This window comes from Burkholderia sp. Bp8994, assembly GCF_003853805.1.
Lineage (GTDB): Bacteria > Pseudomonadota > Gammaproteobacteria > Burkholderiales > Burkholderiaceae > Burkholderia.
Window position 1 is genome coordinate 113,874 of sequence record NZ_QTQH01000014.1, and the last position, 57,274, is coordinate 171,147.

The 57,274-nt window shown below is 65.5% G+C and carries 49 protein-coding genes, 2 tRNA genes and 1 pseudogene (2 of these 52 only partly in view); 34 read left to right on the forward strand and 18 right to left on the reverse strand.

Features of this window, described 5'->3' with window-relative positions:
* Both greA and DIE04_RS17240 read left to right on the forward strand, forming a co-directional pair.
* Positions 1–464 carry the 3' portion of a transcription elongation factor GreA gene (gene greA, locus DIE04_RS17235; RefSeq protein ID WP_021163362.1) on the forward strand. 13 nt of this gene lie to the left of the window's left edge, so only the last 464 of its 477 coding nucleotides appear in the window; the start codon falls outside the window, past its left edge; it ends in the stop codon at positions 462–464.
* 14 nt (positions 465–478) lie between these two features.
* On the forward strand, positions 479–937 hold the full coding sequence (locus DIE04_RS17240; RefSeq protein ID WP_044844897.1) for a DUF4149 domain-containing protein: 459 nt from the start codon (positions 479–481) through the stop codon (positions 935–937).
* Positions 938–995: 58 nt separating this feature from the next.
* Here the strand turns inward: DIE04_RS17240 and DIE04_RS17245 are convergent, their stop codons facing one another.
* On the reverse strand, positions 996–1,523 hold the full coding sequence (locus tag DIE04_RS17245; protein WP_124487583.1) for a YhbY family RNA-binding protein: 528 nt from the start codon (positions 1,521–1,523) through the stop codon (positions 996–998).
* 193 nt (positions 1,524–1,716) lie between these two features.
* Between DIE04_RS17245 and DIE04_RS17250 the strand changes: the two genes are divergently transcribed.
* The 11 genes from DIE04_RS17250 (at position 1,717) to phoR (ending at position 13,957) form a co-directional block, all read left to right on the forward strand.
* Positions 1,717–2,379: an RlmE family RNA methyltransferase gene (locus tag DIE04_RS17250; protein ID WP_124487584.1), complete on the forward strand. Its 663-nt coding sequence runs from the start codon at positions 1,717–1,719 to the stop codon at positions 2,377–2,379.
* Between the two features lie 166 nt (positions 2,380–2,545).
* Positions 2,546–4,441, forward strand: a complete 1,896-nt coding sequence (ftsH, locus tag DIE04_RS17255; protein WP_044844894.1) for an ATP-dependent zinc metalloprotease FtsH — start codon at positions 2,546–2,548, stop codon at positions 4,439–4,441.
* A 28-nt stretch (positions 4,442–4,469) separates the two neighbouring features.
* On the forward strand, positions 4,470–5,411 hold the full coding sequence (gene folP / locus DIE04_RS17260) for a dihydropteroate synthase (protein ID WP_124487585.1): 942 nt from the start codon (positions 4,470–4,472) through the stop codon (positions 5,409–5,411).
* Between the two features lie 36 nt (positions 5,412–5,447).
* The gene (gene glmM / locus DIE04_RS17265; RefSeq protein WP_044844892.1) at positions 5,448–6,803 is read left to right on the forward strand and encodes a phosphoglucosamine mutase; all 1,356 of its coding nucleotides are present in this window, start codon (positions 5,448–5,450) and stop codon (positions 6,801–6,803) included.
* A gap of 454 nt (positions 6,804–7,257) precedes the next feature.
* Positions 7,258–8,292, forward strand: a complete 1,035-nt coding sequence (pstS, locus tag DIE04_RS17275) for a phosphate ABC transporter substrate-binding protein PstS (protein WP_124487586.1) — start codon at positions 7,258–7,260, stop codon at positions 8,290–8,292.
* A 94-nt stretch (positions 8,293–8,386) separates the two neighbouring features.
* Complete coding sequence (pstC, locus tag DIE04_RS17280; RefSeq protein WP_044844890.1) at positions 8,387–9,370, forward strand: phosphate ABC transporter permease PstC; 984 nt, start codon at positions 8,387–8,389, stop codon at positions 9,368–9,370.
* Positions 9,367–10,260, forward strand: coding sequence for a phosphate ABC transporter permease PstA (gene pstA / locus DIE04_RS17285; RefSeq protein WP_124487587.1), 894 nt, complete (start codon positions 9,367–9,369; stop codon positions 10,258–10,260). Before pstC ends, pstA begins: the two co-directional genes overlap by 4 nt.
* 15 nt (positions 10,261–10,275) lie before the next feature.
* Positions 10,276–11,124, forward strand: coding sequence for a phosphate ABC transporter ATP-binding protein PstB (pstB, locus tag DIE04_RS17290; protein WP_124487588.1), 849 nt, complete (start codon positions 10,276–10,278; stop codon positions 11,122–11,124).
* Positions 11,125–11,142: 18 nt separating this feature from the next.
* A complete protein-coding gene (phoU, locus tag DIE04_RS17295; protein ID WP_044844888.1) occupies positions 11,143–11,847 on the forward strand; it encodes a phosphate signaling complex protein PhoU in 705 nt (234 codons plus the stop codon).
* 31 nt (positions 11,848–11,878) lie between these two features.
* Positions 11,879–12,580 carry a phosphate regulon transcriptional regulator PhoB gene (gene phoB / locus DIE04_RS17300; protein ID WP_006750313.1) on the forward strand — a complete coding sequence of 234 codons (702 nt, stop codon included), beginning with the start codon at positions 11,879–11,881 and terminating at the stop codon, positions 12,578–12,580.
* 57 nt (positions 12,581–12,637) lie between these two features.
* Positions 12,638–13,957: a phosphate regulon sensor histidine kinase PhoR gene (gene phoR / locus DIE04_RS17305; RefSeq protein ID WP_124487589.1), complete on the forward strand. Its 1,320-nt coding sequence runs from the start codon at positions 12,638–12,640 to the stop codon at positions 13,955–13,957.
* Between the two features lie 113 nt (positions 13,958–14,070).
* Here phoR and ppk1 read toward each other — a convergent pair whose 3' ends face one another.
* Complete coding sequence (gene ppk1, locus DIE04_RS17310) at positions 14,071–16,134, reverse strand: polyphosphate kinase 1 (protein WP_044844886.1); 2,064 nt, start codon at positions 16,132–16,134, stop codon at positions 14,071–14,073.
* A gap of 279 nt (positions 16,135–16,413) precedes the next feature.
* On the opposite strand from ppk1, the gene ppx reads away from it, so the two are divergent.
* Positions 16,414–17,931 carry an exopolyphosphatase gene (gene ppx / locus DIE04_RS17315; RefSeq protein WP_124487590.1) on the forward strand — a complete coding sequence of 506 codons (1,518 nt, stop codon included), beginning with the start codon at positions 16,414–16,416 and terminating at the stop codon, positions 17,929–17,931.
* A 52-nt stretch (positions 17,932–17,983) separates the two neighbouring features.
* Here the strand turns inward: ppx and DIE04_RS17320 are convergent, their stop codons facing one another.
* Positions 17,984–18,433 (reverse strand): hypothetical protein, encoded by a 450-nt coding sequence (locus DIE04_RS17320; protein WP_124487591.1) that lies wholly within the window; start codon positions 18,431–18,433, stop codon positions 17,984–17,986.
* A 154-nt stretch (positions 18,434–18,587) separates the two neighbouring features.
* Positions 18,588–18,664 (reverse strand) — tRNA-Pro (locus DIE04_RS17325).
* Between the two features lie 163 nt (positions 18,665–18,827).
* Between DIE04_RS17325 and sixA the strand changes: the two genes are divergently transcribed.
* Positions 18,828–19,289, forward strand: a complete 462-nt coding sequence (gene sixA, locus DIE04_RS17330) for a phosphohistidine phosphatase SixA (RefSeq protein ID WP_044844883.1) — start codon at positions 18,828–18,830, stop codon at positions 19,287–19,289.
* A 159-nt stretch (positions 19,290–19,448) separates the two neighbouring features.
* Positions 19,449–20,255 (forward strand): GNAT family N-acetyltransferase, encoded by an 807-nt coding sequence (locus DIE04_RS17335; RefSeq protein WP_044844882.1) that lies wholly within the window; start codon positions 19,449–19,451, stop codon positions 20,253–20,255.
* Between the two features lie 208 nt (positions 20,256–20,463).
* Here the strand turns inward: DIE04_RS17335 and DIE04_RS29780 are convergent, their stop codons facing one another.
* The gene (locus tag DIE04_RS29780) at positions 20,464–20,634 is read right to left on the reverse strand and encodes a hypothetical protein (RefSeq protein WP_014897413.1); all 171 of its coding nucleotides are present in this window, start codon (positions 20,632–20,634) and stop codon (positions 20,464–20,466) included.
* A gap of 135 nt (positions 20,635–20,769) precedes the next feature.
* Here DIE04_RS29780 and DIE04_RS17340 point away from each other — a divergent pair, with 135 nt between their 5' ends.
* Positions 20,770–20,955, forward strand: coding sequence for a hypothetical protein (locus tag DIE04_RS17340; protein WP_124487592.1), 186 nt, complete (start codon positions 20,770–20,772; stop codon positions 20,953–20,955).
* Positions 20,956–20,980: 25 nt separating this feature from the next.
* Here DIE04_RS17340 and DIE04_RS17345 read toward each other — a convergent pair whose 3' ends face one another.
* The 5 genes from DIE04_RS17345 to DIE04_RS17365 all read right to left on the reverse strand — a co-directional run bounded on the left by DIE04_RS17345 (position 20,981) and on the right by DIE04_RS17365 (position 26,513).
* Positions 20,981–22,351 (reverse strand): MATE family efflux transporter, encoded by a 1,371-nt coding sequence (locus DIE04_RS17345; protein ID WP_124487593.1) that lies wholly within the window; start codon positions 22,349–22,351, stop codon positions 20,981–20,983.
* A 10-nt stretch (positions 22,352–22,361) separates the two neighbouring features.
* Positions 22,362–22,688, reverse strand: a complete 327-nt coding sequence (locus DIE04_RS17350) for a DUF2288 domain-containing protein (RefSeq protein WP_012363583.1) — start codon at positions 22,686–22,688, stop codon at positions 22,362–22,364.
* 83 nt (positions 22,689–22,771) lie between these two features.
* Positions 22,772–24,391: an acyl-CoA synthetase gene (locus tag DIE04_RS17355; RefSeq protein WP_124487594.1), complete on the reverse strand. Its 1,620-nt coding sequence runs from the start codon at positions 24,389–24,391 to the stop codon at positions 22,772–22,774.
* 384 nt (positions 24,392–24,775) lie between these two features.
* Positions 24,776–25,468 carry a peptidoglycan DD-metalloendopeptidase family protein gene (locus tag DIE04_RS17360; protein WP_124487595.1) on the reverse strand — a complete coding sequence of 231 codons (693 nt, stop codon included), beginning with the start codon at positions 25,466–25,468 and terminating at the stop codon, positions 24,776–24,778.
* Between the two features lie 133 nt (positions 25,469–25,601).
* Complete coding sequence (locus DIE04_RS17365; protein ID WP_124521309.1) at positions 25,602–26,513, reverse strand: aldose epimerase; 912 nt, start codon at positions 26,511–26,513, stop codon at positions 25,602–25,604.
* Between the two features lie 486 nt (positions 26,514–26,999).
* Here DIE04_RS17365 and DIE04_RS17370 point away from each other — a divergent pair, with 486 nt between their 5' ends.
* Together DIE04_RS17370 and DIE04_RS17375 are read left to right on the forward strand one after the other, a co-directional pair.
* A complete protein-coding gene (locus DIE04_RS17370) occupies positions 27,000–27,830 on the forward strand; it encodes an undecaprenyl-diphosphate phosphatase (protein WP_124487597.1) in 831 nt (276 codons plus the stop codon).
* Positions 27,831–28,016: 186 nt separating this feature from the next.
* Positions 28,017–28,093, forward strand: a tRNA-Arg gene (locus tag DIE04_RS17375).
* A gap of 84 nt (positions 28,094–28,177) precedes the next feature.
* Here the strand turns inward: DIE04_RS17375 and DIE04_RS17380 are convergent.
* Positions 28,178–28,642, reverse strand: coding sequence for a phage terminase small subunit P27 family (locus tag DIE04_RS17380; protein WP_124573130.1), 465 nt, complete (start codon positions 28,640–28,642; stop codon positions 28,178–28,180).
* Between the two features lie 222 nt (positions 28,643–28,864).
* Here DIE04_RS17380 and DIE04_RS17385 point away from each other — a divergent pair, with 222 nt between their 5' ends.
* Both DIE04_RS17385 and DIE04_RS17390 read left to right on the forward strand, forming a co-directional pair.
* Complete coding sequence (locus DIE04_RS17385; RefSeq protein ID WP_124573132.1) at positions 28,865–30,247, forward strand: DUF3696 domain-containing protein; 1,383 nt, start codon at positions 28,865–28,867, stop codon at positions 30,245–30,247.
* Positions 30,244–30,732: a hypothetical protein gene (locus tag DIE04_RS17390; protein WP_124573134.1), complete on the forward strand. Its 489-nt coding sequence runs from the start codon at positions 30,244–30,246 to the stop codon at positions 30,730–30,732. The genes DIE04_RS17385 and DIE04_RS17390 overlap by 4 nt, the downstream gene beginning before the upstream one ends.
* Before the next feature lie 387 nt (positions 30,733–31,119).
* Here DIE04_RS17390 and DIE04_RS17395 read toward each other — a convergent pair whose 3' ends face one another.
* The 5 genes from DIE04_RS17395 to DIE04_RS17415 form a co-directional block, all read right to left on the reverse strand.
* Entirely contained in the window at positions 31,120–33,108 is a 1,989-nt protein-coding gene (locus DIE04_RS17395) for an AAA family ATPase (protein ID WP_124573136.1), read from the reverse strand.
* The gene (locus DIE04_RS17400) at positions 33,105–33,434 is read right to left on the reverse strand and encodes a hypothetical protein (protein WP_124573138.1); all 330 of its coding nucleotides are present in this window, start codon (positions 33,432–33,434) and stop codon (positions 33,105–33,107) included. The genes DIE04_RS17395 and DIE04_RS17400 overlap by 4 nt, the downstream gene beginning before the upstream one ends.
* Positions 33,434–33,640, reverse strand: a complete 207-nt coding sequence (locus tag DIE04_RS17405) for a DNA-binding protein (RefSeq protein WP_124573141.1) — start codon at positions 33,638–33,640, stop codon at positions 33,434–33,436. The genes DIE04_RS17400 and DIE04_RS17405 overlap by 1 nt, the downstream gene beginning before the upstream one ends.
* A 107-nt stretch (positions 33,641–33,747) precedes the next feature.
* Complete coding sequence (locus DIE04_RS17410; protein ID WP_124573143.1) at positions 33,748–34,605, reverse strand: hypothetical protein; 858 nt, start codon at positions 34,603–34,605, stop codon at positions 33,748–33,750.
* 89 nt (positions 34,606–34,694) lie between these two features.
* Positions 34,695–36,056, reverse strand: a complete 1,362-nt coding sequence (locus tag DIE04_RS17415; RefSeq protein ID WP_124573145.1) for an integrase family protein — start codon at positions 36,054–36,056, stop codon at positions 34,695–34,697.
* Positions 36,057–37,145: 1,089 nt separating this feature from the next.
* On the opposite strand from DIE04_RS17415, the gene DIE04_RS17420 reads away from it, so the two are divergent.
* From DIE04_RS17420 to DIE04_RS29785, 6 genes and pseudogenes are all read left to right on the forward strand, one after another.
* Positions 37,146–37,670 carry a hypothetical protein gene (locus DIE04_RS17420; RefSeq protein ID WP_235879376.1) on the forward strand — a complete coding sequence of 175 codons (525 nt, stop codon included), beginning with the start codon at positions 37,146–37,148 and terminating at the stop codon, positions 37,668–37,670.
* Positions 37,671–38,446: 776 nt separating this feature from the next.
* Positions 38,447–38,659 (forward strand): MbtH family NRPS accessory protein, encoded by a 213-nt coding sequence (locus DIE04_RS17430; protein WP_124487599.1) that lies wholly within the window; start codon positions 38,447–38,449, stop codon positions 38,657–38,659.
* Positions 38,660–38,727: 68 nt separating this feature from the next.
* Positions 38,728–39,885 (forward strand): hypothetical protein, encoded by a 1,158-nt coding sequence (locus DIE04_RS17435; protein WP_124487600.1) that lies wholly within the window; start codon positions 38,728–38,730, stop codon positions 39,883–39,885.
* 12 nt (positions 39,886–39,897) lie between these two features.
* The gene (locus DIE04_RS17440) at positions 39,898–40,560 is read left to right on the forward strand and encodes an ABC transporter ATP-binding protein (RefSeq protein WP_185500369.1); all 663 of its coding nucleotides are present in this window, start codon (positions 39,898–39,900) and stop codon (positions 40,558–40,560) included.
* A gap of 18 nt (positions 40,561–40,578) precedes the next feature.
* Positions 40,579–40,764 (forward strand): annotated as a pseudogene (locus DIE04_RS17445) (hypothetical protein); the annotation flags it as partial.
* Positions 40,765–40,959: 195 nt separating this feature from the next.
* A complete protein-coding gene (locus DIE04_RS29785) occupies positions 40,960–41,124 on the forward strand; it encodes a hypothetical protein (protein ID WP_185500370.1) in 165 nt (54 codons plus the stop codon).
* Positions 41,125–41,249: 125 nt separating this feature from the next.
* On the opposite strand, the gene DIE04_RS17450 is transcribed toward DIE04_RS29785, so the two are convergent.
* Together DIE04_RS17450 and DIE04_RS17455 are read right to left on the reverse strand one after the other, a co-directional pair.
* Positions 41,250–41,444: a hypothetical protein gene (locus tag DIE04_RS17450; RefSeq protein ID WP_124487602.1), complete on the reverse strand. Its 195-nt coding sequence runs from the start codon at positions 41,442–41,444 to the stop codon at positions 41,250–41,252.
* The gene (locus DIE04_RS17455; protein ID WP_124487603.1) at positions 41,422–41,820 is read right to left on the reverse strand and encodes a hypothetical protein; all 399 of its coding nucleotides are present in this window, start codon (positions 41,818–41,820) and stop codon (positions 41,422–41,424) included. The genes DIE04_RS17450 and DIE04_RS17455 overlap by 23 nt, the downstream gene beginning before the upstream one ends.
* A 101-nt stretch (positions 41,821–41,921) precedes the next feature.
* Here DIE04_RS17455 and DIE04_RS17460 point away from each other — a divergent pair, with 101 nt between their 5' ends.
* From DIE04_RS17460 to DIE04_RS17490, 7 genes are all read left to right on the forward strand, one after another.
* Positions 41,922–42,116 (forward strand): hypothetical protein, encoded by a 195-nt coding sequence (locus tag DIE04_RS17460; RefSeq protein WP_044844870.1) that lies wholly within the window; start codon positions 41,922–41,924, stop codon positions 42,114–42,116.
* A gap of 152 nt (positions 42,117–42,268) precedes the next feature.
* Positions 42,269–43,546 (forward strand): HlyD family secretion protein, encoded by a 1,278-nt coding sequence (locus DIE04_RS17465; protein WP_124487604.1) that lies wholly within the window; start codon positions 42,269–42,271, stop codon positions 43,544–43,546.
* A gap of 11 nt (positions 43,547–43,557) precedes the next feature.
* Positions 43,558–45,780 (forward strand): peptidase domain-containing ABC transporter, encoded by a 2,223-nt coding sequence (locus DIE04_RS17470; protein WP_124487605.1) that lies wholly within the window; start codon positions 43,558–43,560, stop codon positions 45,778–45,780.
* A 3-nt stretch (positions 45,781–45,783) separates the two neighbouring features.
* Positions 45,784–47,211 carry a TolC family protein gene (locus DIE04_RS17475; protein WP_124487606.1) on the forward strand — a complete coding sequence of 476 codons (1,428 nt, stop codon included), beginning with the start codon at positions 45,784–45,786 and terminating at the stop codon, positions 47,209–47,211.
* Positions 47,193–48,797: an acyltransferase domain-containing protein gene (locus DIE04_RS17480; RefSeq protein WP_124487607.1), complete on the forward strand. Its 1,605-nt coding sequence runs from the start codon at positions 47,193–47,195 to the stop codon at positions 48,795–48,797. The genes DIE04_RS17475 and DIE04_RS17480 overlap by 19 nt, the downstream gene beginning before the upstream one ends.
* Before the next feature lie 75 nt (positions 48,798–48,872).
* Positions 48,873–54,917, forward strand: a complete 6,045-nt coding sequence (locus tag DIE04_RS17485; protein WP_124573147.1) for an SDR family oxidoreductase — start codon at positions 48,873–48,875, stop codon at positions 54,915–54,917.
* Positions 54,914–57,274, forward strand: the 5' portion of a protein-coding gene (locus DIE04_RS17490; RefSeq protein ID WP_124573149.1) for a cytochrome P450. The gene runs 1,839 nt beyond the window's last position; the window shows 2,361 of its 4,200 coding nt (coding positions 1–2,361); its start codon is at positions 54,914–54,916; its stop codon lies beyond the right edge, outside the window. The genes DIE04_RS17485 and DIE04_RS17490 overlap by 4 nt, the downstream gene beginning before the upstream one ends.

The window sequence follows — 57,274 nt, forward strand, 5'->3', positions numbered from 1 at the left end:
CGTTGACAAAGCGTGGCGCAGAGCAACTGCGCGATGAATTGCAGCGCCTCAAGTCCGTCGAGCGGCCGGCCGTGATCAACGCGATCGCGGAGGCTCGCGCACAGGGCGATCTGTCCGAAAACGCCGAATACGACGCTGCGAAAGAAAAACAGGGCTTCATCGAGGGTCGCATCGCGGAAATCGAATCGAAGCTGTCGGCCGCGCAGGTCATCGATCCCACCGTGCTCGACGCCGAAGGCCGCGTGGTCTTCGCATCGACGGTCGAACTCGAGGATCTCGAGTCCGGCGACACCGTCAAGTACCAGATCGTCGGCGACGACGAAGCCGATATCGATCACGGCCTGATCTCGGTCAGCTCGCCGATCGCGCGCGCGCTGATCGGCAAGTCCGAAGGCGACGTCGCGGCCGTGCAGGCGCCGAGCGGCGTGCGCGAGTACGAAATCATCTCGGTCAGCTATATCTGAAGCGGGGCGACGTGATGCCGCATCGCGTGTTCCGTCTGCTGTCGGCCGTGTGGGTCGGCAGCCTGCTGACGATCGGGTATGCGGTCGCGCCCGTGCTGTTCCGGACGCTGGAGCGGATGACGGCCGGCTCGGTCGCCGCCCAGCTGTTCCGCATCGAGGCGATCCTCGGTGTGGTATGCGGCGTGCTGCTGCTCGCGCTGTCGAACCAGCAGGTGCGGCGCGGCAGCGGCGATTATCGTCGCGTGCGCTGGATCGTCGCGGCGATGGTCGCGTGCGTGCTGGTCGGGTATTTTGCGTTGCAGCCGTTCATGAACGCGCTGCGGGTGGCCGCGATGGAGGCGGGCACCGATATCGCGAACTCGCCGTATGCGAGCCGCTTCGGGATGCTGCACGGCGTCTCGAGCCTGTTCTATCTCGTCGAGAGCGTGCTGGGGCTGATGCTGATCTGGCGTCTGCCGGCGCAAGACGCCTGAATGGCCTGAGCGCCGCGCGGGCAACGCGGCACGGGGTGCCCCGTGCCGCGCGGCGGGATTACTTGCCCTGGTGCGGCCGCTTCGTGCTGGCCTGACGCTTTTTCGCGCGCTTCACCGTGCCGCCTGCCGTCACGCGCTCGTTGCCGCGCACCGTGACCTTCACCGGCCGCGGACGGCGCACCGGGCTCGCGTTCGGCGACACCTTGACGACCTTGACGGTGCGCGGTGCACGGCCTTTCTTGTCGTCGACGGCTTCGGCCGCGCTCGGCAGCGCGCCGGCACGACGGCCGCGGGCCGGGGCCGTCACGGCAGCCTCGGGCTTCCAGATCACCAGCAGCTTGCCGATGTGCTGGATCGGCGCCGCGTTCAGGCGGTCGCAGATCTCGTCGTAAATGGCGACGCGCTCGTCGCGCTCGTCACCGAACACACGGATCTTGATCAACTGGTGCGCAGCGAGGTGCACCTTGATTTCCTTCAGCACGGCGTCGGTGAGCCCTTCGGCGCCGATCAGCACGACGGGCTTGAGCGCATGGGCCTGGGAGCGCAGCGCGGAGCGCTCGGCGGGGGAAAGCGAAAGGGCGGGCATGGAAATGTCGAAATCTAAATAGGGGCGCGCTGCGTCAGAAGCGAATCGCGGGAAGTTACCGCATCAGCCGCGCGCCGAAACCACGTAAAATCGCGGCTTGGGCCCGGAAGGGGCCGCAGCCGCGCGAAGAAGACGCGTATTATCCGCCAAAAGCACGGCTTCACGAAGCAAATAGCAGCAATCTCTCTCTCGAATGGCAAAAAACCGCTTTAACCAGCACTGGCTGCACGACCACATCAACGACCCGTACGTCAAAATGGCGCAGCGGGAGGGCTATCGCGCGCGCGCCGCGTACAAGCTGAAGGAAATCGACGAGCAGGACAAGCTGATCCGTCCGGGCCAGGTGATCGTCGACCTCGGCGCGACGCCGGGCAGCTGGAGCCAGTATGCCCGCAACAAGCTCGCGCAGGGCAAGAAGCGCGACGCGGAGCGCGAAGGCGGCATCGACGGCACGATCGTGGCGCTCGACATCCTGCCGATGGAGCCGATCGCCGACGTCCACTTCCTGCAGGGCGATTTCCGCGAGGACGACGTCCTCCACCGGCTCGAAGAAGTGCTCGAAGGTCGCGCGGTGGACCTTGTTATTTCCGACATGGCCCCCAACCTCTCCGGCGTGGCCTCGGCGGACGCGGCGCGCATCGAGCATCTGTGCGATCTGGCGCTCGAATTCGCGCAGAATCATCTGAAGCCGGACGGTGCGCTGCTCGTGAAGTGCTTTCACGGCAGCGGCTACAGCCAGATCGTCGAAAAGTTCAAACAGCAGTTTAAGACTGTCGCGCCGCGCAAGCCGAAGGCGTCCCGCGACAAATCGTCCGAAACGTTCATTTTGGGTCGGCATCTGAAGCATCCGCGCTGACGCGCAGCGGCGTGCCGCAAACGGGCTCCGGCCCTTGCCAGACAAGCGAAGCGCTATCGCGGCGGTTGTCAATCCTTATGGCAGGGGTGGTCGGACTGGATTAGAATGACCGAGGAGCGCCGCAAGGAAAATGTAGGCGCTCGTCTACGAGTGAAGGAGTGGTGCTTTGAACAACAATATGTTTTCGAAGGCAGCAGTGTGGCTGGTGATCGCACTGGTGCTGTTTACGGTGTTCAAGCAGTTCGACAAGCCCCGCGTCCAGGAAGGTGTGTCCTATTCGCAGTTCATGGACGACGCCAAGAACGGCAAGGTCAAGAACGTCATCGTTCAGGGGCGCAACCTCACCGTCACTCCGGCTGATGGCCAGAAATACCAGATCGTGTCGCCCGGCGACATCTGGATGGTCGGCGATCTGATGAAGTACGGCGTGCAGGTCAGCGGCAAGGCCGACGACGAGCCGAACGCGCTGATGTCCGCGCTGTACTACCTCGGGCCGACGATCCTGATCATCGTGTTCTGGTTCTACATGATGAGGCAGATGCAGGGAGGCGGCAAAGGCGGCGCATTCTCGTTCGGGAAATCGCGCGCGCGGCTGATCGACGAGAACAACAACGCGGTGAACTTCTCCGACGTCGCGGGCTGCGACGAAGCGAAGGAGGAAGTGTCCGAGCTCGTCGACTTCCTGCGCGACCCGCAGAAATTCCAGAAGCTGGGCGGTCGCATTCCGCGCGGCGTGCTGCTCGTCGGCCCTCCGGGTACCGGCAAGACGCTGCTGGCCCGCGCGATCGCCGGTGAAGCGAAGGTGCCGTTCTTCAGCATCTCGGGCTCCGATTTCGTCGAAATGTTCGTCGGCGTCGGCGCGGCCCGTGTGCGCGACATGTTCGAGCAGGCGAAGAAGCACGCGCCGTGCATCGTGTTCATCGACGAAATCGACGCGGTCGGCCGTCATCGCGGCGCCGGCATGGGCGGCGGCAACGACGAGCGCGAGCAGACGCTGAACCAGATGCTGGTCGAGATGGACGGCTTCGAAGCGAACTCGGGCGTGATCGTGATCGCCGCGACCAACCGTTCCGACGTGCTCGACAAGGCGCTGCTGCGTCCGGGTCGTTTCGACCGCCAGGTCTATGTCGGCCTGCCGGACATCCGCGGCCGCGAGCAGATCATGCGCGTGCACCTGCGCAAGGTGCCGATCGCGAACGACGTCGACGCAGCGGTCATCGCGCGCGGCACGCCGGGCTTCTCGGGCGCCGATCTCGCGAACCTCGTGAACGAAGCGGCGCTGTTCGCCGCCCGCCGCGGCAAGCGCATCGTCGAGATGCAGGATTTCGAGGACGCGAAGGACAAGATCTTCATGGGTCCGGAGCGCAAGTCGGCGGTGATTCGCGAGGAAGCGAAGCGCGCCACGGCTTACCACGAGTCGGGCCACGCGGTGATCGCGAAGCTGCTGCCGAAGGCCGATCCGGTACACAAGGTCACGATCATCCCGCGCGGTCGCGCGCTGGGCGTCACGTGGCAGCTGCCGGAGCATGACAACGAGACGTATTCGAAGGATTACCTGCTCGACCGCCTGGCGATCCTGTTCGGCGGCCGCGTGGCCGAGGAGCTGTTCCTGAACCTGATCAGCACCGGCGCGTCGGACGACTTCAACAAGGCCACGCAGACGGCACGCGCGATGGTGGCCCGTTTCGGCATGACCGACGCGCTCGGGCCGATGGTCTACGTCGACGACGAGAGCGACAACGGCCCGTTCGGCCGAGGCTTCACGCGCACGATCTCGGAAGCGACGCAGCAGAAGGTCGACGGCGAAATCCGCCGCGTGCTCGACGAACAGTACGGCCTTGCACGCCGCCTGCTTGAAGAGAACCGCGACAAGGTGGAGGCAATGACGGCCGCGCTGATGGAGTGGGAAACGATCGACGCCGATCAGATCAACGACATCATGGAAGGGCGTCCGCCGCGCTCGCCGAAGAGTTCGCCGGCTGTCGGCGGCGATTCGTCGGGCGGCGGCACCACCGCCGAAGTGAAGCCCGGCAACGCGCCGGCGCCTGCTTCGCCGGCCTGACCTTCGCCGTAGCACCGTTCACGGGCTGGTGTGGCTTCACACCGGCCCGTTTTGCATTCATCAACGCCTCCCGCCCGTGCCCGATTCCGCTGTTTCAGCATCCATTCCAGCGCCGCTGCAGTGCGGCCGTTTCTCCCTGACGTTCGAGCGCCCGCTCGTGATGGGCATTCTGAACGCCACCCCCGATTCGTTCTCCGACGGCGGCCGCTTCCTCGCGCGCGACGATGCGCTGCGCCAGGCCGAGCGGATGATCGCCGAAGGCGTCGACCTGATCGACATCGGTGGCGAGTCGACACGCCCCGGCGCGCCGCCCGTGCCGCTCGACGAGGAACTCGCGCGCGTGATCCCGCTGGTCGAAGCGTTGCGGCCGCTGAACGTGCCGCTGTCGATCGACACCTACAAGCCGGCCGTGATGCGCGCGGCGCTCGCTGCCGGCGCGGACCTGATCAACGACATCTGGGGTTTCCGTCAGCCGGGCGCGATCGATGCGGTGCGCGAGGGTAACAGCGGGCTGTGCGCGATGCACATGCTCGGCGAGCCGCAGACGATGCAGGTCGGCGAGCCCGATTACGGCGACGTCGTGAGCGACGTGCGCGATTTTCTCGCCGCGCGCGCGCAGGCGCTGCGCGACGCGGGCGTCGCGCCGCAACGGATCTGCGTCGATCCGGGCTTCGGGTTCGGCAAGGCGGTGGTCGACGACAACTACGCGCTGCTGGCCGCGTTGCCGGACACGGCGCCGGCGCGGCCCGACGGGCGCGCGTATCCGATTCTCGCGGGCATGTCGCGCAAGTCGATGCTCGGCGCGGTGATCGGCGGCAAGCCGCCGATGGAACGCGTCGCGGCGAGCGTGGCGGCCGCGTTGTGCGCGCTCGAGCGTGGAGCTGCGATCGTGCGCGTGCACGACGTCGCGGCGACGGTCGATGCGTTGAAGGTCTGGAACGCCGTGCGCGAAGCCGCGCGGCAACGATAAGTCAGAAATCAGAAAGACGAAGGAGGAAGGTTCGCCATGGGACGTCGATATTTCGGCACGGACGGCATTCGCGGCACGGTGGGCGAGGCGCCCATCACGCCTGATTTCGTGTTGCGTCTCGGCTATGCAGCCGGCAAGGTACTGGCCGGTGCGGCCGACGTCGCGGCCGGTGCACGGCCGACGGTACTGATCGGCAAGGACACGCGCGTGTCGGGCTACATGCTCGAGGCCGCGCTCGAGGCCGGCTTCTCGGCGGCCGGCGTCGACGTGATGCTGGCCGGCCCGATGCCGACGCCGGGCGTCGCGTATCTCACGCGCGCGCTGCGCCTGTCGGCCGGCGTCGTGATCAGCGCATCGCACAACCCGTACCAGGACAACGGGATCAAGTTCTTCTCCGCCGACGGCAACAAGCTGCCCGACGAAACGGAAGCCGAAATCGAGGCATGGCTCGACAAGCCGCTCGAATGCGCATCGTCGGACCGGCTCGGCAAGGCGCGCCGCCTCGACGATGCGGCCGGCCGCTACATCGAGTTCTGCAAGAGCACGTTCCCGGCCGCCTACGATCTGCGCGGGCTGAAGCTCGTGATCGATTGCGCGCACGGCGCCGCGTACCAGATCGCGCCGCACGTGTTCCACGAGCTCGGCGCGGACGTGATCCCGGTCGGCGTCGCGCCGAACGGCTTCAACATCAACGACGGGGTCGGCGCGACGGCGCCCGACGCGCTGATGCGCGCGGTGCGGGCGAACCATGCGGACCTCGGCATCGCGCTCGACGGCGATGCGGACCGCCTGCAGGTCGTCGATTCGACCGGCCGGCTGTACAACGGCGACGAGCTGCTCTACGTGCTCGTGAAGGACCGCATCGCGACCGTCGGCAAGGTCGACGGCGCGGTCGGCACACTGATGACGAACCTCGCGGTCGAAGTTGCGCTGCAGCGTGAGGGCGTCGAGTTCGTGCGCGCGGCGGTCGGCGACCGCTACGTGCTCGAACAGTTGCGCGAGCGCGGCTGGCAGCTCGGCGCGGAAGGCTCGGGCCACATCCTGTCGCTCGACCGCCACTCGACCGGCGACGGCATCGTGTCGGCGCTGCTCGTGCTGGCCGCGCTCAAGCGCAGCGGCCGCACGCTTGCGCAGATGCTCGACGGCGTCACGCTGTTCCCGCAGAAGCTGATCAACGTGCGGATGAAACCGGGTGCCGACTGGAAGGGCAACGCATCGATTCGCGCGGCGATCGACGCGGCCGAAGGCGCGCTGGCCGGTCACGGCCGCGTGCTGATCCGCGCGTCGGGCACGGAGCCCGTGCTGCGCGTGATGGTCGAGGCCCGGCATGCGGCCGACGCGACGCGTCACGCGGAAGCGATCGCCGACGCGGTGCGCGCGGCGACGGCCTGAACCGGCTCGGCGACGGCGCGCGACGGTCCGGCCGTGTGCGCGCCGCCGCCCCGGTGATTCGACATGCGGCGCCTGCGGGCGCCGCAATTCGTCAGACGCAAAGGTTTGCGCTATTAAACAGAAGGCGCTTTCGACGCGGATTTCATCTGATCAAAGAAATCCTCCGTCCCTGAATCGTGACAGCCGCGGCAAGGGGCTTTCCGGCCCGCGCGCGCTGCGATACGATCCGCTCGCAACCCGCATCGGCGGGCGCGGATCTGCCTCTTCCCGACCGGCAATTCTTGCCGCCAACCCCGCCACGCCGCGCTTGTGCTGCTGCCCGAACCGGGCCCGCTACACCCTTTCAACCAGTCATGTTACTGTCACGCCAGTTTCATCGATTGTCACATTATCGTCATGAGGAGCCCCTAACCTTCGCGGTGCCGTAGTCATCCGCTCACACACTGGAGGTCTCATGAAATTGATGCAAACCGCGATTGCCGGCCTGGCTGGCGCGCTTTTCGCAGTCGCCGCGCAAGCTGCCGACATCACGGGCGCAGGCAGCACGTTCGCGATGCCGATCTATACGAAATGGGCTGCGGACTACCAGCAGTCCGGCGGCGCGAAGGTGAACTACCAGGGTATCGGCTCGTCGGGCGGCCTGAAGCAGATCGTCGCGAAGACGGTCGATTTTGCCGGTTCGGACGCGCCGCTGAAGGATGACGAACTCGCGAAGGAAGGCCTGTTCCAGTTCCCGACGGTGGTCGGCGGCGTGGTGCCGGTGATCAACGTGCCGGGCGTGAAGGCTGGCGAACTGACGCTGTCGGGCCCGGTGCTCGGCGACATCTATCTCGGCAAGATCAAGAAGTGGAACGACCCGGCGATCGCCGCGCTGAACCCGAAGGTCAAGCTGCCGGATACGGACATCGCGGTCGTTCGCCGCGCTGACGGCTCGGGCACGAGCTTCATCTGGACGAACTACCTGTCGAAGGTCAACGACGAATGGAAGTCGAAGATCGGCGAAGGCACGACGGTCAACTGGCCGACGGGTACGGGCGGCAAGGGCAACGACGGCGTCGCGGCGTTCGTGCAGCGCCTGCCGGGCGCGATCGGCTACGTCGAGTGGGCGTACGCGAAGAAGAACAACATGATCTACACGGCCCTGAAGAACTCGACGGGCACGGTGGTCGAGCCGAAGACCGAAACGTTCAAGGCCGCTGCTGCAGGCGCGAACTGGTCGAAGTCGTTCTACCAGATCCTGACGAACCAGCCGGGCAAGGAAGCATGGCCGGTCGTCGGCGCGACGTTCGTGCTGCTGCACGCGAAGCAGGACAAGCCGGAGCAGGGCGCCGAAACGCTGAAGTTCTTCAGCTGGGCGTTCAAGAACGGCGAGAAGGCTGCCGACAGCCTCGACTACATCTCGCTGCCGGCATCGGTCGAGACGGAAATCCGCAAGCAGTGGAAGACGAAGGTGACGGACGCATCGGGCAAGCCGGTCGCCGCAGAGTAAGCCATCCAGCGGTTCGCTGCCCGGTCGTGCCGGCCGGGCAGTGTGTGCGGTAAGGCCGGGCGTTACGGCGTCCGGCGATCCAGAACAGGCGCCCATGTCTGATATTTCGTACACGTCCTCCCGGTCCGATGCCGCGCAGCAACGCGCGCCGAGCCGTCTCGGAGACGTTCTGTTCGGCGGCCTCGCACGGCTCGCCGCGATCGTGACCCTGCTGCTGCTGGGCGGGATCATCGTTTCCCTCATCATTGCGTCGCTGCCGACCATCCAGAAGTTCGGCCTCGGCTTCCTGTGGCAATCCGAGTGGGATCCGAACTCGGATGTCTACGGCGCAGTCGTGCCGATCTACGGCACGATCGTGACGTCGTTGATTGCACTCGTCATCGCGGTGCCGGTCAGCTTCGGCATCGCGCTGTTCCTCACCGAACTGTCGCCCGTGTGGCTGCGCCGCCCGCTCGGCATCGCGATCGAACTGCTCGCCGCGATTCCGTCGATCGTGTACGGCATGTGGGGCCTGCTCGTGTTCGCGCCGATCTTCGCCGAATACTTCCAGAAACCGATCGGCCATCTCTTCAAGGACGTGTGGGTGCTCGGTCCGCTGACGGCCGGCGCGCCGATCGGCATCGGCATTCTCGCGGCCGGCGTGATCCTCGCGATCATGATCATCCCGTACATCGCATCGGTGATGCGCGACGTGTTCGAAGTCACGCCCGTGCTGCTGAAGGAATCGGCGTACGGGATCGGCTGCACGACGTGGGAAGTGATGTGGAAGGTCGTGCTGCCCTATACGAAGACCGGCGTGATCGGCGGCGTGATGCTCGGCCTCGGCCGCGCGCTCGGCGAAACGATGGCCGTGACCTTCGTGATCGGCAACACGAACCTGCTCGACAGCGTGTCGCTGTTCGCACCGGGCAACAGCATCACGTCGGCGCTCGCGAACGAATTCGCGGAAGCGCAACCGGGCCTGCATACGTCCGCCCTGATGGAACTGGGCCTGATCCTGTTCGTGATCACGTTCATCGTGCTGTCCATCTCCAAACTGCTGCTGCTTCGTCTCGAGAAGGGAGAGGGCAAGAAATGAGCGAGCCCATCATGAATTTCCCGGGGCCGAACGGCGCCGCGCTCGACGCGATGCGCAACCGCCTGCAGCGCAAGCGCAAGGTGACCAACGCGATCGCGCTGACCGCGTCGCTCGCCGCGATGGCATTCGGCCTGCTGTGGCTCGTGTGGATTCTCTACACGACGGTGCATCTCGGTGTCGGCGGCCTGTCGCTGCAGCTGTTCACCGAATCGACGCCGGCACCGAACACCGAAGGCGGCGGCCTGGCGAACGCGATCGCCGGCAGCCTGCTGCTGTGCGGTTTCGGCACGCTGGTCGGCACGCCGATCGGCATCCTCGCGGGCGTCTATCTCGCCGAATACGGCCAGAAGAACCTGCTGGCGAGCACGATCCGCTTCATCAACGACATCCTGCTGTCGGCGCCGTCGATCGTGATCGGCCTGTTCGTGTACGCGATCGTCGTCGCGAAGTCGGGGCGCTTCTCGGGCTGGGCCGGCGTGATCGCGCTCGCGCTGCTGCAGATCCCGATCGTGATCCGCACGACCGAGAACATGCTGAAGCTCGTGCCGAACGCGCTGCGCGAAGCAGCCGTCGCGCTCGGCACGCCGAAGTGGCGCATGGTGCTGAAGATCACGCTGCGCGCGTCGGTCGGCGGGATCGTGACGGGCGTGCTGCTCGCGGTCGCGCGGATCGCCGGCGAAACGGCGCCGCTGCTGTTCACGGCCCTGTCGAACCAGTTCTTCTCGGTCGACATGAGCCAGCCGATGGCCAACCTGCCCGTCACGATCTACAAGTTCGCGATGAGCCCGTTCGCCGAATGGCAGTCGCTCGCATGGGCGGGCGTGTTCCTGATCACGCTCGGGGTGCTCGGACTCAACATCCTGGCGCGCTCGATCTTCTCGAAAAAGTAACGGCGGAGCAATCCGATGAATATGGCAGAAAGCCACCTGAATCCCGTCGAGCGCACCGCTGCGCCCGCCGGCACGCACGATGCGTCGCATGGCCGTCCGCTGGCGCCGCTGAACGCGAAGATCGAGGTCAACAACCTCAACTTCTTCTACAACAAGTTCCACGCGCTGAAGAACATCAACCTGCGCATTCCCGAAGGGAAGGTGACGGCGTTCATCGGCCCGTCGGGCTGCGGCAAGTCGACGCTCTTGCGCACGTTCAACAAGATGTTCGCGCTCTATCCGGAGCAGCGCGCCGAAGGCGAAATCCTGATGGACGGCGAGAACCTGCTGACCACCAAGCGCGACATCTCGCTGCTGCGTGCGCGGATCGGCATGGTGTTCCAGAAGCCGACCCCGTTCCCGATGTCGATCTACGACAACATCGCGTTCGGCGTGAAGATGTTCGAAAAGCTCACGCGCTCGGAGATGGACGATCGCGTCGAGTGGGCGCTGACGAAGGCCGCGCTGTGGAACGAAGTGAAGGACAAGCTGAACCAGAGCGGCTACGGTCTGTCGGGCGGCCAGCAGCAGCGTCTGTGCATCGCGCGCGGCATCGCGATCCGTCCGGAAGTGCTGCTGCTCGACGAGCCGTGCTCGGCGCTCGACCCGATCTCGACGGGCCGCATCGAGGAACTGATCGCGGAGCTGAAGAGCGACTACACGGTCGTGATCGTCACGCACAACATGCAGCAGGCCGCGCGCTGCTCGGACTTCACGGCCTACATGTACCTGGGCGAGCTGATCGAATTCGGCGAAACCGAAAAGATCTTCATCAAGCCGGTGCGCAAGGAAACGGAAGACTACATCACCGGCCGTTTCGGCTGATGACGGAGAACCACAACCATGTCGGATAAACATCTGTCGAGCCAGTTCGACGCGGACCTGAATGCCGTGTCGTCGAAAGTGCTGGAAATGGGCGGGCTCGTCGAGTCGCAGATCGTCGGCGCGATGCATGCGCTGAACGAATTCGACCGCGATGCGGCCGAGAAGGTGATCGCGGCCGAGGAAACGCTGAACGCGATGGAAGTCGACATCGACCAGGAGTGCGGCAACATCATCGCGCGGAGGCAGCCGGCCGCGCGCGACCTGCGTCTTCTGATGTCGATTTCGAAAACGATTACGAACCTCGAGCGCGCCGGCGACGAGGCCGAGAAGATCGCGAAGCGCGTGCGCCGCCTGATCGAAGAACCGGCCGCGCGTGCGGTGAACATCGCCGAGATCAAGGTGTCGGGCGAGATGGCCGTGACGATCCTGCGCCGCGCGCTCGACGCGTTCGCGCGCCTCGATACGGTGGCGGCCGCGCAGATCGTCAAGGACGACAAGGAAATCGACCTCGAATTCCGCGCGTTCGTGCGCAAGCTCGTGTCGTACATGCAGGAAGATCCGCGCACGATCTCGGTCGGCCTCGAGTATCTGTTCATCGCGAAGGCGATCGAACGGATCGGCGACCACGCGAAGAACATCGCCGAATTCATCATCTACATCGTGAAGGGCACCGACGTGCGGCACCAGCCGCGCGACACGCTCGATCGCGAAGCCAACAGTTAATCGACTCCGTATAGGAAGAACAGAGGTGCCGATGCCCAGCAACATTCTCGTCGTCGAAGATGAGCCAGCGATTTCCGAACTGATCTCGGTGAATCTCCAGCATGCCGGTCACTGCCCGATCCGCGCGTACAACGCGGAGCAGGCGCAGAACCTGATCAGCGACGTGCTGCCCGATCTCGTGCTGCTCGACTGGATGCTGCCGGGCAAGTCCGGCATCGCGTTCGCGCGCGACCTGCGCAACAACGAACGGACCAAGCACATCCCGATCATCATGCTGACCGCGCGCGGCGACGAGCAGGACAAGGTGCTCGGCCTCGAGATCGGCGCGGACGACTACGTGACGAAGCCGTTCTCGCCGAAGGAACTGATGGCGCGCATCAAGGCCGTGCTGCGCCGCCGCGCGCCGCAGCTGACCGAGGACGTCGTGTCGATCAACGGGCTGCGCCTCGATCCGGCCACGCATCGGGTCGCCGCGCACGGCGACGGCAGCGAGATCAAGCTCGATCTCGGCCCGACCGAATTCCGCCTGCTGCATTTCTTCATGACGCATCCGGAGCGCGTGCACAGCCGCACGCAACTGCTCGACCAGGTCTGGGGCGATCATGTGTTCGTCGAGGAACGCACCGTCGACGTCCATATCAAACGATTGCGCGCGGCCTTGAAACCGGCCGGCTGCGATGCGATGATCGAGACCGTACGCGGCAGCGGCTACCGGCTCGCCAAGCACGCGTAACGTATCCGGACATGCCGTGTGCCGCGGCATGCCGTTCATTCTTTCGGACGCTGAATCATGAACATCATCTGGGCGCGCTTTCTGGTGTCGCTCGTGCTGCTCGTGCTGATCAGCGTATTGGTCGGCGTATTCGCCGGCCCGACCGCGGCCCTCGGGTTCGCGGTCGTGATGCTGGTCGCGCAGGGCTTCTTCAGCACCTTCCATACGCAACGCCTGTGGCGTCTGCTCGATGCGCCCGTCTATGGCGAGGTGCCGAGCGCACCGGGCATCTGGGGCGAAATCTACTACCGGCTGCACAAGCTCGCGAAGCAGTGGCATGCGCAGGTGCGCCAGGTCGAGCAGCAGCATTCGCGCTTCATCCAGGCGATCCAGGCGTCGCCGAACGGCGTCGCGATGCTCGACGACCATGACCAGATCGAGTGGTGCAACGCGATCGCCGAGGTGCACTTCGGCCTCGATGCGAAGCGCGACCTGCGCCAGCACATCACGAACCTGGTTCGTCATCCGGAGTTCGTCCGTTACCTGAACGCGCAGCATTACGACGAGACGCTCGTGATGCGCGGGATGGGCGACTCGCGGCAGAACGTGCTGGAAGTGCAGGTGTTCCCATACGGCGAGAACCGCAAGCTGCTGCTCACGCAGGACATCACGGAGCTCGAGCGGACCGACGCGATGCGGCGCGACTTCGTCGCGAACGTGTCGCACGAACTGAAGACGCCGCTCACCGTGCTGTCGGGCTTCCTCGAGACGATGCGCGAACTGCCGCTGAACGAGGAAGATCGCGCGCGCTATCTCGAGATGATGGAGCAGCAGGCGTCGCGGATGCGGCACATCGTCACCGACCTGCTGGTGCTCGCGAAGCTCGAGGGCGAAAGCAAGCCGCCGATGGATCACGCGATCGACATGCGTGCCGTGTTCGACCATCTCAAGGAGGATGCGCAGACGCTGTCGAACGGGCATCACGAGATCGCGTTCGCGATCGACGAGACGCTCGGTGTCACGGGCGCGCAGACCGAAGTGTTCAGTGCGTTCGCGAATCTCGTGACCAACGCGATCCGCTATACGCCGGACGGCGGCAAGATTCTCGTGTCGTGGCGGCGCGAGGGCGCGCAGGGCGTGTTCTCCGTCACCGACAGCGGCTTCGGCATTCCGGCCGCCGACCTGCCGCGGCTGACCGAACGCTTCTACCGCGTCGATCGTAGCCGCTCGCGCGATACGGGCGGTACGGGGCTCGGCCTCGCGATCGTCAAGCACGTGCTGCAGCGGCACGACTCGCACTTGTACGTGCAGAGCGAGGAAGGGCGCGGCAGCACGTTCACCGCGCGCTTCCCGGGCTCGCGGATCATCGCGATCCGGCCGGCCGCGTTCGAGGCGTGAGCGCGTCACGCGAAGCGGCGCCTCACATCGGCACCCCGGCGGAATGAAAAAAGCACAGCCCTCGGGCTGTGCTTTTTTGCTTGTTACGCGGCACGCGAAACCGCGCCGTATGTCTACGAACAGAACTTCGCGAGCAGCCCGAGTTGCGCATTGCGGATCGTCTTGCCCGCGCGCCGCCGGCGGTAGTGGCCGTCGCTGAGCATCTGCCAGGCCGACTGGTTGTCGCCGAGACAGACCGACAGCCCTTCGGCGATCACGCGGCGCTTCAGCTTGCGCTCGCGGATCGGGAACGCGACTTCGACGCGGCGGAACAGGTTGCGGTCCATCCAGTCGGCGCTCGACAGATACACGTCCTCGGCGCCGCCCGCGTGGAAATAGTAGATGCGGTGGTGTTCGAGGAAGCGCCCGACGATCGAGCGCACCGTGATGTTGTCCGACAGCCCCGGCACGCCCGGCTTCAGCGCGCACACGCCGCGCACGATCAGGTCGACCTTCACGCCGGCCTGCGACGCTTCGTACAGCGCGGCGATCACCGACGGCTCCAGCAGCGCGTTCATCTTCGCGACCACGCGCGCGCGCTTGCCGGCGCGTGCATTGTCGATCTCCGCGCGGATCGATTCGATGATGCGCGGATGCAGCGTGAACGGCGACTGCCACAGCTCGTGCAGCGTGAGCTCGCCGCCGATCCCGGTCAGCTGCTGGAACACGTGATGGACATCCTCGCAGATCTTCTGGTCGGCCGTCATCAGCCCGAAGTCGGTGTAGAGGCGGGCGGTGCGCGGGTGATAGTTGCCGGTGCCGAGGTGCACGTAGCGGCGCAGCGACGCCTTGCCGTTCTGCACGACGCGCCGCACGATCAGCATCATCTTCGCGTGGCACTTGTGGCCGACCACGCCGTACACGACGTGCGCGCCGACGGCTTCGAGCTGCGACGCCCAGTTGATGTTGGTTTCCTCGTCGAAGCGCGCGAGCAGCTCGACGACGACGGTCACTTCCTTGCCGTTGCGCGCGGCTTCCATCAGCGCGTCCATCAGCGGCGAATCGGTGCCGGTGCGATAGATCGTCTGCTTGATCGCGACGACGCTCGGGTCCTTCGCGGCCTGCTGCAGCAGTTCTAGCACCGGCTGGAAGCTTTCGTACGGGTGATGCAGCAGGATGTCGCCGTCGTCGATCGCGTCGAACATCGTCGGCGCGTTCGCGATCGCGGGCGGGATCGATGCGGTGAACGGCGCGAACTTCAGGTCGGGTCGATCGACGAGATCGGGGATCTGCATCAGCCGCACGAGGTTCACGGAGCCGGACACGCGGTAGCAGTCCTTCTCGCCGAGCAGGCTTTCCTCGAGCAGGCGTCGCACGATATGCGCGGGCGTATCGGCCGACACTTCGAGCCGTACCGCGTTGCCGAGGTGGCGCGCGGGCAGTTCGCCCTGCAGCGCGACGCGCAGGTTGGTGATTTCGTCCTCGTCGACGAACAGCTCGCTGTTGCGCGTGATGCGGAACTGGTTGCAGCTCTTCACGACCAGTTGCGGGAACAGTTCGCCGACGAAGCGTTGCATGAACGAGCTGAGCAGCACGAAGCCGTGCTCGAAGCCCGACAGCGCCTGCGGCATGCGCACGACGCGCGGCAGCGCGCGCGGCGCCTGCACGATGCCCATCACCGCCTGGCGGCCGAACGCGTCGCGGCCTTCGAGCTCGACGACGAAGTTCAGGCTCTTGTTCAGCACGCGCGGGAACGGATGCGCGGGATCGAGGCCGATCGGCGTCAGCACCGGCAGCAGTTCGTCGAGGAAGTAGCGGCGCGCCCATTCGAGCTGCTCGTCGTTCCACGAGTCGCTCGCGTGGAAGTAGATGCCTTCCTGTTCGAGCGCGGGGAGCACGGTTTCGTGCAGCATCGTGTACTGGCGGTGCACGAGCCGCTGCGCGCGCTCGACGACGAGATCGTAAGCGTGCTGCAGCGACATGCCGTCGGGCGTCAGGGCACCCGGGTTGTCGCGGATCTGTTCCTGGAGGCCGGCCATCCGGACTTCGAAGAACTCGTCGAGGTTGCTGCTGGTGATGCAGATGAAGCGCAGTCGCTCGAGCAACGGAATGTGCGGGTCGGCTGCCTGGGCCAGCACGCGCTCGTTGAAGCCGAGGATGCCGAGTTCACGATTGAGAAGCGGATAGCGGACGGACATCGGCAGAGTAGGGGGTGATTCGGGCGATGATTCGAAAGGACGCTCGGAAACTCTCACGGTACGATGACGTGCTGATGACAATAATGTATTTATATCGGGAAATTCTACGCTTGAACCGATTCGTCTCATAAATGTTTCGGCCATATACTTTCTCCCCGAGTACATGCCCGTGAAGCGTGGCAATGGCAAGCGTTCCACGCTTAAAATATCGCCTTTGATTGATCGTCCAGCGAGGCCGGAGCGGCTGCCGCGGGCGAACGCGCACGGAGCCCCCTTCTGATGGTTACATCCCCCCACTTGCTGGCTGCCGTGGATCTCGGCTCGAACAGCTTCCGGCTGATCGTCGGGCGCGTCGAGGAAACGCCGGCGGGCAGCCAGATCTATCCCGTCGATGCGCTGCGCGAGCCGGTTCGACTGGCCGCGGGGCTGTCGAGCGACAAGATGCTCGATCGCGCGTCGCAGGAACGTGGCTGGGAGGCGCTCAAGCGGTTCGGCGAGCGCCTGCGCGATTTCCATCCCGATCATGTGCGCGCGGTGGCGACCAACACGCTGCGCGTCGCGAAGAACGCGGGCGAATTCCTCGGCGAAGCCGAAGCGGCGCTTGGTTTTCCGATCGAAGTGATCGCGGGCCGCGAAGAGGCGCGCCTGATCTATGCGGGTGCCGCGCATTCGGTGCCGGCGAGCGCGGGCAAGCGGCTCGTCGTCGACATCGGCGGCGGCTCGACCGAATTCATCATCGGCTCGCACTACACGCCGCTCGTGATGGAGAGTCTCTACATCGGCTGCGTGAGCCATAGCCGGGCGTTCTTCCCGGCCGGCAACGTCGACGAATACACGATGCGGCAGGCCGAACTCGCGGCCAAGCGCGAGATCCAGATCATTTCCAGCGAGTACAAGAAGGCCGGATGGGACCAGGCGATCGGTTCGTCGGGCACCGCGCGTGCGCTCGCGGAGCTCGTCGAGGCGAACGGCTTCAACGACGCCGGCATCACGCACGGCATTTCGCGCGGCGGGCTCGAACGCCTGAAGCGCGCGCTGATCAAGGCCGAGAACGTGAACCGGCTGAAGCTGATCGCGCTGAAGCCCGATCGCGTGCCGGTGCTTGCCGGCGGCCTCGCGATCATGCTCGCGGTATTCGAGGAACTGGGTGTCGACTACGTCGACACCACCGACGGCGCGCTGCGTCTCGGCGTGCTGTACGACCTGCTCGGCCGGGCCCAGCACGAGGACATGCGTGCGGTGACCGTCGAGGGTTTCACGCGCCGCTACGGCGTCGATCGCGCGCAGGCCGGGCGGATCGCCGCACTGGCGGTGCGGTTCTACGACGAGCTCGAGGCGTCCGACGACGAAGAAGCGCGCGAGGAAGGCCGGATGTTCCTCGGCTGGGCCGCCGCGCTGCACGAGATCGGCCTGTCGATCTCGCACAGCTCGTATCACAAGCATTCCGCGTATATCGCCAGCAACGCCGACATGCCGGGCTTCTCGCGCACTGACCAGGCGCGCCTCGCCGCGCTCGTGCTCGGGCATGCGGGCAAGCTCGGCAAGCTGTCGCAGGCGCGCGACGTCGAATGGCCGCTGCTGTTTTGCCTGCGGCTCGCCGCGCTGCTGTGCCGGCGCCGGACCGATGCCGGGCTGCCGGACATTTCCGTGTCGCAGATGAAGAAGGGCGGGTATGAAGTGCGCCTGCCGAGCGCATGGGTCGAGCAGAACCCGTTGACCGACTACAGCCTCAGCCAGGAAGCGGCCGAGTGGGAGAAGGTCGGGATTCCGTATCGCGTGGTTTATACGGGCGCGTAACGAGACGCTACCGAGGGCGCGGCGCCCTCGCGCCGCTTGCCTCGCGGCATGCTCAGTCGGAGCATACGATCGCGGTCAGGAACGGGAACGCCTGCTTGACGGTGGCGTCGCTGCCGGCATTGCGAACGGCCTGTTCGACTGCACTCTTCGTGCCGCGTACCACGACGCCGTACGCCCATTTGCCGATCGGCGTGCCGTCGCCCGGCTGGAAGATCGGATCATTCGCCTGGTAGCCGAGCACGACGTAGACGCCGAAGCCGTAGGCGGTCAGCGGATGGTTCGTGCGGAACGCGTTCACCGAATTCGCTTCGACGTGCATCGGCTCCGACTGGATGTCGCCGGCCGCGAGCAGCGGCGCGACGAACTTGTGGCCGTTCGAATGGCAGTCGAGCGCGTCGTCGAGCGACTTGGCCGACGCGGCGCCGGACGCGCCGAGGGTGCCGAATGCGCCGATTGCGAGCAGCGCGCCGAGCAGGGCGGTCTTGAAAACGGTTTTTTTCATGCGCGGTTGCGGGTTGGGTCGCGGACATTATCGCGTGTTCCCGCAAGATTCGTGCGCGGGCTCTGCATGGGGCGGCAGCGGTTGAGAAGGCGCACGGCGGAGCAAACGAAAAAGGGCTGCAAGCGCGATGGCTTGCAACCCTTATCGTGTATCGTGGTCGGAGCGAAAGGATTCGAACCTTCGACCCTCTGATCCCAAATCAGATGCGCTACCAGGCTGCGCTACGCTCCGACGAGCCAAAGATTCTATCGTCTAATGGGTGGCCGGGTCAATCACGTTTTGCATACGGCGCACATCATCACGAACCGCTCGCGATTGGCGACAATTCGAAGTGTGATCGTCCGGCCCGCGGGTGGTCGGCCGAACCATTCGTCGAAGCATGGAAGGAGACATCATGATGAACCTGATCCTGTGGCGCCACGCCGAAGCCGAAGACTACGCGGCAAACGACCTCGCACGCCAGTTGACGGCCCGCGGGCGCAAGGAAGCGCAGGCCATGGCCAAATGGCTGCGCAGCCGGCTCGAGTCGAACAGCGTGATCCTCGCGAGCCCGGCGGCGCGCACCGTGCAGACGGTCGAGGCGCTGACCGACCAGTACCGGACCGTCGATGCGCTCGCGCCGGGCGGTAGCGTCGATGACGTGCTGGCCGCCGCCGGCTGGCCGGACGGCATCGCGCCGACGGTCGTGATCGTCGGACATCAGCCGACGCTCGGCAGCGTCGCGGCGCAATTGATGGCCGGCAACGACGACAGCTGGAGCATCAAGAAGGGCGGCATCGTGTGGCTCGCGAGCCGCACGCGCGACGGCAACCATCAGGCCGTGCTGCGCGCAGTATTGACGCCGGAGCTGGCCTGAAGGGGTTTGCGGGCTTTGATCATACGGTTTCGCAAGCTTTCTGCTAAAGTCAATTCGGCGACACGTCATTGAAAGGACACGGTCGTGCCACAGAACGGTAACGACCGGTTACTACATTGGCTGGCATGTCGTCCTATTCCTTACGATCAGGAAAGCCTAATGCGAGAACTGCCGACGCCTACGCTCCCTTTTGCCTCGCTTCCCCTCGACACGACGCGGCGTCACCTGCCGCGCGCTGCTGAAACCGTCACATCCGAGTACCGTCTGCGTGCCGCCTGGGCGCGCACGGAAGACGAACTGCGCGAGGCCCAACGCCTGCGCTACACCGTGTTCGCCGAAGAGATGGGCGCGCAGGTCAGCGGTCCGTCCGGTCTCGACGTCGATCCGTTCGATGCCTACTGCGACCATCTGCTGGTGCGCGATCTCGACACGCTGAAGGTGGTCGGTACGTACCGCGTGCTGCCGCCGCACGAGGCCGCTCGGGTCGGCCGCCTGTATGCCGAGGGCGAATTCGACCTGTCGCGCCTCACGCACCTGCGCGGCAAGATGGTCGAGGTCGGCCGCTCGTGCGTGCACAGCGACTACCGCAGCGGCGCCGTCATCATGGCGCTGTGGGGCGGTCTCGGCGCATACATGATGCAAAACGGCTACGAGACGATGCTCGGCTGCGCGAGCGTATCGATGGCCGACGGCGGCCATTACGCGGCGAACCTGTATCAGTCGCTGCCGGCGAACGCGCTGACGGCGCCGGAATACCGTGCGTTCCCGCATACGGCGCTGCCGGTCGACGAACTGCAGACGGGCACCGTCGTCGCGCCGCCGCCGCTGATCAAGGGCTATCTGCGTCTCGGCGCGAAGATTTGCGGCGCGCCGGCGTGGGATCCCGATTTCAACTGCGCGGACTTCCTGACGCTGTTCCGGCTGTCGGACATCAACGCCCGCTACGCCCGGCACTTCCTGGGCTGAGCCATCCCGATCGCGGCGCGCTGCTCCAGGCGCGCGCAAGCGAACGCCGTCGCGCGGCAGGTTGTCGCGCGACGGCGTTCGACCATTCCGGGGATGTTGTCTTATCCGACCCTGTTAATTCGAGCGATATGCGCCGACCACCGTGCGGGTGGGCGCACGTTCGGAGCGGGCCCCGCGCGCGGCGGCCCGGACGACACGGCGGGCTTGCCTAATGCTTGCGCCGCCAGTCGAGCAGATGGTGTTCGGCCATCCAGTGATGGATCATCCCTTCGCCGCCATGGTTGCGCTTGTATTCGCGCGACTCGAAATAGGACAGGGCGACGAGCACCATCAGGCCGATGAACAGGCCGATCAGGCCGGCAATCTCTTCAGACGACATGGCTGCCTCCTTTCAACGGCACAGCGCCATGGATTCATATTAGGACACGCGCGGGACGATCCCTAACCCGGAATTCCGCTAGACTCGGCGCGGTCCTGGCGCGCGATGGGCGCGCCGTTTTACGGAGCCTTCCCGATGACCCGTTTCATGCTGGCCGTGCTGGCCGCGTCCATTCTTGCCGGCTGTGCCAGCGATCCCCGCCAGGCCCGTCGCGGCCACCCGCCACAAGATCCGGCCGATTACCACGGTGTGCCGACCGACATGACGCCGCCGTCGATGCTCGGCGAGCCGGCGCCGTCGGCACCCGCAGCCGTGCAGTGACGATGGCGGCAGGCCTTCGCGGCCGTCAGGTGCCGGCCGCGGCTGCGTCGGCGCCGATTCGCCGCGTCAGCGCCGGCAGGTAGCGCGCGAGCGTCGCGCCGCGCGCGACCATGAACAGCAGCAGCGCGAACCACAGCCCGTGATTGCCGAACGGGCCGACGGCCGCCAGCGTCGCGGCGATGAAGATCGCGAACGACGCGACCATCGCACGCATCAGCGATTGCGTCTGCGTCGCGCCGATGAACACGCCGTCGAGCAGGAATCCCCACACGGACACGATCGGCGAGACTGCCGCCCAGGGCAGGTAGCGCAGCGCGACCGCGCGGATTTCGGCCTGGTCGGTCAGCCGCGCGACGATCCAGCCGCCCGCGACCCAGTAGACGAGCGCGAACAGCAGCGCGCCGAGCGCGGACCACAGCAGCGTGACGCGCACGGCCTGCCGGAAGGCGGCGCGGTCGCGCGCGCCGGCGGCGGCGCCGACGAGCGCCTCGGCCGCATGCGCGAAACCGTCGAGTCCGTAGGCCATGAAGGTCTGGAAATTCAGTAGCAGTGCGTTGGCCGCGAGCGTCGCGTCGCCCTGTCTGGCGCCGAGATGCGCGAACCAGCCGAACGCGCCGAGCAGGCACAGCGTGCGCAGGAAGATGTCGCGATTGAGCGCGATCAGCCGCTTGAGTGCCGTACGGTCCGCGAGCGCCCGCGCGGCCAGTGGCGCGAGGCCGCGCGGCCGCAGCCGCCACAGCATCCAGGCGCCGAGCGCGAAGCCGCATGCGTCGGCGGTCGCGGTCGCCGCACCGATTCCGGCGATGCCCCAGCCGAAGCCGTACACGTAGAGCAGCACGGCCCCGATATTCACCGCGTTGATGAAGACCTGCGCGACGAGCGCGAGCCGTACGCGTTGCACGCCGAGCAGGTAGCCGAGCACGACGTAGTTGGCGAGCGCGAACGGCGCGCTCCAGATCCGTGCGTGGCCATAGGCCAGCGCCGTCGTGCGCACGGCCTCGCTGCCGCCCAGCGCGGTCAGCGCGAACGACAGCAGCGGCACCTGCAGCGCGAGCACGGCGGTGCCGAGCGCGAACGCGACGATCAGCGCGCGCAGCACGTTCAGCCGGATGCCGGCGGCGTCGCCGGCGCCGTGCGCCTGCGCGACGAGGCCGGTCGTGCCCATGCGCAGGAAGCCGAAGCCCCAGAACACGAAATTGAAGAACAGCCCGCCGAGCGCGACGCCGCCGAGATACTGCGCGCCGTCGAGGTGGCCGGCGACGGCCGTGTCGACCGCGCCGAGGATCGGCTGGGTCAGGTTTGCGAGGACGATCGGGAAGGCGAGCGCGAGGACGCGCCGGTGCGAGACGGCGGCCGACCCGGTGCCGGCCCCGTGCGGTAATGCGGATTCGGACATGGCGAACGCGTCAGGCGCGTTCCTGCACGCAGACCCACGGCGACACGACGACCGCCCACAGCTCCGGATTGCGCGCCGCGAAGTCGGCGGCGGTTTCCGCCGGCATGCGTGCGACGAGGCCGGACGACAGCCAGCGCGTGACCTGTTGCGCGTCGTCGCCGGCGATCGCTTCCGCGACGCTCACGAGATCGAGATCGCGTGCAACCGACAGCAGCTTGCCCTGTGCGAAGAAGCGCTCGAGATCGCACCAGTCGATCTTGGCGGTTTCGCCCAGGAGTTTGGCGTAAAGCGGGCTGTGCGACGCGCCCGCGGCGGATTCGTGTTGGTGGGAGGACATCGGTTGTGTGCTGGAAAGACTGCGTGGCGCCACTATAAACCATCCGGGCGCGCGGCCGGCCGCCCGGTACGGCCACGACCGTTTCAGGCGTCGCGCAACGCGCGCCGCACGATCTTGCCGGTCGGCGTCATCGGCAGGCCGTCGACGAACGCGATCGCGCGCGGGTACTCGTGCGCGGCCAGGCGCGTGCGCACGTGCGCCTGCAGCGCCTGCACGAGCGCGTCGTCGCCGACGTGGCCGGGGTTCAGCACGACGAACGCCTTGACGATCTCGGTGCGCGTCGGGTCGGGGACGCCGACGACGGCCGCCATCCGTACCGCCGGATGCGTGAGCAGGCAGTCCTCGATCGGCCCCGGGCCGATCCGATAGCCGGCGCTCGTGATCACGTCGTCGTCGCGGCCGACGAAGCGCACGAAACCGTCGGCGTCGATCGTGCCGGTGTCGCCGGTGAGCAGGTAGTCGCCCGCGAACTTGTCGCGCGTGGCGGCGGGATTGCGCCAGTATTCGATAAACATCACCGGGTCGGGGCGGCGCACCGCGATGCGCCCCTCGACGCCGGGCGGCAGCGGCGTGCCGTGCTCGTCGACGATCGCGACCACGTGGCCGGGCACGGCCTTTCCGATCGCACCCGGCTGCGCATCGAACAGCGCCGCGCACGACGACAGCACCATGTTGCATTCGGTCTGTCCGTAGAACTCGTTGATCGTCACGCCGAGCGCGTCGCGCCCCCAGGCCGTCAGCCCGGCGCCGAGGGATTCTCCACCGCTCGCGACCGATTTCAGCGCCAGCGCGTGGCGCTCGCGCGGCGCCGGCACCGCGCGCATCAGCTTCAGCGCGGTGGGCGGCAGGAACGCGTGGGTCACGCCGTGCCGCGCCATCAGCGCGAACGCGGCTTCGCCGTCGAACTTCTCGAAGCGGCGCGCCAGCACGGGCACGCCGTGATGCCATGAGGGCAGCAGCACGTCGAGCAGCCCGCCGATCCATGCCCAGTCGGCGGGCGTCCAGAACAGGCGTGCGTCGCGCGGGAAGCATTGCTGCGACATCTCGACGCCCGGCAGATGGCCCAGCAGCACGCGATGCGCATGGAGCGCGCCTTTCGGCTTGCCGGTCGTCCCGGACGTGTAGATGATCACCGCCGGATCGTCGGCCGCGGTGTCCGCCGGCACGAAATCCGGCGATTCGGCGGCGAGCGCGGCGTCGAAGCGCAGCACGCCGGGGGCGTCGGGTGCATCGTCGCCGATGCAGTAGCACGTGCGCAGCATCGGCAGTTGCGCGCGCAGCGACGCGATCTTCGCGTAACCGGCTGCGTCGGTGACGAGCGCGGCGGCTTCGCTGTTCGCGAGCCGGTATTCGAGTGCGTCGGCGCCGAACAGCGTGAACAGCGGCACCGCGATCGCGCCGAGCTTGTACGCGGCGAGATGCGCGATCGCTGTTTCCGGACCCTGTGCGAGGAAGATCGCGATCCGGTCGCCGCGTTGCAAACCTGCCCGCGCGAGGCTGTTCGCGAAACGGTTAGAAGCATTCTTCAGGTCGTCGAACGTGAGGCGCGACACGTCGCCTTGCGCCGTTTCGTGGATCAGCGCGAGCTGTCCGCTGCCGTCGGCCCACTTGTCGCAGACGTCCACGCCGATGTTGTAACGGGCCGGAACGTCCCACCGGAAGCGGGCGAGCAGGTCGTCGTAGCGGTCGGCGGCGGGCAGCATGCGAGTCTCCTTGGCGTCGATCGTCGGCATCGGTCGATAGATTACATCGGCATTTCACGCGACCGAAACCACAATGGCGTCGGATAGATAGGGAATGTGCGGACTCGTGCAACGGGTGCGGCTCAGTGCACGATTCCGTCATGACGCATAAGATCACGACAAAACAGTGATATGACCATGGATTTGCTTCTGATAGCTGCGGGGTTCAGCCTCTTCGGAATCGGGGCGCTGGTGGCGTTCGCCAGCCGTGTCGATCCGCTGTCCGGCCGGTTCACCGGCCGTCTGCGCAAGCGCTGACACAACCTTCCCGTTCTCCCTCTCGACGACATGCGATGCGTGCCGGCATCGCGTGTCGTCCGTCGTCTGCCGTCGACGCTGGCGCGCTCAGCGCGCCGGCAGGTAGCGTGCCGGATCGATCGAGCGGCCACCGTAGCGCAGCTCGAAGTGCAGCGCGGTGCGATCGCTGTCGCTGTTGCCCATCTCCGCGATCGTCTGCCCCTGCGTGACCGGCTGGCCTTCCTTCACGAGCAGCGCGCGGTTGTGCGCGTAGGCCGTCAGGTAATCGGCGTTGTGCTTGAGGATGATCAGGTTGCCGTAGCCGCGCAATCCGTTGCCCGCATAGACGACGGTGCCCGGCGCGGCGGCCAGCACCGGCGTGCCCGCAGCGTTCGCGATATCGATGCCCTTGGATTTCGAGCCGTCGAAGCTGCGCACCACGTTGCCGGCGGCCGGCCAGATCAGTGCGATGCTGGTGGCCGGCTTGACCGCCGATTCGACCGGCGCGGAAGGCGCGGGGCGGCTGCGGCCCGCGCTGCCGGTGCCGGTGGTCGACGCCGTCGTCGTGCCGGGCGGCGGCGCGACCCGCAGCACCTGGCCGACTTCGATCGCGTCGGGGTTCGTGATCTGGTTCCAGCGCACGATGTTGGCCGTCGACGTGCGATTCTCGCGCGCGATCTTGTAGAGCGTGTCGCCGCGCTCGACGCGGTAGTAACCCGGGCCGACGGGAGCGGAGCCGCACGCGACGAGCAGCGCGGCGCAGGCGGCCGCGAAGAGCCGCTTCGTTGTTGTTCCGATCATTGAACCTCGCAAAACCCTGCCGCGCGCGACGCGGCAGGCGATACAAAACGTCCGATTTTAACGGGTTCGACCCGCGCACCGCAGTTTTGGGCAGCGGGCGCGGCCGGCGCGCACCGGTTCGGCGCGGCCGGTGTCAGCCGGCGAGCGGCAGCACGCGAATCCGCAGCGTGGCCGTTTCCGTCGCGCCCGGCGCGAGCGTGCGCAGCCCGAGGCCGTTGTGGATCGCGTCCGGCAGGCCGAGCCAAGGCTCGACGCAGTAGAAGTCCGATTCCGGTTTTTCCGTCCAGGTCGTGACCGCGTACCACGGGATCGAGCCCGGTACGTCGAGCGCGATCTCGATCGTGCGGCGGCGGCCCGGCATCACGATGCGTACCGGCGTGGACGGCGCGCCGTCGAGACAGTGGAAGCGGTCGAGGATGTCCGGATCGCCGAGGCTGTACGACGCTGCGCCGGGCTCGAGCGGGCTGATCGAGCCGTCGGCGCGCTGCATGCAGCGGCGCGTCGGCGGCAGCTCGAGCGTGGTTTCTGCACGTTCGCCGTGCGGCAGCGCGAAATAGAAATGATGGCCCGCGTAGTAGGGCAGCGGCGTGTCGCCGCGGTTGGTCGTGGTGAGCGCGACGTCGAGCGTGTGCGCATCGGCGAGCCGGTAGGTCGTCTCGAACCGGAAATCGAACGGATAGCTGTCGCGCAGCGCGTCGTTCGCGTCGAGCGTCATCGACAGTGCGGCGCCGTCGGCCGACGGCCGTGCCGCGAACGGCAGGTCGCGCGCGAAGCCGTGCATCGGCAGGTCGCGGACCACGCCGGCGGCATCGCGCCAGCGGCCCAGTTCACCGTCGACGCGATGGCGGCCGAGGAACGGAAACAGCAGCGGATTGCCGCCGCGCACGCGCGCGAGGTTGCTCCAGTCGGCCGCGTCCGGCCAGAAGATGACCGGCTCGCCGTCGACGTGCCACGACAGCAGGCGGCCGCCGAATTGCGGGGCGACCCGGACGAGCGACGGGCCGGCGTGGAGTTCATGAATGTCGTGCTGCTGGAAGATCGGCATGGCGAATCGGTATGAACGGGTGGGCGGGGTGCGCGATGGCGCGCTCCATTATCGGGTTGCGAGGCGGTCGGGGAAAACCCTTCTCGGGGAAATTGCGAGTTTTTCAACCTGCCGACGGTCTGGATAATGCCTCTAAACCGGTGATGTTGCCGGGTCATGACACTTCGTGGAGGGGGCCATGGATCTGGCAATGGCAATGGGAATCGCACTGTTCGGCATGTTCACCGGCAGCACGGTATTGTTTTTCTATCAGCTCGGCCGCTGACGGCAATTTCTGCCGGAATCGCAAGGCCCGCCATGCAAATGGCGGGCTTTTTGCTTTCTGCGCGCTTACAAATTGCAAGCGTTTGTGTGCATTGCCGCAATAACCAGTCAAATGCCTTGGCGCAGTAATCTGGGCTGGGCATAATCGGGGCGCGTTTTTTCGGACGCGCGATGCGTCGTCCGCTCTTCTACCCGACTGATCACCACCAAAAGGACCGACGCGTGAGTCTCTGGTTTCTGGTATTCCTGAGCGTCCTGCAGGGCGTCACCGAACTCTTCCCCGTCAGCAGTCTCGGCCACACGCTGCTCGTGCCCGCGCTGTTCGGCATGCACATCGACAAGCATGCGCCGCAGTTGCTGCCGTTCCTCGTCGCGCTGCACCTCGGCACCGCGCTCGCGCTGCTGTGGTATTTCCGCGCGCGCTGGATCGCGCTGATCAGCGGCTTCTTCGCGCAGCTCGGCGGCCGCAAGAACGACGACGGGCACCTGATGTGGGCGCTGATCATCGGCACGATCCCGACCGGGATCGTCGGCCTGCTGCTCGAGAAGCGCATCGAGCGCGTGTTCCACGACCTGCGGATCGTCGCGATCGCGCTGATCATCAACGGCGTGCTGCTGTGGATCGGCGACCGGATCCAGCGCAGCCGTGCGCATCAACCGCCCGAAAAGATGACGTTCAAGCAGGCGTTCTTCGTGGGCCTGGCGCAGATCGGCGCGCTGATCCCGGGTTTCTCGCGCAGCGGGCTGACGATGATCGCCGGTAACGTGGCCGGGCTGACGGCGGAGAAGGCCGCGGAGTTTTCGTTCCTGCTCGGCACGCCGATCATTTTTGCCGCGGGCGTGCTCGAACTGCCGAAGCTGTTCCATGCGCGCGACCAGCTCGCCGATGCGCTGCTCGGCGGCGTGCTGACGGCGATTGCCGCTTATCTGAGCGTGCGGTTCCTGATGCGCTATTTCGAAGGGCGCGGGCGGTTGGCCTCGTTCGGCGTGTATTGCGTGATTGCTGGGGTGTTCTGTCTTGGCTGGTTCATGCTGCATCCGCAGCCGGTTTGAGGGGCGCGGTGCCGCCGGTCGCGCGTCGCGCGTGATGTGACGCGATGATCGGGTATAATTTCGGGCTCGGCTTCATGCCGGGCCCGTTTCGTTTCGGGGTTTCGAGTTTTGGGTTGTCGTGGTGGTGCTCGAAGCCTTTCGCGTGAAATGCGGTCCGGGTTTTGTCGCCGTGTCTTTTCCCCTCGACCGCCCTTAGCTCAGTTGGATAGAGCAACGGCCTTCTAAGCCGTAGGTCACACGTTCGAATCGTGTAGGGCGGGCCAATGGAATCAATGAGTTAGCCCGGTTTTTATGACCGGGCTTTTTGCTTGTGCGGATGACCGGAACCAATCCGGAACCTAGTTCGCTCAACGTTGCGGTCGAACCGACTTCACGAACGCGGCATAGGGATTTTCAGCGGGCAACGGCGGCGGCGCGTCGATAGCTTGCCGTCCGCGCGGACTCAGGCCGAACGCATCCAGTAGCCGGGCCGCTTGGGCGCGCGCATCGCTCAGCGCGCGCAGCGCCGGATGCGCCTTGCTCCCGCCCGTCCCGGTTGCAATCGTCAACCCTTCACGGTCCAGCGTCTCACGTAACTGCGCTTCCGTTGCCAAGGTTTCGGCCAGCAGTTCGAGCGCTCGCAGGTCGGACGCGCTCAGTAGACCCAAACTCACGACGAGCGGTGCGACGCGGTCCCATTCCGCAGCCGCACGCGATGACATGCCGTCCGGCGGCGGCGGCGCGACGGTCAATTGATCGGCCGCGATGCCCTTAAGCCGGTCGGCACGCAACGTACCCGAAAGCGCCTTCGCGGCGTTCGATTTCTGCGGCATGATTCGCTCCCGAAAAATGGTTTTGGCGCTGGCGTTGCAAAAATTCGCGTTGCGCCACGGTCACGCGTGCTTGCGAACTAGGGATTTCGCCCCCCCTCCCGTTGCTACGGCCCATCAATCAAGAAGGCCGGCGGGCTGCGCGACATGTAGCAAGGCCAATGGTATGCTTTGCAGTCGACCGGCGGCCATTATTTAGAACGAAACACATCAAGGAAATGCGGGATGCTAAAACGTCTATATGTTGAGAATTTCAAGGCGTGGGAAAAGCTCGACATTACCTTGGGTCGCGTCACCGGCCTATTCGGCACCAACAGTTCCGGAAAAAGTAGCATTATTCAGTTTCTATTGCTGCTAAAGCAAACGAAGAATGCGACGGATAGAAGCTTGGTGTTGGATTTCGGTGGGCCAGATCAACTGGTAAATCTTGGGAGTTTTCGTGACATCATTCATCGACATGACGAAAGTGCAGTCTTGTCGTGGAAACTTTCTTGGGATTTTCCATCGCCACTTGCGATAAATGATCCATTTGGAAAGCGAACTGAAGTTCTTGCAAGTGGCACATCTATCGTTCAGACATCTCTTGTTCGCTTCAATGATCATTCGATTACGTCAGATCGACTGGAGTATCGATTTGGGAAGCATAGATTTCGTATCGAGCCGAAAAAGCCTGATTCTCGGGAATATCAGCTTCAGGCCGAATCTCCGCCTGAGTCATCTTTCCGTTTTGTGCGCAATAAGGCACGAGCATGGGCATTGCCCGGACCGTTAAAAACGTATCTGTTTCCGGATCAAGCAAAGACATACTATCAAAATTCGGATTTTCTGAGTATTTTTGAGGCGAAGTACGAGGCCTTGATGGATTCGATTTACTACCTCGGGCCGCTACGAGATTATCCCCGTCGAGAATATCCGTGGTCCGGGGCGAGTCCGTCTGATGTCGGTAGGCGCGGTGAGCGCACGATGGAAGCTATCTTGGCGGCAACTCTTCGCGGTGAGAAGCGCAATTTAGGGCCGCGAACGCGTTATAGGCCGTTTCAGGAAATTATCGCCCATTGGCTGAAAAAACTTGGCCTTATTAGCGATTTTAAAATAGAGGAAATTGGTTCGGGGGCAAATCTTTACCGTGCGGTTGTGAAGCGGGATGATAAGAGCCCGCAAGCCCTTCTGACGGACGTTGGATTTGGGGTTTCGCAAGTGCTCCCAGCAATTGTGCTGCTCTACTATGTACCCGAAGGTAGTACGGTGATTATGGAGCAGCCCGAAATCCATCTTCATCCCTCTGTGCAAAGCGGTCTTGCAGACATTATTCTACAGGTCGCTCATAATCGCCGCATTCAAGTAATCGTTGAGAGCCACAGTGAGCATCTGTTGCGAAGATTTCAGCGTAGGGTTGCGGACGAAAGTTTCTCATCCGAGTTGGTTAAGATATATTTTTGTGATAACGAAGATGGGAATTCTTCGTTGGTCGACTTGGAATTGGATGTTTTTGGCGAGATCAAGAATTGGCCTAAGAATTTTTTCGGCGATGAAATGACCGAAATTGCCGAAACACGGAAAGCGGTACTCCGTAGAAAAATTCAAGCACGAAAGGATGCTGGTCAATGATGGCCATTATTGACACCAACGTTGCGATTTCGGCTAACGGACGAGATACTCATGCGAGCGATGATTGTCAGATTCGCTGTATCGAGATTTTGGAGAAAATGGCAACCAAGCAGTACGCCGACGCCATTGTTCTTGATGATCTTGGGTTGATTTTCGATGAATATAGCAATTATCTGAATTATAGCGGTCAACCGGGGGTGGGCGATATATTCTTTAAATTCTTACACGACAATATGTACTCGCAAGAAGAAATTCGCTTGGTGTCAATCACTCCAAGTGCCGATGCCAGGAAGGGATTTGACGAACTCCCGGAAAACGAAATTGATCCGAGTGACCGAAAATTTCTAGCGGCTGCAGTAGTTTCCGGCGCGTCTATTTTTAATGCATTGGATAATGATTGGCATGAAAAACGCGATTTTCTTTCGGAAATAAAGGTGGATGTCGTGCAAATCTGCCCTGAACACGGATGTGTCGTTGAATTGTGACGTTTTTGTTATGCAATGAATTGGTGATTTCGGAAGATTATGGATTCGATATCTTGCATTTCCGGAAAGCATGATGCATTTGGTGCGTTCGCCTAGATGCGCCACCGAATAGCGTTTAGCTCTGATACTCCAACTTCAGCTACGAAATCGGCACGCGGTCATACGGACACACCTATAGGTGTGTGTCCGTGTCCGTCCGGGCGTGGACAGCGCCGGACAAAACCGGACAATTGTCCGGGTAGGTAGCGCGAACCGGAAAACCCTTATGGAATAAGGCTTTGAGGTTGCCGCCCAGCCGGCCATAGAAAATGAGCGAATGAATTTTGTCCGCGCAGTGTCCGGTCGATTGAATCGCCATCGGCTGCGAGAATGTCCGGGTTTGCGCAGTCATTTCCCGACTTTCCAAACGAACGGGGTGGACATCATCACGAATTCCCCGGCGATCAAGTCCTGTTTCGCGCGGGTGAATGCCTTACGCTTGGTATCGGCCTTGTCGTCATCGCTGCCGTAGCGCAAATAGAATTGCCGCCGCCATTCGCTTTCCTCCACCGCGCGCACCCCGGACGGGATGCTGCTCGACCCCGCCATCACGCGCCCTCTATCGCTGATAACCTCGACGAGGGCATCTAGGCCAATCTTCGCGCCGCCGGTCGGCATCTTGCGTTGCCGGTTCGGGGATGCAGCGGCGTCGGATTCAATGACGCACGACGTAACCGGTTCGCCGTCTTCATCGTCGCCGAGGTCAACGACACGAAGCGAGAACGCGTAACGCGCGCCGTCGGCATCGTCTTTTGATTTCGCGACGGTCCATTCTCGGCGGCCATCGATACGCGTCACTTCGAGGGCGGCGTCGAGCGCCGCGAACAGCGACGAATGCCCGCGCGGTCCCTTGGTCGCATCTTTCCCCGAGTGATGCACGACGAGAACCGCGCCGCCGATACCGTCTTGCAGGATTTTGAGGTTCGCGATGATTTCGCCCATATCCTTCGAGCTGTTCTCGTCCGCACCGGCCGCAGCGCGATTCAACGTATCGATTACCAGCAACCCCGCACCGCCGCCGGCCTGAATGGACTCCACAAGGTCGGACACATCGGACGGGTCGCGCACGTTGAAAGATTGCGTAATGAAGTGCAATCCGCCCGGCAGCGGGCGATGGTTGCGGGCGCTCCACGCTTTCGCTCGTTTGCTCAGGCCAGCTTCCCCTTCAAGGACGACATAAACGACGCGCGTCGATGCGACGCGTCGACCGAACCAGTCGGAGCCTTCGGCGATGGCGGCGCAAAGGTCGAGCACGAGGAACGATTTTCCCGAACCGCTCGGGCCGTACACCGAGACCGTTCCGCCGATAGGAATCACATCGCGTACAAGCCACTGTTGCAGCGGCGCGTTCATCATGTCGTCGGCCGACTGAAGCCGGTAGCGCATAGGCGGCGTCTTGGCGGCGCGCAGCAGGTCCGCCAGCGCGTCGCTACCGTACTCCGCTTCAAGGTCGTTCGCGTCGTAATTCGCCGGCTTGTCGGCCGGCATCTCGACCCATGCGCCGCCGACTTTTCGGGCGATAGCTTCGGCCTCCGGCTCTTTGCCACGATCAGACACAATCACGACGCGCGCGGCCGGGTAGCGCTCGCGCAACGACTTCGCAACCGTGCCGATGCGACCTGCACCGAACGCGACGACGGCGGCGGCTCGATAGTCGGCTTTCGCACACGCCCACGCCTGCCCGATACCCTCGCCAACGTAAATTACGCCGTCGGGGACAATTTCCCCGACGATGAACATACCGTCGCTTCCGAACGATGCACCCGGCGCGCTCAGCTTTTGGCCTTGACCTGGCGGCGGCACGAATTGAACCGTGCGCAATTGACCGTCCAACGAATACGCGGGTACGACGAGATAGCCGCCGACGCGCTTACCGGCTACCGTTTGCGGATCATCGGATGGGACGACGCACAACGCGGCCGGATTTCCGCGTTTCGCGACGATGTAGGGATGGTCCCCGCTCGCGGGCGGGTAGCTCGCGAACGCGGCAGCAACGTCAAAGCGCGGCTTTGGGGCGGCTTGTGCTCCCGGCTGGGCCGTTACCGCGTCACTCGATACGAGCGCACGTGGCGCGCCGTTCCAACCGGCATCCTTCGCCATCTTGAACAGCGTCCCCGGGCCAATGCCGCCGTCAGGCTTGATGCTCTTCCAGACGGAGCGGGCGTCATGCTCGCCGCCGTAGTTCGCACCGGTCGCGGACCAGTCAAGGAAATCATTCTCGGGCAGGTCTGCCGCCTTCGCTGCCATTGCGACGCGCACCCACTCATCGCGGGCGCAGCCGGCGTCAAGCGCAAACAAGGCTTCGCGAGCGCGGGCGTGGTCGTGACCGTTCATCATGCCGCCCCCTTGCTGCGCTTCGTGAGCCAGCGTGCGACCTTCCGGCGGTCGGTCGTCGTGAGGCGATAGACGCCGCGCTGCACTTCGATTCCGTCACGGTCGATGCAAGCGACGCGCACGCAGGGCAAGGCGAGTCCCTTTGCGCGCAGGCCCGCGATGAGGTCCGGGCCGTTGCTGCATCCCACGACGGCGTCCAATTCTTCGCGCGGCATCGGCCGGCGTTGCAGCACGGTCAGCGCGCGAAGCTGACGGAGGTTAGCGGTTCCAGTAAACTGGCTTTGACGTTTGGCGCTCGATTCGGCTTTGCTGGGTCGGGCGTTTTTCATTATTGGTCCCCGGCCAGCTTTTCGATGGCATCTGCCGGCCACATGAGCCGGCCGTTCGGCAGCTTGACGGGGCGGAGTGTGAAATATGCCCCGGTTTGGCAATAGCGCTTGCGGATGCTCTGCGGGCGAATCGAGAGGAGTGCGGCCAACTCCTCGGTCGTGATGGGGCGACGCGTGCGCGTTGCCGTATGCTGTTGCGTCGACATGCGTATCACCTGCCTTTCGGCTTGAATTGAGGTGATACGGATTTTTTTGCAGATTCTTGCGTTGACCGATAGATGCGTCGCTTACCGTCGTCTATCGTCAGCTACCGTCACTTATTGACGGGTCTGCGGCGCTTCAGCCTTGCGGCTAGTGCCTCCTTCGTCAAGCTCTTTTGGACGTTATCGTCGCCCGTGTAATCGAGCTTGCCGCCATCGACGATTCCGGTAAACGGCCCGTCCTCGGCAAGCGCCATTTTGCGAAGAACCGGGAAAACGGCGTTGGGGTCGTCGCTCTCCGCTGTTTCGATAGCACGGTCTATCAATGGGTCCAACACGTTGCGGCGCGCTTTGATGATGTATTTCGTTGCCGCCGTACTCGTTGCAGCTACGGACGTGGCCGCACCAGCGCTTTGGGGGGCGTCGGTAGGTCGCGCGGGTGTAGTGTCGAACGCGCTATCGTTCGCGGTGGCTCTTGATTCGTTGTTCTCCGGAAAGTCGATAAGGTTAAGGTGACGTGCGGATGCCAGCCATGGCACCTTGAAGCCCTTACGCTGCGCCCATTCGATGAAATAAGCCGGTGCGGTTCGGGGCGGATGGTTTCCGCTTTCCCACATGAATTTCATTTCGTGAATAAGGGTCGGCACAGCCTTCAAATCTTCAAGCTTCCCGAAGTCGTCAAAGGATTCAATCGGCCATTCGACACCGTGTGCATGCATCGCCGCCGCGATGCAGACGAGCGCGCCGTCCAAGTACCGGATGTGCGAATCGCCGTGAGAAAGCGAACCGGGATCGATGCCAATCAGCAGAGGGAGCGCTTCGTCCGGCGTCCACGTATCGCGGCGGAACCAGTAGCGGAGGGCGCGATTCAGCCGCGCATTCGCTTCTTTGCTACCGCGTTGCTCGACGAGTTCTCTCTCGTGCCGTTGCTGCCACGGCCCCGGTTGCGGCATAGAATCGCCGTTAGCCATGATGCGAGCCTCCCTATAGGCCGTTCGTGGTTAGGCGGGGCGATGCGCGAACATCGTTCCCCGCTGCTTCGTTCGATTCTAACGGCTACTCACTGAACGACGCGCAAGCCTTGCTGCTCGGCCTTCGTATTGAATTCGATTCCGGCCTGTTCCAACATCCACGCTTCGATTTTGTCGTGCCACTTGCGTAGCAGATCGAGCGGGCGGCGGCGGTAGTGCTTTTCCGCGATAGCGGATGGCTTGTGACCTTGAATTTGGGCGATGACCCCGACGGGAACCTCGACCCACTCGGCCAGAGTCCCGAACGAGCGTCGGAGACCGTGCAGGCTCAGATGAGGAAGGCCGGCTACTGCTAGCGCTTGGTTATGCGCGATGCGCGGCTCGGCGATTTTTCCGTCGGCCGATTTCTTGCTCGCGAAAACCCAAGGGGAGGGCGACCATGATTCGCCCTTGGCGGTTAGGTCACGCATTTGACGGACGTTCGGCGGCGTGTCATTCAAGCGTTTGAGTTCCCGCAGGATATCCGCGAGGTACGGCGTAAGAGGGATGACGCGCGAACCTTCGACCTTGTCGGCGATGGACAGGCTGCGCCACTGGAAATCCACGTCGGCCCATTTGAGAGCGGCCATTTCCTCGCGGCGCGCGCCCGTAATGAGCAGCGCTTGCAGATAAGTCGCAATGACCGGGTTACCTAGCGTGCGGACGGCGTCGAACCAAGCTGATAGCTGCTCCCGTTGCAGGCAATCATCTTTCGCCTTGGTGCGCGGCACAGCGGCGCGCACAGCGCGAGCGGCGTATGCGTTCGATGCAATCAGCCCGGAATATTCCGGCTTGTCGCCGCACCAACGGATGAAGGCGCGCAGTTTGCGGTAGCTTTGCTCCGCGTTCGTCGGACGCGTCTGCGCCTCGGTTTCGAGCCATGACGCGATGACCGTAGCGGTCAGGTGCGACAGCTTCAACGGCATGAGCGCGGCGAGCGGTCCTGCGACCGTCACACCTTTTCCGCGCTTTCTCGGCTCGCCGCCGGCATGGGCCAGATTCTCATGATCGAACAGATGGCGCTCGCTCCACCGCGACCGGTTTGCGTCAAGATAAGCCGCCCACGCTTCGCCCATGGTCACATCTTGTCGCTTGGCTTCGGCTTTTCGCGCTTCGTAGGCGGCGGCCTGTTCTGCCGCCTGTTCACGCGGATCGACGCCGCTGTCGAGAAGCGTTTTCAGGCGGCGTGCTTCAACGCGTGCTTTCTCGATGCTCCACGCGGATGGGTCTCCAATCGTGATGCGCACAAGAGCGCCGCGCAACTTCGCTTGGAGCACATACCGTTTTGTGCCGCCTGCGTTTGCGCGGAGGCCAAGACCGGGCGCGCCGCTGTCCCACAGGAAGGCTTCGGATTTTCCTTCGGGGCAGGTGTGTGCCGCTATCTTGCCCGCCGTGAAATTGACCTTTGCCATTGTCGCTTTCCTTGCGTAGGGTGGATTCCGGAACCCGTCCGGAACCCGATTCTGGCAATTTTGATCAACTCATGTCAACGGGTCGGTGAGGCGGAATTTCTATAAAAGCTTTATCAGGTAAGGACTTTGAGGATTTTTGGCAACGTTCGTCAACGCCAAGAAATGCCAACTTTTTCGGCCTTCTAAGCCGTAGGTCACACGTTCGAATCGTGTAGGGCGGGCCAATGGAATCAGTGCGTTAGCTGATATTTATTTTCAAATTTCTCATCCTCTGTCGGCGCGCTCGTGTGGGCAGCATGTAGGTGTTTGTAGTCAACCACGATCGCAACCAATCCATGTGAGACCGGCGGCTCACTCTGACAAGCATTTTTGACGGCGTCGTAAGCTGAAATGCCGAGCCGGTCGCACGACAAGATCGAGGCGTGGATGCTTGGTAGGCTGACCTCTGAATGGTTGGGATTCTGGCTGTAGTACGCATGTGCGACTTCCCGGAATCTGCCGCCGTGCGATTGAGCACCTCATTGCGACGCACCGACACTTCGACCGAATCCGCGCCGAACGTCGCGACCTTCTCGGCTATCGCAATCGAGGTTGCGGACCATTGCACCGCCGCTCCGCCATTCACGCCGACCTGTACCTTGGCGAACTTGAGGTTGTTCTGAAACATATCGCATCAACGATGCACCTTCGATGGTGAACGAAAGCGCGACGACTGTCGGCGCATTCGTATTGGACACTGGTGTTCCCGTGGTCCGCTGGTCGGATTTCCCGCACTCAGTCAATAGTCCAATGGCTACGCACGCCAATGTCATTGTCCTCATGCTTCCCCGAGATGTCGTTATTGTGTTGATTTGAAATTGTGAGGCGCGCTGCAGGGGGCCGATGTTCGGCGACACCTATAGATTGAAGCTACTGCTGCCGTTAACCTATTCGAGCTATCTCCTTTAGCGGGATGGCTTACAAAATGAATGAGTTACGGGGAATGCTATGCGATGGATCAAATCACTAACCGCTCTTGCAGTGGTTAGTCTGTGTTCGGGTTGCGCTTATAACGTGCAAGTGTCGTCCCAATCAGGGGCTGCTGAAGTAATGAGCACCAAGGTCAAGCAGGACAAGGCGTATGTGGTGTTCAGTGACAACCTAGCGACTGCCGGGAAGGAGGTGAAGCCGGGGTTCCAGTGCGGCGCTCACCGATACCCCATGTATATCGGAGAGACCCTCGAAAATTCCTTGTCGAAGACGGTTGAAGCGGCCTTTCCTCACGCGGTCAGGAACGGCGGTGCAATTCCCACATTGGGTGACGGACTGGTTTTCAAGTTCGACCTCGCTGAGTTCGATCCGCGCGTCCGTTTTACCCCCGGCTTCTTCGTCCCGACAGCAGATGCGAACGTAGACATAGCAATTCGCGCCCGCGTATCTGATAAGGCGGGTAAGGAACTGATTGCGACGACGTTTCGCGGACAGGGACATTCGAGTCAAGATGGGTCTTGCGGCGTAGGTGCAGACGCGTTGGCGGACGCCGGACAGAAGGCAATCGCGAATGCGATGGAGAATTTCGTGGACAAGGTCATCAATACCGGAATCCTCGATTCGTCAACGACGGCGAGCAAATAGCCATTCGACTTGCGATCCCTCTTGATTGATAGATCGCGGTTGCGCCAATTGAGGCTTCGGGCGGTGACGGGAAACGTATCCCCGTCCCGCCCCTTGCTCGGAGTCTGTCAGTCTAGCCTCAGAGCGAAATCGTCGGCTCGCAGGTGCATATACCGCCGCAGCATGGCAAGCGTCTTGTGCCCGGCGATACTGGCAACTTCCATGATGTTCAGTCCGTGTTCAAAAAACGGCTTGTCGCTTCGTACCGGGCGCGGGCCCGCTGCGTGGGCCGACGGAAAGCCCGCCCGAACGCGTTAGCGGTTAGCCGCTTGACGAGGCAGTTTCTCACCGGTGCCGAAGTACAAGTCCGCCGAGGATGATGTCATTCCACCAAAGTTGCATGGTAACAGCCGCTACTTGGTCCTTGGCGTTAGTGACCATCGCTGCAACTTTGTCGAGCATTGCGGCATCCGTCGGCGGCGTTGACTCATCGAGTTCTTACTTTCGCCTGAAGGCGAGAATAACGGGCAGCATGGTGGTGCTGCATGTCCGTAGGCATGCAATTTTTCAAGATAAAGAAAATGCGCGCCATTATCGAGCGCCATATGACATCGCGTGGCAAATGTGCGCGCGCATTATGGAAATGCCTGAACCTGAGGTTAGGGTTGTCCGATCTCGAAAAGAGCGGAGAAAGCGAGCCCGATGCACACCCGGGCCGTACAGTTGCCATTCAGGCGTGAAATAATCTTTGTTCAAAAACGAGAACAGTTTTCTGAGAGAACAAAGAGAAACGCAGCATGAAGGAAATCGAAAGCCAGCGCCATGAGGCCGTGACGAATCAGGAGGGGCAGTATTCGATCTGGCCGACTTCTACGGAGATTCCGTCCGGCTGGAAAAAGGCCGAATTCGGCGGCACCCGGGAACCATGTCTCGACCACATTCGAAGCGCCTGGACCGACATGCGTCCGCTGATCGTGCGCCAAGCGATGGCAAGCGAGGGAGGCGCGTGAACGCTGCGGGGAAGGCCGGCCTGCAGGCCGCGAACAAACGGGCATCGAGGACGCTGATAGGTTGGCGCATGAAGGCCTATTCGCGTGTGGTCGCACAGGCTGTCGCGCGTCATGCGAAGACGCTGGCGATCATCGTCGGCACCTTCGTGTTCGGGCTACCGTTGAATGCGCAACTCGACCTGCTCGGCATGCCGATGAAAGTGTTGCTGGCAGAACACGCAACCGGACTCGGCGTGGCATCGGTGCTGGCGACCTTGTCGATGCTGGCTGCCGCGTCTGTGGCCGTGCAGGGCGATACGGTGTTCGGTGGCGCCGCGCGCCGCTGGAGCGCGAGTTTGCCAGGCGGGATCCGCGCGCATCGTGCGGCCGATTTCATCGTGACGGGCGCTGCCCTGTGGCCGTTCTGGATCATGCTTGCCGCGGCGATTGCGCGACACGTGCTGGGCGCGCGCGACATCGTGACCGGCCCAACCTTTGCGCTGGTCGTCGCGACGCTTGCGCTCGTCTGGACGGGCGCGCCGCTCGCGCTGCTCGCACGTTCGCGCGCGGCGTTGGCGGCGGTGTTCGCGGCCAACGCATCGTTGTGGATCGCACTTCGCTTCGGCGGCGCAGGGACCGCCTGCGCGGCACTTGCCCTGGCGTGCGGCGTTGTCGCACTGTGGCGCGCGCGGCTTGACGCGTTCGTCGAGCGCGAACAGCACGGAGCGACGTTGCTCCGCGGTGGGAATCCGTTCGAACTCGTTCGTGCGGTAATGGTGAACGTCTATGGTCATTCACTGCGGCTGGGCGGCTTGATGCTGGCCGTGCTGGCGATGATCTGCGGATGGATCGTCTCGATGCCCGACTATCTGTCGCGACATTGGGGCATCGTGAACGTGGTGCTGCCGTTCGCGCTGTACCAGATCGCGATCCTGCATGGGTGGATGCGCGACGAATCAGGCCGGCTGACCAGTTGGCTGGGCAGCTTGCCACGCGCGATTGCCCGCTTCAATCGGGCGGCGGCGATGAGCATCGTGGGGCTGTCGAGTGCGTATGTGCTGGCGATTTGCGTGCCGTTCGCAATTGCAACCGACGAAGGCCGTCGCTACGCCATCGTCTTTGCGTGTTATGCCGGCCTCGCCACCGCATTGGCTGCATGTCGCTGGTGGGGCGCGAGGGCGTCTCGAATCGTCGACATGTTTCTGACGGCGGGCTGTGCCATCGCTTGCTACGGCATGCTGAAATAGATGGAAAACGACATGAGCATCTTGAGAGTGGCGGGGCTGGGCAAGCGATACGCCGGACGGACGATCTTCAGCGACGTCGAATTGGAACTGCAGGCAGGAGTCTATGCGCTGAGAGGCAAGAACGGCAGCGGCAAATCGACGTTGCTGAAATTGCTGGCAGGCGTGGTCCGGCCAGACGAGGGCGTCGTCGAAGTGGGCGGTCACGCGATCGACCGTGCAGCGGACAAGGCCAAGGCCTGTACCGGCTACATGCCGGACAGTGAGGAGTTCTACGATTTCGTGACACCATCGTCGGTATGGCGGCTGATTGCCGATGCGCGGGGGACGAATCTCGAGCAGGGTCTGGTGACGGCCGACCGCCTTGGGTTGACGCGATACGCCGACGAACCGCTTGGCGCGCTGTCGCAGGGAACGCGCCGCAAGGTATTTCTGGTCGGTGCGTTCATGGGCCCTCCGGCCTTGATACTGCTCGACGAACCGAGCAATGCACTCGATGCCGCCGCACATGCGCAGCTGTGCCGGATGATTGCGGCCGCGGCGCCGACGTCGGTCGTGCTGATGTCGACCCACGACGCGGAACTGGTCGCCGCGACCCGCGCGCGCATCGTCGAACTGACGGCACACGGTATCGTCCTGTCGAGACCGTCGAACGTTGCAATGCATGTCGAGCAGTGATGACGGGACCGGCGCGACGCGCATGACGCGCCGCGCTTCCCGGCGCCGTGGGCCGCACGCCAGGATGGCTGCTCGGACGACGACTTTCGCGGCTACATCGGCAGGATCGAATCGGCGGCCCCGTGCAGGTTCGGCGAGACGCCGCTGTCGTCGCAGCGCAAGTACCTGCTGAAGCAGACCGCGAGCACGGCGTTCGCGAAGATCTGCCGTTTCTCCTGTCGCGTCACGGGATACACGTGCGCTCCCGGTGCGTTGCACATTCTGCAGAAAATGCGAATGTCCCCCGGATGCCAAAGTGTTTTCGCGGAATAGCCCTTCCGCGGCACAGCGTCGGCCACGGATACTGACAGCCATACACGTTCCGCATTCGCGGACGCCACACCGATCCCTGCATGATCGATGCCGCGGACACCGGACGACTATGCGACGCCGCTCGGCGGCGTCGGCGAGCCGGGGCTGCCGCCGGTCGCACCGGCGCTGACCAACGCGATCTTCGCGGCGACGGGCACGCGCATCCGCAGCCTGCCCGTCGCGGACCAGCTCGCGAAGCCGAAAGCGGCGTGATGCCGTGCTGCGCGCCGGGCCGTCCGCAAGGCCCGGTGCGTATATTCGCCCGCGCGCCCGCCGTTGCGTGCGGCCCGTTCATGCACTCTGTTTGCATATCAATTCGACGGATTCCATCGGGCCGATCAGCCGCCACGACAATCACTTTCCGGCATCAACTGCGGGAATTCAATCTCGACATTTGCGCCCAGAATTCCACCTGAAAATAGAATCAATAGCCCTCTGATATCGGGTTTGCCCGATGGTGCGGTATCGTACAAAGAGGGGCCGGAAAGTGTCGGATCATTGGCCCGTGAATTAATTTTTTGTAAGAAATTCATTGAGCAAAACCTGACGCGGCTCAATCATTTCTTGAGGGTTGATTGGGCGGCTGGTAATCGGTGCGTATCTGATTTTTTGCTGATTATCGGGCAAGTATTCATTCGCGCTTTCATTCTTTTGTTCCGCGACGTGCACGGTGCCGCGAGGTCCACTCACGGGGTGTCTGCTCGCCTGCAGACTGAAGTCGTCGAATCGGACGCCGGGCGGCGCGAGGATTAATTGCATATCGACAAACAGCCGGTTTGTCGAATGCTGATCGATCGTGAGGGCGTTGCGAAAGAATTCATCGCGATATTCGATCCGATGGGACGCCGCACGCCATCTGGCTGGAATGATCGATGAAATATAAACGGGCGATGGAGTCGTTTCGTTCATAAATTTAACATATTTAACGTATTGACCTGCGTCGCGATTCGCGGCGTGGTTCGATGCCCCGCTAGATGGGTTATCTAGCATTCTCAATCTGGAGAAACGCAATGCAAGAACTGAATCAGCAGGAAATCGCACAAGTTTCCGGCGGCTACTACGGCGGCGGCTCGATTTTCGACACGCTGGGCAACGTGGTCGAGCTGTACGGCCAGACGCTCTACAACGTCGGCGAAGCGCTGACGACGGCTGTCGTGGGCACGGGCAACGCACTGCTCGGCCTGCTGGGCGGTCAGCACGCGTAAGCCGAACGCGATTTCCGTGCGATGGCGCGCGCTGCGCCGCCATCGCGTGAATCGCGGACCGCCGCGGCACCGAAGCGGGGTGCCGCGGCGATCTTCCCGGGCAACCGGAACGCATCCCGTCGAACCCAATTGACAGTCAGTCATCCCGTATCTTGACGAACCCGACTTCTCTCTTCCGGCACGAAGCACAAAAGGCGCAGCGCGCCGGCGCGCTGGGCGAGATCGTGCTGGTGCGCCCCGTGTCGCTGACGCTGCTGGCGGCCGCCGCGGTCGCGATGGCCGCGTGCGTGCTGCTGTTCTTCACGTTCGGCACCTACACGCGTCGCACGACGGTCAGCGGCGTCGTGATGCCGGATGCGGGGCTGGTGAAGGTCTACGCGCTGCAGCCGGGGATCGTCGTCGAGCGCGACGTGAAGGAAGGGCAGCACGTCGCACGCGGGCAGACGCTCTATACGGTGTCCACCGACCTGCAGAGCGCGGCGCAAGGCGCGACGCAAGCCGCGCTGATCGCGCAGGCGCGGCAGCGCAAGGCGTCGCTGCTCACGGAAATGGACAAGACGCGCAGCCTGCAGCAGGACGAACGCGCAACGGTGCGCGCGAAGATCGCGAGCCTGGGCGGCGAGCTTGCGCAGATCGACGATCAGCTCGCGGCGCAGCGGTTGCGCACGTCGATCGCGGCCGACGGCGCGAAACGCTATCGCGGCCTGCTGGCCCAGGACTACATCTCGAAGGATCAGGCGCAGCAGCGCGAAGCCGACCTGCTCGACCAGCAGTCGAAGCTGAACGGGCTGCTGCGCGAGCGTGCGTCGACGGCGCAGTCGCTGACGGAAGCGAACAACCAGTTGGCCGGCCTCGACCTCAAGCAGCAGAACCAGCTCGCGCAGATCGACCGCAACGTGATCGACGTCGACCAGAACCTGATCGAAAGCGAGGCGAAGCGCCGGATCGTCGTCACCGCGCCGGAAGCGGGCGTCGTGACGGCGGCGATCGCCGCCGTCGGCCAGTCGGTCGATACGTCTAGGCCGCTCGCGAGCGTGGTGCCGGGCGGCGCGCGCTGGCAGGCGCACCTGTTCGTGCCGAGCACGGCGATCGGCTTCGTGCGGGTCGGCGAGCCGGTGCTGGTCCGCTACCAGGCGTTCCCGTACCAGAAATTCGGCCAGTATCGCGCCGAGGTCGTGTCGATCGCGCGCACGGCGCTGTCGGCGGCCGAACTCGCGAACGACGGCGGCCCGGCGGCGACGCCGGGCGAGGGGCGCGACGCGACCTTCTATCGCGTGATCGTCGCGCTCGATGCGCAGCACGTCACCGCGTATGGCGCGCAGCAACCGTTGCAGGCGGGCATGACGCTGCAGGCAGACATCCTGCAGGAGCGCAGGCGTCTGTACGAATGGGTGCTGGAGCCGCTTTACAGCCTCACCGGCAAACTCTGACGAGGTCGCGCATGGCACTACTCGATCGACTCTCGTTCGGCCTCGGCCGCCAGCTGCCGATGATCCTGCAGACGGAGGCCGCGGAATGCGGGCTCGCGTGTCTCGCGATGGTGGCCGGCTATCACGGCCATCACGTGGATCTCGCGACGCTGCGCGGGCAATTCCCCGTTTCGCTGAAGGGCGCGGGGCTCGGGCGCGTGATCGAGGTCGCGCAGCGCCTCGCGCTCGGCACGCGCGCGGTAAAGCTCGATCTGGCGCAGCTCGGCCAGCTTCGCCTGCCGTGCCTGTTGCACTGGAATTTCAATCACTTCGTCGTGCTGAAGGAAGTGAGCGGCAAGACCGCGACGATTCATGACCCGTCGCACGGCGTCCGCAAGGTGCCGCTCGCCGAAGTGTCGCGCGCGTTCACCGGCGTCGCGCTCGAACTGTGGCCGGCCGCCGGGTTCGCGCCGCGCGCGGCGCGGCCGGCGGTGAAGCTGCGCGAACTGCTCGGCCCGGTGTCGGGGCTGTCGCGCTCGCTCGCGCAGATCCTCGCGCTCGCGATCGCGCTCGAAGTCTTCATGCTGGTGCAGCCGTTCTTCCTGCAGTGGGTGATCGACGAGGTGATCGTCAGCGCCGATCGCGACCTGCTGACGGTGCTGGCGCTCGGCTTCGGCCTGTTGCTGCTGATGCAGCAGGCGACCGGCTCGATTCGCGCGTGGGCGCTGATGTACGTCGGCGTCACGCTGAACATCCAGTGGCGCGCGAACGTGTTCACGCACCTGCTGAGCCTGCCGGTGCGCTACTACGAGCGGCGCCATCTCGGCGACGTCGTGTCGCGCTTCGGTTCGATCGACACGATCCAGCAGACCCTGACCACGTCGTTTCTCGGCGCGGTGATCGACGGGCTGATGACGATCGTGACGCTCGCGATGATGTTCGTGTACAGCCGCGTGCTCGGCCTGGTCGCGCTGGCGACGATGGCGCTGTACGCGCTCGTCCGGTGGCTGTGGTACGGACCGCTGCGGCGCGCGACCGAGGACCAGATCGTGCACGCGGCCAAGCAGCAGAGCCATTTCCTCGAAACGGTGCGCGGCGTGAAGACGATCAAGCTGTTCAACCGCCAGACGGAGCGCCGCGCGAGCTGGATCACGCTGCTGGTCGAGCAGGTCAATGCGAGCCTGCACGTGCAGAAGCTGCAGATCTTCTACCAGCAGCTCAACGGCCTGCTGTTCGGCATCGAGAACGTGCTGATCATCTGGCTCGGCGCGCGCATGGTGATGGACGGCCAGTTCACGGTCGGCGTGCTGATGGCGTTCAACGCGTACAAGAACCAGTTCGACAGCCGTGTCGGCAGCCTGATCGACAAGTACTTCGAAGTCAGGATGCTGCAGCTCCAGGGCGAACGGCTGGCCGACATCGTGTTCGCGGCAAGCGAGCCGGACCCGAGCCTGCGCAACGTGCCGGGCGAGGCCGACGCGCTCGACGCGAGCATCGAGATCGAGGCGCTGTCGTTTCGCTACGCGGAAGGCGAGCCGCTCGTGCTGGACGGCGTGAGCGCGACGATCGCGGCGGGCGAGTCGGTCGCGATCGTCGGGCCGTCGGGTTGCGGCAAGACGACGCTGATCGGCGTGCTGCTCGGCATCCACGAACCGACGGGCGGCACGGTGCGGATCGGCGGGCTCGACGTCGGCCGGCTCGGCGTCGAGCGGCTGCGCGCGCTGGTCGGCACGGTGCTGCAGGACGACGTGTTGTTCGCGGGCTCGATCGCGGACAACATCAGTTTCTTCGATCCGGACGCGGACCCGCGCTGGGTCGCCGAATGCGCGCGCGTCGCGGCCGTGCACGACGACATCGCCGCGATGCCGATGGGCTACAACACGCTGGTCGGCGACATGGGCACGGTGCTGTCCGGCGGGCAGAAGCAGCGCGTGCTGCTCGCGCGTGCACTGTACAAGCGGCCGGGCATTCTGGTGCTCGACGAAGCGACGAGCCATCTCGACATCCAGCGCGAGATGCAGGTCAACGCGGCCGTCACGCAGCTCGCGATGACGCGGCTGATCGTCGCGCACCGGCCGGAGACGATCGCGTCCGCGCAGCGCGTCATCATGCTGCAGGGCGGCAAGGTCGTGCTCGACCAGTCGACCGCCGCGATGCGCGCGGCGATGGCGGCAAGGACGTCCGCCGCTGCACCCGCCGCGCCGCAGCAGGCGACGCATGACGCCGGCGCGGCGGAACCGGTCGCGGGGCGCTGAGCGATGAAGCGTCCCCTCGCTACCGTGCTGGCCGTCGTCGCGCTCGCGGGGTCCGCGCCGCCGGCACGTGCGCAGCTGCTCGACGTGTACGGCACGCGCAATGACGTCGCGGCCACGCCGGCCGGGTCGATGGCGTCGGCCACCGCGTGCGGCGCACAGCCTGTCGACGCGCGGCCGCTCGCGCTCGAGGACGCGATCCTGCTGGCGATCTGCTCGCATCCGCAACTGAGCCGGACATGGTCGGATGCGCGCGCGGCGGCGGCCGAGGTCGGCGTGTCGAAGGCCGCGTACTGGCCGACGCTCAATGCGACGGCGGGTGTCGAGCGCGACAACCTGACGACGAACTACAGCGGCGGCTATTCGCAGGACCAGCGCAGCACCAGCCGCTACGGCATGCTCAACCTGAGCTGGGTGCTGTTCGATTTCGGCAAGCGCGGCGCGACGCTCGACCGTGCGCGCGCGCTGCTGCGCGCGGCCAACGCGGCGCACGACGATGCGCTGCAGAGTGTCTTCTACGACGCGGCGCAGGCGTTCTATGCGCTGCGCGACGCGCAGGCGGCACTCGCCGCCGCGCAGGCGGTCGAGCACGCGGCGCAGGAGAGCCTCGCCGAGGCGAGCGCGCGGCACGACGGCGGCGCGGGCACGCTCGGCGACGCATTGCAGGCGCAGACCACCTACCGCAAGGCGCTGCTCGATCGCGTGAGCGCGGAGGGCGACCTGCAGAGCGCGATCGGCACGCTCGCGACGACGCTGGGCGCCGACGCCGATACGCCGCTGCGCATCGCCGACGCGGAACCGTCGCCCGATCGCGACGACTTCACGCGCGGTGTCGCCGACCTGATCGCCGAAGCGAAGCGCCATCACCCGAAGCTGATCGCCGCGCGCGAAAAGCTCGAAGCGGCGCGCGACGAGGTGCGGGCGGTGCGCGCGCAGTCGTTGCCGACGATCTCGCTGACGGGCAGCCTCGCGCGCAACAACCCGTCCTACCAGCAGCAGGCGTCGTTTCTCCAGTTGCAGAGCAGTCACAGCAACTCGATCGGCATCCAGGTCTCGATTCCGCTGTTCGAAGGGTTCGCGTCGGGCTACCGGGTCGCGCAAGCGAAGGCGCAGGCGGACGCACAGGAAGCCGACGTGCGCAATACCGAACTGAAGGTGTCGCTCGACGTATGGAAGAGCTACCAGAGCCTGCAGACCGATACGACGAACCTGGACAACTCGCGGCATCTGCTCGATACCGCGCTGCATTCGCTCGACATCGCACGTGGCCGCTACAAGGCCGGCGTCGGCACGTTCACGGAATTGCTGAACGCGCAGTCGGCGCTCGCGGATGCGCGCCGGCAGCGTGTGCTCGCGGTGTCGAAGTGGCGGATCGCGAGACTGAAACTGGCCGAGAGCCTCGGGAGGTTGGGATTATGGAACGACGCGGGCTGAACGGCGCCGGGCCGGACGCGAGCGGCGCGCAAGCGCGCGGCTGCGCGTTCCTGTTCCCGGGACAGGGCGCGTTTTATGCGGGCGCGCTGCGGCAGCTGGGCCGCGAACACTCGAGTGTGCGGCTGACGCTCGACATGCTCGACGCGGTCGCGAGCGAGCGCCTCGGCCGCCCGCTGACGGGTGCGCTGTGGCGTGACGATGCCGGGCTCGACGTCTGGCTGCACGAAGCGCCCGATTTGCTGCAGCTCGGGATTTACGGCGCGTCGGTCGGGATGTTCGGCGTGCTGCGCGAGCGCGGCGTGACGCCCGACGTGCTGATCGGACACAGCTTCGGCGAGATCGCGGCGCTGGTGTGCGGCGGCATGTATTCGATCGAGCAAGGCGCGCGGATCGTCTGCGACCGGATTGCGTCGTTGCAGGCGGCGGCGCCGGCCGATGGGATGATGGCCGCGATCTCGACGGGTGCCGACGCGACGCGCGAGCTGATCGACGCGAGCGCCGTCACGCACGCGGTGCGCAACGTGTGCGTCGCGGTCGAGAACCATTCGTCGCAGACCGTCGTGTCCGGCCCGCGCGACGCGCTGGAGCGCTTCGTCGCGGCATGCGCGGCACGCGGCGTGACCGCACAGACGCTCAGGTCTCCGTATGGATTTCATCACACCGATCTGGCCGGCGCGCGCGAACAGTTCGCCGCGCGGCTCGCCGCGTATCGGCACGGCCCGCTCGCGATTCCGGTGTATTCGCCGATCCTCGGCCGCCGCTACAGCGGCGCCGACGATCCGGGCGCGCGGCTCGCGTCGCATTTCGTGCTGCCGGTGCGGTTCGCCGATGCGATTCGCGCGGCGTGCGCGGACGGCATCGGGCGCTACGTCGAATGCGGCGCGCTCAACGCGTTGGCGCGCATCGTCGTGCGCATCGCGGGGCCCGGCACGGTCAGGACGTTCGGCGGCCCGTCGAACGCGACCGAGGAATCGAGCGTCGTCACGACCATCACCCGTTATTTCCAGGAGGACAGCATCATGAAGGACGATATTCGCATCGGCAACGCCGGCTCCGGGTTCGACGCGTTCTGGCATGCGCGCGGACCGCACATCGTCGACTGGCTCAAGGGCGAGCTGCGTCACGCGTTCGATGCGGCGAGCACGGCGCCGGCCGGCGCCGCGCCGGTCGCGGCACCGACGCTCGCCGCATTGGCACCGCAGGCCGAGCCGCGCGGCGCGTCCGCGCCGCGCCTGGCAGCCGTGGCCGTGGCCGCGCCGACCCTGACGGCGGTGCCGTCGCCGTCGGCGCCGCACGAGCCGCTCGCCCCGGCGAAGCCCGCCCACGTGCCGCGCGAGCGGCTGTTCACGGAGCTCGTCGATATCTACGCGCAAGCGATGGAGTATCCGGCCGAGGTGTTCTCCGAAACGATCGAGCTCGAAGCCGAGCTCGGCATCGATTCGGTCAAGCAGACCGAGATCATCCAGCGCATCACCGCGCGCTACGCGCTGCCGCCGCTGCCGGCCAATTTCCGCAGCGGCGATTTCAAGGCGATGGGGCAGATCGTCGATTTCGTCTACGAGAACCAGGGGAAGGCGCTCGCCTGACGGCCGTGGGCTGAAACGTTGATCGGCAGGGGGGGCCCTGCCCGTAATGACAAGTTCTCGATAGGCAGGCGATCCATGTCGAATACCAGCATGCGCGGCAAGCTCGTTCTCGTGACGGGCGGTGCGAAAAACGTGGGCAAGGCGATCTGCAGGCGTTTCGCCGAGCAGGGCGCGCACGTGATCCTGAATTTCTTCCACTCGCTCGACGCGTCGAAGCAGACGGCCGACGAACTGCGCGCGCTCGGCGCGACGGTCGACGTGATCCGCGCGTCGGTCGCGCAGCAGGCGCAGGTCGACCGGATGTTCGACGAGATCGAACGGCGCTACGGCCGGCTCGACGTGCTCGTCAACAATGCGGCGTCCGGCGCGCTGCTGGGCGTCGACGAGATCGGCGCCGAGCATTTCGATCGCGCGCTAGACACCAACCTGAAGGGCGCGTTCTGGTGCGCGCGCCGCGCCGCGGCGTTGATGGCGCGCTCGGGCGGCGGCGCGATCGTCAACGTGTCGTCGGTGGGCGCGACGCTCGTGCCGGCGAACTATCTGGTCGTCGGCACCGCGAAGGCAGCGCTCGAATCGCTGACGCGCTATCTCGCGGTCGAGTACGCGGGGCGCGACATTCGCGTGAACGGCGCGTCGTCGACGCTGATCGACGGCGACGTCGCCGCGCAGTTTCCGGACCCGGAGAACACGAAGCGCTCGAGCATCGCGGCGACGCCGCTGAAGCGGCTCGCACGCGCGGAGGACCTCGCCGATCTCGTCGTGTTTCTCGCGTCGGATGCGGCGCGCTGGATCACGGGGCAGGTGGTCGTCGCGGACGGCGGGCTGTCGCTGTGCAGCGAAGGGTTGTCGCCGCGCGCGGAATGGGCGGGCGCGGCGCGTGCCGAGGGCGCGGGCGAGGCGGCGCCGGCCGCGGCGCCGCCCGTCTCCGTGAACGCGCAGCGGGCCGATGGTCCCGCCGCGCCACCGGACGACGCGCCGGACAGCGACGACATCGCCGTGGTCGGCATGGGTCTCGCGTTGCCTGGCGCGAGCGATCCGGACGCGTTCTGGCGCGCGCTGCTCGACGGCCCCGAACTGTTCGGCAACGTGCCGCCGGATCGCTGGGATTACCGCTCGTTCTATTCGCCCGACACGTCGGCCGAGGACAAGAGCTATCAGTCGCGCTCGGTCTTCATCGAGCAGTTCGAGCCGTGCCCGACGGTGCGCGCCGAACTCGACGCGGGTACCGCGCCGCATGAGCTGACGACGCTGTGGCTGCGTCACGCACTGTGCCAGTCGCTCGACGGCGTGACGCTGCGTGACGCCGATCGCGTGGCGTTCCTCGTCGGCTACACGGCGGACGGCAGCCAGCATCTCGAGGAGGGGATGGTGCTGGCCGCCGCGCGCGAACGCCTGAACGCGGTGCTGATCGAGGCAGGCGTGGACGCGGCCGAGCGCGAGCGGCGCGTGGCCGCGATCGATGCGGTGCTGAGCGCGCGTTATGCGCGCGGCGCCGGCGATCTCGCGTCGTTCTTCCCGCACCGGGTCGGCCTGAACGCGATGCAAGGCGTGCTGCCGGACGACGCGCAATGCATGATGGTCGACACCGCGTGTTCATCGTCGCTGTATTCGATCGATCTCGGGATCAAGGCGCTGCTGCTCGGCAAGCAGGACGTGGTTGCGTGCGGCGGCGCATTCGCGCTCGCGCCGCGCGGCTCGGTCCTGTTCTCGAAGCTGCACGGGCTGTCGCGCAGCGGCGAGGTGCGGCCGCTCGATCGCGACTGCGACGGCGTGCTGTTCGCGGACGGCGCGGGCGTCGTGATCCTGAAGCGCGTCGCGCGGGCGCGTGCGGACGGCGACCGCATCCTCGGCGTGCTGAAATCGTTCGGCTCGTCGTCCGACGGCAAGGGCAAGGCGATCTACGCGCCGAATTCGGCCGGCCAGCGCATCGCGATCGACCGCGCGTATGCGCGCACCGCGACGGTGCCGGCCGACGTCGACTGGGTCGTTGCGCATGCAACGGGCACGCCGGCCGGCGATCTCGCGGAATTCCAGAGCCTGCGCGACGCGATCCGGCGCGACCGTCCGGTGCAGGTGACGTCGAACAAGTCGCTGGTCGGGCATACGGGGTGGGCGGCCGGCGTCGTGTCGGTGATCCAGGTGCTGCTCGGGTTGCGCCATCAGGTGATCCCGCCGCAGCACCGCTTCAGCGAGCCGCCGCCTGAGTTCGACATCGCCGGCACGAACCTGCGGATTCCGGTGGCGCCGGTATCGTGGCCGGTCCGGCGTGAATCGGCACGCGTCGCGGCGGTGTCCGGGTTCGGCTTCGGCGGTACGAACGGTCACCTGATCGTGTCGGAATACCGCGCGGATCTGCCTGCCGGCGAGGCGAGCGGACGGTTCGAGCGCGAGCCGCTCGCGATCGTCGGCTGGTCCGCGAAGTTTCCGGGCCTCGACGGCGACGCCCAGGTCGCCGCGTGGCTGCGCGGCGAAGGCCGTGCGCCCGACGCGAGCTTCGGAACCGGCTACCCGCTGCCGAGCTTCGCGCGCGTGAAGATGCCGCCGGCGGTGCTGCGCGCGCTCGATCGCTGCCAGCTGATGGCGCTCGACGCCGCGCACGACCTGCGCGAACGCCTCGGCACGTTCTGGCACGCGCATGCGGACACGATCGGACTCGTGATGGGGCACATGGGGCCCACGCGCAATGCGGCGCTCTACGCGAGCCGCTGCTATCTCGACGACATCGCGGCCGCGGTGCTCGACGCGACGCGGCCGGACCAACGCGCGGCGACCGAACGCGTGCTGGACGGCTTGCGCGAGGCGACGAAGCAACTCGTCGCGCCGACGACCGAGAATTCGTTCCCGGGAATGATGCCGAACGTGATCCCGGCGCGCGTCGCGAACTATCACGACCTGCACGGAATGAACATGACGGTCGATGCGGGCCACGCGTCGACGCTCGCGGCATTCGAGGCGGCCGAGCGTTTCCTGTGCAGCGGCGAACTCGACATGGCGATCGTCGGCGGCATCAACGGCAACTCGGCGGAAGAGGTGCGGCCCGCGTTCGGGCTGCCGCTCGCGGAGGGCATCGTGCTGTTCGCCGTCACGACGGTGCGGCGTGCGCAGGCCGAAGGGCTGTCGGTGCTCGCGGTAGTGGGCGGCGGCGACGCGAGGGCTGCTGTCGAACCGGCTGCGCCATGCGATGCGACGGGCCGCGCGGTCACGTATGCGGGGGCCGACTCGGCGATCGACGTGCTGCGCGCAATCATCGCGCGCGATGCCGGCACGACGCTCACGCGCGACGGCGGCGGCGACCGCGCGCGCTACGCGCTGCACGTTGCATGTGAGCCGGCCGGCCCGCACGGGACCACGCCGCACGAGCCGCATCGCGACGCGCTGCGTGTGCCGCCTGCCCATGCGACGGCGCCGGCCGCCGCGACCGCGGAACCGGCCGCATCGACAACCGCGGCGACCGCACCCGTTGAACCCGGCACCCTGATACCCGGCCCGCTGCGCCGGACCGGCGTCGCGGCCGACGGCGAGCCGCTCGGCGTCGCGCGTTACCGGATCGAATGGCGCGACGCGCCGTGGCGGCCCGCGGGCCGGTCAACACCGTTCATCGCGCCGCGCTGCGTGATCGTGACCGACATGCCGGAGGCGCTGGCCGCACAAGCCACACAGGGCGGTGCGGGCCCCGGCTGCGTGGTGCTGTCGACGCGGCCGTTCGCCACGCACCGGCCGGGCTGGCACTGGATCGAGCGGATCGACGCGGCGGCGCTCGACTTCCTGCCCGACGACATCGGCCACGTGCGCGTGCTCACGTCGCTCGACGCCGGCACGCTCGCACCGGGCGCAGCAGCGCCGGCCGCTCCCGCGCGGCTCGCGCTGCACGACCTGGCGTTTCTCGCGATCAAGCGCTGCCATGCGGCACTCGAGCGCGACGGCAGCTTGATCGTATTGCTGCTCGACGCGCTCACGGGCGACGTGCCGCATCCGGATGCCGGCCTGTTCACGGGCCTCGTGAAGGCGCTGGCGATCGAGATGCCGGAAGCGCGCCCGGTTGCCGTGCTGACCGATGCGCGCGCGCTGCCGGACGCGCTGCGCGACGCGGAGCGGGAAAGCGGCGCCCGTCACTGGCTGCCGGTCGTCGCGCTGGGCGCCGGACGGCGCCGCACGCCGCGCGTGATCGCGGACGCGGGTGAACTGCGCGCGGACGAGCGGCTGTCGCTCGGCCAGGATTCGGTCGTGGTCGCGGTCGGCGGTGCGCGCGGGATCACCGGCGAGCTGATGAAGACGCTCGCCGCACAGGTGCGCCCGACGCTGTACCTGATCGGCAGCAGCGCGCTGGACGCGATCGACGCGGAACTGCTCGCTATGGATGACGAAACGTTCGCGAAGAGCCGTCCGGACTACATCCGCCAGCAGAAGGCGCTGCATCCGCAACGGTCGTTGCCCGAGATCATCCGCGCCTTCGAGCGGCGTGCCGACGCGCGCACGGCCTGCATGAACATCGAGGCGATGCGCGCGTTCTGCGGCGCGCACCGCGTGACCTACTTGCGCGCCGACGTGCTCGACCCCGACAGCGTGAAGACGGCCATCGACACGATTCTCGCGCGCGAGCCGCGCGTCGACCTGCTGGTCAACGCGGCCGGACTGAACCGTTCGGCATCGGTGCGCGTGAAGTCGCTGGACGATTTCGTCGCGGTGCGCGACATCAAGGTACGCGGCTACTGGAACCTACGCCGCGCGTTCGGCGCGCGGCAGCCGCGCCTGTGGTGCAACTTCGGCTCGTTCATCGGGCTGACCGGGCAGGCGGGCGAAACCGACTACGCGTCGGGCAACGACTTCCTGAACACGCAGGCGTCGTATCACCGCGCGGTGCTCGGTCACGACGAATTCACGATCGGCTGGACGCTGTGGCGCTCGGTCGGGCTCGGCGCGAACCCGGTCACGCGCGCGTTTCTCGAGAAGAGCGGGCTGTTCACGAGCATGCGCACCGCGGAGGGGCAGCATCACTTCATGCGCGAACTCGGGCTCGGCGAGCGCGCGGCGATGTCCGTGCATCTCGGCGACGCCGAGCGACGCGCGATCGAAACGCACCTGCCGGGTTACTTCGACCTCGACGAAGGCGCGCCGGCCGCCGTCGCCGCGTCGCGCGATCCCGATTTCTATCTCGGCGCGGAACGCGCGCGGACCGACGACAGCGTGACGTTCGAGCGCGTGTTCGACCTCGAGCGCGACGCGTACCTGCAGCATCACGTCGTCAACGGCTTTCCGACGCTGCCGGGAACCTTCGTGCCCGAAGTGGCCGCCGAGGCCGCGCTGCGGCTCGTGCCGGGGCTCAAGGTCGTCGGCTTCGCGGACGCGGCATTCCTGCACTTCCTGCGTGTGTACGACGCGAAGCGGCCGAGCGTGAAGCGCATCCACGCGCGGATCGCGTCGCGCGACGGCGACGCGGTGCACGTGCGCGTGCGGATTTCCGGCGACGTGCTGGCGCCGGGCGGGCAGGTGCTCGTGCGCGACAAGCCGCACTTCGAGATCACCGTGCGCCTGGCCGACGCCTACGCGCCGGCGCCGGTGTGGCACGAACCGGCAATGGCGACGTTCACGCCCGTCGCCGATCCGTATCACTTCGATGCGGCGCCGGTGCGGCTGACCGGCATGTTCGTGTCGACGACCGACACCGGCATGAGCGACGCGGGCAAGCAGGCGCGCTTCCGGCTGAACGTGCCGGACGGCGACCCGGTGTTCTCGCGCTTCGTGGTGCCGAGCATCCTGCTGGACGGGCTCGCGCGCGTGGCCGCGCTCGATCACGTCGCCGGCGACTACATTCCGCTCGCGGCGCCGATGTCGATCGGCCGCATCGATATCTACGAAGCCGGCAACGACTGCGAGCTGGCGAGCCGCCACACGTCGATCGCGCTGCGCGTGAGCCCGCGCGCGTTCGCGCTGGAAGGGCCGGCGAGCAGCGGCAACCGGTTCGTCGCGGTGCGCCCGGACGGCAGGATCCTGATGCAGATGCGCGACGTGACGGGCATCGTGATCGGCTACGTGCATCGCGTGACCGGCGCGTTCGCCGCGCGCGGCGAGATCGACGCGCAACTGGCCGGGCGCGCGCCTTCCGAACAGGTGTCCGCATGAGCATGAAGCGACTCGCGCCCGGCCCGCGCGGCAGCGTCGTGATGGGCAACCTCGCGGCGTACAAGCGCAATCCCGTCACGATGCTGCTGAAGCTGCAGCAGCAGTACGGTGACATCGCGCGCAACCGTCTCGGCCCGTTCCTCACGCACGCGCTCGCGCATCCCGACGGCGTGCAGCACGTGCTGCAGGACAACCACCGCAACTACGTGCGCGGCCGCTTCTACGACAACTTCAAGATGTTCTTCGGCGACGGCCTGCTGACGACCGACGGCGAATTCTGGCGGCGTCACCGTCGCGTGGTGCAGCCGCTGTTTCACCGCAAGCAGGTCGAGTCGCACACGGCCGCGGTCGGCGCTGCGGCGCTCGCGCTCGTCGAGGCGTGGCTGAAGCGGCCGGCGCATGCGCCGTTCGACGCCGTCGAGGAAATGATGCGCGTGAGCCTGCGCATGCTCGGGCTGATGCTGTTCAACGCGGACATCTCGCGGCATGCGGACGACGTCGGGCCGGCCGTGCGCTTCGGCATCGCGGCGATGATGCCGCAGGGCAACCTGAACGATTTCGTGCCGCGCTGGATGCCGACGCCGTTCAATCGCCGGATCGCGCACGCACGCCGCGGGATCGACACGATCGTGGACGCGATCGTCACCGAGCATCGCGCGGGGCGCTGCGACACGAGCGACGTGATCTCGCTGCTGCTCGCCGCGCGCGACCCGGACACGGGCGCGCCGCTGACCGAGCGCGAGGTGCACGACGAGGTGATGACCGTGTTTCTCGCCGGCCACGAAACCACCGGCAGCGGGATGGCGTGGGGGCTCTATGCGCTCGCGCAGCATCCGCAGGTGTTGCGCCGTTTGCGCGAGGAGCTCGATGCGGTGCTCGGCGGCCGCGCGCCCGATGCGGCGGATCTCGAACGCCTGCCGTACCTCGCGCAGACCGTCGACGAGATCCTGCGCCTGTACCCGCCGATCTGGGGCTTCACGCGCGATCTGGTCGACGACGACGAGATCGGCGGTTATCACGTGCCGGCCGGCTCGTCGGTGTTCATGTCGCCGTACGTCACGCATCGTCATCCGGCGCTGTGGGCGAACCCCGACGCGTTCGATCCGGAGAACTTCGGATCGCATGCGCCGGAGCGCCACAGGTACGCGTACTTTCCGTTCGGCGGCGGGATGCGCAAATGCATCGGCTATCAGACCGCGTTGCTGCAGATGCGCGTGCTGATCGCGGTGGTGGCGCAGCATGTCGACCTGAGCGCGGTGCCCGGTCATTCGCTCGACACCGGCGCGACGATCTCGCTGCGTCCGCGCGACGGGATCCGGTTGATCGCGAAGCCGCGCTTGCGCGAGCGGGTGTCCGCGGGGCAGGCCGGGGGGGATGCAAGCGCGCCGGCTGTCAGGACATCGGTGTGTCCGTTTACGGGCACGCAAGCGCTGGGGGCTACGTCGTTGCCGTTGCCGTCACCATCGCTGTCGCCAACGCCAACGCCAACGCCAACGCCAACGCCAACGCCAACGCCAACGCCAACGCCAACGCCAACGCCAACGCCAACGCCAACGCCAACGCCAACGCCAACGCCAACGCCGACGCCGACGCCAGCGTCAACGCCAACGCCAACGCCGACACCGACACCGACACCCGGTGCCGAGCAACCGGCGAGCGCGGCATCACCCACGCCCGTTCATTCCGCCGGCCCTACGCTGGCGCCGGACGTGCTGGCCTTTCTGCAACGCGACGCGATCGCGGACGACGCGCCTCAGCGTACCGACGCCACGCCGACGCACCGCTTCACCTGGCGGCCGGTCGAGATCGAGCCGCTGCCCGACCTGCCGGCGGCCGAGCTGAGCGGCAAGCGGATCGCGATCGTCAACGGCCGCGGTCGCACGGTCGAGCGCGTGGTGGCGACTCTTACGCGCGCCTGTGCGAAACCGGGCGTGTTCGCGCCGGCCGACGGCGTCGATCCGGCAGCCGCCGCGAGCGCGTTCGCCGCGCAGTCGGGGCCGTTCGACGGGATCGTCGATCTCGGCATCGAAGCGCAGTTCTCGCTCGACGCGCGCGATCAATGGGAAGCGCCGCTGCGCCGTACGGTCGCACTGCTGCAGGCGTGCTACGGCGACTGGTCGCAGGAAGAATCGACGTCGCGGCTGTTCTATCTGGCGCTCACCTGGCAGGACGGCCTGATGGGCCATGGCCACGGCCCGCTCGTGCAGCCGCTCGGCGGACTGTGGGCCGGCCTCGCGAAGACGCTGCCGCAGGAACTGCCGAACTGCAACGTGCGCGTGCTCGACATCGCGCCCGACGAAACGGGGCGCGTCGACCAGCTGGTCGCGCGCGAACTGTACCGCTGGGGACGCTTCGAG

What these genes read in the sequence shown, in the direction of transcription:
- DIE04_RS17240 (WP_044844897.1), top strand. Translation starts at nt 479, where the DNA reads ATGCCGCATCGCGTGTTCCGTCTGCTGTCGGCCGTGTGGGTCGGCAGC.
- DIE04_RS17245 (WP_124487583.1), bottom strand. Translation starts at nt 1,523, where the DNA reads ATGCCCGCCCTTTCGCTTTCCCCCGCCGAGCGCTCCGCGCTGCGCTCC.
- DIE04_RS17250 (WP_124487584.1), top strand. Translation starts at nt 1,717, where the DNA reads ATGGCAAAAAACCGCTTTAACCAGCACTGGCTGCACGACCACATCAAC.
- glmM (WP_044844892.1), top strand. Translation starts at nt 5,448, where the DNA reads ATGGGACGTCGATATTTCGGCACGGACGGCATTCGCGGCACGGTGGGC.
- pstS (WP_124487586.1), top strand. Translation starts at nt 7,258, where the DNA reads ATGAAATTGATGCAAACCGCGATTGCCGGCCTGGCTGGCGCGCTTTTC.
- pstC (WP_044844890.1), top strand. Translation starts at nt 8,387, where the DNA reads ATGTCTGATATTTCGTACACGTCCTCCCGGTCCGATGCCGCGCAGCAA.
- pstA (WP_124487587.1), top strand. Translation starts at nt 9,367, where the DNA reads ATGAGCGAGCCCATCATGAATTTCCCGGGGCCGAACGGCGCCGCGCTC.
- pstB (WP_124487588.1), top strand. Translation starts at nt 10,276, where the DNA reads ATGAATATGGCAGAAAGCCACCTGAATCCCGTCGAGCGCACCGCTGCG.
- phoU (WP_044844888.1), top strand. Translation starts at nt 11,143, where the DNA reads ATGTCGGATAAACATCTGTCGAGCCAGTTCGACGCGGACCTGAATGCC.
- phoB (WP_006750313.1), top strand. Translation starts at nt 11,879, where the DNA reads ATGCCCAGCAACATTCTCGTCGTCGAAGATGAGCCAGCGATTTCCGAA.
- phoR (WP_124487589.1), top strand. Translation starts at nt 12,638, where the DNA reads ATGAACATCATCTGGGCGCGCTTTCTGGTGTCGCTCGTGCTGCTCGTG.
- ppk1 (WP_044844886.1), bottom strand. Translation starts at nt 16,134, where the DNA reads ATGTCCGTCCGCTATCCGCTTCTCAATCGTGAACTCGGCATCCTCGGC.
- ppx (WP_124487590.1), top strand. Translation starts at nt 16,414, where the DNA reads ATGGTTACATCCCCCCACTTGCTGGCTGCCGTGGATCTCGGCTCGAAC.
- DIE04_RS17320 (WP_124487591.1), bottom strand. Translation starts at nt 18,433, where the DNA reads ATGAAAAAAACCGTTTTCAAGACCGCCCTGCTCGGCGCGCTGCTCGCA.
- sixA (WP_044844883.1), top strand. Translation starts at nt 18,828, where the DNA reads ATGATGAACCTGATCCTGTGGCGCCACGCCGAAGCCGAAGACTACGCG.
- DIE04_RS17335 (WP_044844882.1), top strand. Translation starts at nt 19,449, where the DNA reads ATGCGAGAACTGCCGACGCCTACGCTCCCTTTTGCCTCGCTTCCCCTC.
- DIE04_RS29780 (WP_014897413.1), bottom strand. Translation starts at nt 20,634, where the DNA reads ATGTCGTCTGAAGAGATTGCCGGCCTGATCGGCCTGTTCATCGGCCTG.
- DIE04_RS17340 (WP_124487592.1), top strand. Translation starts at nt 20,770, where the DNA reads ATGACCCGTTTCATGCTGGCCGTGCTGGCCGCGTCCATTCTTGCCGGC.
- DIE04_RS17345 (WP_124487593.1), bottom strand. Translation starts at nt 22,351, where the DNA reads ATGTCCGAATCCGCATTACCGCACGGGGCCGGCACCGGGTCGGCCGCC.
- DIE04_RS17350 (WP_012363583.1), bottom strand. Translation starts at nt 22,688, where the DNA reads ATGTCCTCCCACCAACACGAATCCGCCGCGGGCGCGTCGCACAGCCCG.
- DIE04_RS17355 (WP_124487594.1), bottom strand. Translation starts at nt 24,391, where the DNA reads ATGCTGCCCGCCGCCGACCGCTACGACGACCTGCTCGCCCGCTTCCGG.
- DIE04_RS17360 (WP_124487595.1), bottom strand. Translation starts at nt 25,468, where the DNA reads ATGATCGGAACAACAACGAAGCGGCTCTTCGCGGCCGCCTGCGCCGCG.
- DIE04_RS17365 (WP_124521309.1), bottom strand. Translation starts at nt 26,513, where the DNA reads ATGCCGATCTTCCAGCAGCACGACATTCATGAACTCCACGCCGGCCCG.
- DIE04_RS17380 (WP_124573130.1), bottom strand. Translation starts at nt 28,642, where the DNA reads ATGCCGCAGAAATCGAACGCCGCGAAGGCGCTTTCGGGTACGTTGCGT.
- DIE04_RS17385 (WP_124573132.1), top strand. Translation starts at nt 28,865, where the DNA reads ATGCTAAAACGTCTATATGTTGAGAATTTCAAGGCGTGGGAAAAGCTC.
- DIE04_RS17390 (WP_124573134.1), top strand. Translation starts at nt 30,244, where the DNA reads ATGATGGCCATTATTGACACCAACGTTGCGATTTCGGCTAACGGACGA.
- DIE04_RS17395 (WP_124573136.1), bottom strand. Translation starts at nt 33,108, where the DNA reads ATGATGAACGGTCACGACCACGCCCGCGCTCGCGAAGCCTTGTTTGCG.
- DIE04_RS17400 (WP_124573138.1), bottom strand. Translation starts at nt 33,434, where the DNA reads ATGAAAAACGCCCGACCCAGCAAAGCCGAATCGAGCGCCAAACGTCAA.
- DIE04_RS17405 (WP_124573141.1), bottom strand. Translation starts at nt 33,640, where the DNA reads ATGTCGACGCAACAGCATACGGCAACGCGCACGCGTCGCCCCATCACG.
- DIE04_RS17410 (WP_124573143.1), bottom strand. Translation starts at nt 34,605, where the DNA reads ATGGCTAACGGCGATTCTATGCCGCAACCGGGGCCGTGGCAGCAACGG.
- DIE04_RS17415 (WP_124573145.1), bottom strand. Translation starts at nt 36,056, where the DNA reads ATGGCAAAGGTCAATTTCACGGCGGGCAAGATAGCGGCACACACCTGC.
- DIE04_RS17420 (WP_235879376.1), top strand. Translation starts at nt 37,146, where the DNA reads ATGAGCACCAAGGTCAAGCAGGACAAGGCGTATGTGGTGTTCAGTGAC.
- DIE04_RS17430 (WP_124487599.1), top strand. Translation starts at nt 38,447, where the DNA reads ATGAAGGAAATCGAAAGCCAGCGCCATGAGGCCGTGACGAATCAGGAG.
- DIE04_RS17435 (WP_124487600.1), top strand. Translation starts at nt 38,728, where the DNA reads ATGAAGGCCTATTCGCGTGTGGTCGCACAGGCTGTCGCGCGTCATGCG.
- DIE04_RS17440 (WP_185500369.1), top strand. Translation starts at nt 39,898, where the DNA reads ATGAGCATCTTGAGAGTGGCGGGGCTGGGCAAGCGATACGCCGGACGG.
- DIE04_RS29785 (WP_185500370.1), top strand. Translation starts at nt 40,960, where the DNA reads ATGCCGCGGACACCGGACGACTATGCGACGCCGCTCGGCGGCGTCGGC.
- DIE04_RS17450 (WP_124487602.1), bottom strand. Translation starts at nt 41,444, where the DNA reads ATGAATTTCTTACAAAAAATTAATTCACGGGCCAATGATCCGACACTT.
- DIE04_RS17455 (WP_124487603.1), bottom strand. Translation starts at nt 41,820, where the DNA reads ATGAACGAAACGACTCCATCGCCCGTTTATATTTCATCGATCATTCCA.
- DIE04_RS17460 (WP_044844870.1), top strand. Translation starts at nt 41,922, where the DNA reads ATGCAAGAACTGAATCAGCAGGAAATCGCACAAGTTTCCGGCGGCTAC.
- DIE04_RS17470 (WP_124487605.1), top strand. Translation starts at nt 43,558, where the DNA reads ATGGCACTACTCGATCGACTCTCGTTCGGCCTCGGCCGCCAGCTGCCG.
- DIE04_RS17475 (WP_124487606.1), top strand. Translation starts at nt 45,784, where the DNA reads ATGAAGCGTCCCCTCGCTACCGTGCTGGCCGTCGTCGCGCTCGCGGGG.
- DIE04_RS17480 (WP_124487607.1), top strand. Translation starts at nt 47,193, where the DNA reads ATGGAACGACGCGGGCTGAACGGCGCCGGGCCGGACGCGAGCGGCGCG.
- DIE04_RS17485 (WP_124573147.1), top strand. Translation starts at nt 48,873, where the DNA reads ATGTCGAATACCAGCATGCGCGGCAAGCTCGTTCTCGTGACGGGCGGT.